Source organism: Capnocytophaga canis, assembly GCF_000827555.1.
GTDB lineage: Bacteria > Bacteroidota > Bacteroidia > Flavobacteriales > Flavobacteriaceae > Capnocytophaga > Capnocytophaga canis.
In genome coordinates, this window is the sequence record NZ_CDOI01000154.1 from 1 (window position 1) to 55,800 (window position 55,800).

Genomic DNA, 55,800 nt, shown 5'->3' on the forward strand with positions numbered 1-55,800 from the left:
TGGAGTTTCAACCTTGATAGGCTGATACACTATTTTATCCATTGAAGTGGCTCCCACTTGTTTAGTTTTACAAGCCACAAGGCTTAGGCAGAGCATACCGCCTAAAAGCATTCGATTGATTTTTTTGAACATCTTATTATATCTAAAAGGTTAATAACAAATTTTAGCAAAGGTACTGATTTTAAAGAAAAATACAAAATTTTTAAAACACTTCATAACAACCTTTATTCAGGTAATTAACAAGTGTTCTTATTCTTCCGATAAATATATTGAATGTCAAGATAAAAGGAAAACATATTATTTTGTTCAGATACAATTTATGCTTGTAACGGCACAAAATTTCTTAGTTACATGAATTTGTTGTTAAAAAAAACATGCTTCGTTAGGGAATTATATTCTTATGTTTTATGTGGAAAAAAAAGCATAAATTTATCTTTCGTAATGCAGATAAATATATAAAGTATTTTTTGTCGTTATTAAAAAAAGGAAGTATCTTTGCGTTTATAAAATCGACGACCTATGTTAGACACAAACAAACTATCCATTGGAATTCTTTTGCCGATTGAGTCCTATGAGGGGGCTATCCCAAAAATGGAAAATCAAATCCGACTTATTCAACAAGCCGAGGCTTATGGTTTCGAGTCTATCTGGGTACGAGATATTCCGCTTAATAATCCTGAATTTAAAGAAGTTGGACAAATCTACGACCCTTGGATTTATCTATCACATGTGGCTACATTAACTCGATCAATCAAATTCGGAATCGCTAGTGTGATTTTACCTTTGCGACATCCGTTGCATGTTGCTAAAGCTAGTGCAAGTTTAGATGTGTTATTTCCGAATCGCTTTCATATGGGGGTTGCTTCGGGTGATCGCCCCGTGGAATATCCTGCATTCAACAAGCCCTTTGAATTAAGGAGCGCTCAGGTTTCTGAACACATGCGGTTACTCAAGGAGCTATGGTCAAAGGACTTCCCTGTTTACAATAACGACTATGGAACACTGATGGAAAATGTAGGAGATGTTGTACCTAAGCCCATCAAAAAAAGTATTCCTATGTATGTCACTGGACATGTGGGAGGTGTGAATTTGGAATGGATTGCGAAGAACTCAGATGGATGGATTTACTATCCCCGAGAGTTTACTTTTACAGGAAAAATCGTAAAGGATTGGCAGGATACGTTGGATAAAGAAGGTCAACCCCGAAAACCTTATATCCAACCCGTATACATCGACCTGATGGAAGACCCCGATTTTGAACCTCAAAAAATGGACTTAGGATTCCGCTTGGGTCGAAATTATTTAGTGGATATGTTCCTTACGTTGCAGAAAATAGGTGTAAATCACGCTATGTTGGTGCTAAAATATAGTTCTCGCCCAGTAGATGTTATTTTGGACGAAATTGGACGAGAAATTTTGACGCAATTACGTTAATTTAAAGTGTATTTTGTAGTTTTTTATTTGAATACAAATATCTCCACACTAAGTATAAATAAATACTAAGAAGAAATTTATTAAAGTAAATCCTAAATCTATGACAATCACTCAATTTCAATATGTGTTAGCTGTTGCTAAACATCAGAATTTTTCGACTGCTGCTGAAAATAGTTTCGTTACACAACCTACATTGAGTATGCAAATTCAAAAGTTGGAAGAGGAATTGGGGGTTATCATTTTCGATAGAACAAAAAAACCTCTGCAACCCACAGATATAGGTAAACAAATTATCAAACAGGCTCAAATCATTGTGAATGAATCAGAACGAATGAGCGACATTGTTGCACAGCAAAAGGGAGTTATCGGCGGTGAATTCAATGTGGGAATCATACCAACCGTATCGCCTACTTTGTTACCTATGTTCTTAACAAATTTCATCAATAAGTATCCTAAAGTGTCTCTGAAAATTGAAGAACACAGTACCAAAACCTTGATAAACTACGTAGAAGATGGAACCTTAGACGCAGCCATATTGGCAACTCCCCTGCATCGACCTAACATTGTTGAAAAACCCTTGTTTTATGAACCTTTTATGGCATATATTCCTAACAATCATAAACTTCAGAACACAAAAACTATTACCTCTGACGATTTAGATATCAACGACATATTAATGTTAGAGGATGGTCATTGCTTCAAAGATACTGTATTGAATATCTGCAATCAGGACATCGTCGATTCTAAAAAACGATTTGAACTCAAAAGTGGTAGCTTCGAAACTCTAATACGATTGGCAAATGAAGGCTTAGGAATGACTCTTTTACCATACTTACATACACTTGAGCTGAAAGAAGAAGAGAAAAAAAATATCCACCACTTTGCGACTCCATATCCTGCAAGAGAAATCAGTTTAGTACATCACAAGAATGAGTTGAAAGCCCAAAATATCAAAGCCTTGCATGAAGTGATATCGGGTGTGGTTCGAGGTGCTATCGCTTTTCACGATGTCAAAATAATTAGTCCTACACGAAAATCACTCGCTTAAAAAGAGATAAAACAAAAGATTTTACTATCAATAAAAACAACTCTAAAATACAAGATGTTAATTTTTTTATAATTAACACTTTTCATTCCCTTTGAAACATAAATATTGTTATTAACTATTTTTAACTAATTTATCTCTGTACTAAGGTTAATCGGAACAAATTAATGGATAATTTCATTTTAAACATTAACAATTCAACTTTGTTAAAATTAAAACAATTCTTGAATAGAAGAGGCTTCATAGACTTTATATATTGTCTAAAATAAAAAAAAGAAATAAATTTGCACCTAGTAAAGAGATGATATATTATGCCGTTATTTGAAACTATTAATGTAAATGAGAAAACTCAGCTCTATATCTGGAAAGTTTCCGAAACATTAGAAGACCTAACTCAGGGAGTTGTTCTCAATGGAGAACATCAATCTAAGTTTGACTCATTGAAAGTTGAATCCGCAAAAAAGAATTTTATTGCCGTTCGCCGAATTCTAAAAGATTTAGGGTATTCTTCTGATGATTTGTTTTATAACCATGAAGGGAAACCATACCTAAGAGATGGGAAAACAATTTCCATAAGTCATTCGTTTGACATGGTGTGCTTGATTGTTGGAGAAAAGCCTGTGGGTGTGGACATCGAAAAAAAGCGACGAAAAATCATTGATATTTCCGAAAAATTCACACAATGGGATTATCGAAGTACTTCTTTCTCGCAGAAAAATGTTTTACAAAAACTCACGATGATTTGGTCTGCAAAAGAGGCAGGATATAAAGCCCACGGGAAGTCTGGAATTACAGCAGAACATATTTTGGTGAAAGATTTTTTCCCGAATGATTCTGAAACCAAAATCAAAATTGAAAAAACGTTCTATGATGTTTCTTTCATAAATGTTGAAGATTATGTTCTGGCATACTGCCTGTAAACAATCAATTAGAAATAAAAATCACGAATTGTAAATTGTTAACAATTCGTGATTTTTCTATTTATCAGGCAGAAATAATGTCTTTTTTTATAGCACTTTTAAATTCCCCAATCGGCTTTATATTTTTGATAATTTTCGGGATTTATTGAGCGTATACCATTGTCCAACAAACGCACTTTGTAACCCAATGAAAGTGCATCATTCACGCTATATGCCACACAAAAATCACCTGCCAACCCACAGAACGTTAGCTCCGTAATGCTTTTATCTTTCAAAAAACCGTGAAGCCCTGTATTATTACGTTTATTGTTATCAAAGAAAGCACTGTAACTATCCACCTCAGGATTCATTCCCTTACGGAAAATAGCGGCTATGCGATGTGTGTCCAAATCCTGATGTAAACTGGCTCCAAAAGTATCCTGTACGCAATGGTCTGTCCAAAGTACTTGATCAATTCCATGTAAGTTAATCACTTCAAAAGGTTTTCTACCTTCATGATTGGAAGCAAAACTTTGATGGTTTTGCGGATGCCAATCTTGAGTGGCTACCACTAAATCATAACCTTTATACATTTCTTGATTTATGAACGGAACGATTTGATCTCCCTCTGCAACAGGCAACGTTCCTGAGGGCATAAAATCATTTTGTACATCAATGATAATAAGAGCTTTCATCTATATAAAAAATATCAATTAGGGAAATGAGAATTTTAATCAATGTTTATTTCGTCAACAAACAAAAATGCTAATTTACCTTTTGCTTGTTGGTGCCATTCAGGAATACTTCGTTCCGAAGTGATTTTTACTTTCACATAGCGTGTTTTTAAAGGTTCAAAACCTAAACTGTGCGTACGTATTTCTTGAATGTGTTTCGATTCTTGTGAATATTGTTCTGATGCAATTTCTTTAAAATTAACACCATCATCAGAGACTGCTACCGAACAGCTACGTGCATCATATATCCAATCGCCTGTAATGACATTCGTATTGAACGACACTTTGGAAATTTCCTTTGCTTCACCCAAATCAATTACTGCCTCTAAATCATCACCTGAAAAACCTATCCAGCGTCCTGTTCGGAAGTTATTTGTTCCTATGTTACCATCGACCAATACGGAAGCTCCTTTGTATTTGTAGGATGGATAGATGTTTGTCAACATTTTGATGGGACGTGCCGTTGCTTTATTGAATTTGAAATCCTCGGAGAAAACACGGGTTTTTCCATTTTTACGAATTCCTACCGCGCGTACTTTAGCATCTTGATTGATTTTAATAGGTTCAGTGTACTTTGTTGATTTCTCAGAAGGTTCGGAACCGTCCAAAGTATAGTAAACCGTCGCATTATCTAAAGTTGTAAAAGCTACTTGTATCGCTCCTTCACTTTCTAAAGTTGTTATATCTACCTTCAAATCAAAAATATGTGTCGCATAGTTATAGCCTTGTGCATCATAAATTTTGATAATAGAAGGTATGCGTTGTAGAAAATCGTCATAATTTTTCTTTTCAGGTTGTGTCCATTGTACTTCTGCAAGTGCTGCAAAACGTGGCAAGGTCATGTACTGAACGTGTTTAAACGTTTTTATATACTCTGTCCAGGTATTAGCCTGTACTCCAAGTATTCTCTTTTGTTGCTCAGGAGTAAGTCCCTCTGGAATAGGCTCAAAACTATATACTCTTTCCACTGGCACATAACCTCCTATAGCAAGTGGTTCTTGATCAATATCTTGTGATTGATAGTAATCAAAATACATAAACGACATTGGACTCATAATTGCATCATGTCCTGTTTTCGCTGCAAATGTACCACCTTCGATACCTCTCCATGACATTACCGTAGCGTTCGGAGCAATTCCTCCTTCCAAAATCTCATCCCAACCGATAATTTTTCTACCCTTACTGGCTAAAACTCTTTCAGCAAAGGAAATTACATGACTTTGCAGATATTCCTCAGCTGTATGCTTATCATCGCCTTTTATTCCTAATTCTTTGATTTTTAACTGACAATCTTTATTCGTTTTCCACTGTACTTTTGGACATTCATCACCACCAATGTGGATATACTCCGAAGGAAAAATCTCTGTAACTTCCTCTAAAATAGTTTGGATAAATTCATATGTTTCTGGCTTCCCTACATTCAAAACATCGTCTGAAACTCCCCATTGCCCCCATACACTGTAAGGGCCTTCGTGGCAACCCAATTCTGGATATGAAGCTATCGCAGCCAACATGTGTCCTGGTAAATCAATTTCAGGAATAATAGTAATATGACGATCTTGGGCATATGCTACCAATTCTTTCAATTCATCTTGAGTATAAAATCCTCCGTGTGGAATACCATCATATTTACCTGAATTTCTACCAATTACAGTTTGTGAACGCGTAGAACCTACAACCGTAAGATTTGGATATTTTTTTGATTCCACACGCCAACCTTGATCATCTGTTAAATGCCAATGGAACGTATTGATATTGTGCAATGCAAGCATGTCAATAAAAATTCGGATGGAATCGGTTGTGAAAAAATGACGAGCAGAATCCAGGTGGGCTCCACGATATGCAAATCGAGGTGCATCGTTGATTACCACCGCATCAAAAACTACTTTTTGTGTTTTCTCCACTGGAATTGACTTGCGAAGTGTTTGCATTCCGTAGAAAATACCCGCTGAAGAAGCTCCTTGAATGGTAATTGATTTCTGATTTACGGTGAGTTGATATGCCTCTTTATTATCAGAAGCTAAGCCTTTTGACAGTTTTATTACGTTGTCAATTTCTGCAGTTTCTTCTACTACAGAGAGAGACATTCCTGTCTGTTCCTTAACATACTCTGCTAAAAAATCGGCATTTCTCTTCAAGGCTTCATCTCCCTTAGGATAGGTGATTTTTGTTGAAGAATTGAGTAAAAAAGGTTGCTCATTAGTAGTCTTTTGAATCGAATTTGGCAGAGGAACCACATGATAGTCCGCTGAAACGCTTGATTCTTTCCCCGTATCACAGGATGCAAACATCACCGTGAACGCTAAACTTGCAAGTATACTTTTTAATTTCATTTTGGTTATAACTTTTTATATTGTTATTCCGTTAAAATATTTATTGGTTTCACAAAAATTTGAGTCAAGACAGCAACATAAATCCAAAACTTTGTCAAAATCAAAAAGACTTTGACAAAGTTTGATATGTTGATCTATTTCACGCCGTGCATCCAACGGGTAATGAATGGACCCATTAGGAAGAGCACTATACCACAACCAATGGCAATAAAGCCTAACATGGTGAATACAGAAAGTCCTTTATTAAGTGACTCGCTTTTAATAACGTTAGTTACTGAAATACTCGCCGACTTTTCAAATAGTTTTTCATAATCAGCCAAAGTTGCTACCTCTGTATTTACTTCGCTTCCTTTGAAGGATAAAAACTCTTGTGAGGCAGATTTAATCATTTTCTGTCTTTTCATTCCACTGTAGTTTTCAGCATCTTGCAATACTTCTTTTACAACTACGATCGATTTTGCATATTGTTTCTGCGGATTAACCTCATTCATCCGTGCAATGAAATCATTTGAAACTAATAGTTTTTCAATAGGAATAGCGTGTGTTTTCTTTTCCTCATTGTCAGCTAATCTATCTTTGAATTCATTCTCAGATAAAACAGCCTTAATATCCTTATCAATATCAGAATTTTGGAAAGCACTACTTTCAACTATTGTTTTTTCGTTTACTGTAGTAAGTTTAGAGATGTGTTTTCCTCCTTGATGTGCAATGGATGAAGACAAAAACCAAATTCCCATCATAAAAGCCACCATATGTTTAGGTGAAAGTTTCGTTACTAATGACAAACCTACTGGTGAAAGTGTTAGTTCCCCAAGTGTATGTAATAAGTATAAGAAAACCATAAATATAGCTGGTACCATTCCTAATTTAGCATAGCTACCACCGAATTTAAGCACCAAGAAACCAAGCCCAAGCAATAGCAATCCTGTTCCAAATTTGTATGGAGCTGCTGGCTCTTTATTCAAATTAGATAGTTTTATCCATATCCAAGAGAAAATGGGAGCAAAAAGCATTATAAACAACGGATTGAATGATTGGAAGAAAGTTGTTTTAATTTCTGTACCAAAAATTTCTTTATGTACGTTACGTGCTGTAAATAAGTTAAGTGCTGAACCTGCCAACTCGAAGAATGTCCAAAATATAGTCGTAAATAAAAGTAATAAAACCACAACCCAAATACGTTGTTTGGCAACCACTTCCATTTTACTTGCTTGATATAACAAATACCCGATGATAATAGCAGCTAAACTCGCTAATAAAACATCTACAACATCGTTATATTGAATTAAAATCCACGAAATTATAATTAGAACTACAATAGTAGCATAAGGAAGCACACTATTGGGGACGAAACTTACAACATTTTTAGTTGGTTTTTCATCAGGAGCTAATCCTACTTGCTGGAAAACACTCGTTCTACTGGCGAAGAAGAATATAATGTATCCCAATAACATTCCAATACCAGCTGTTAAGAATCCATATTGCCAACCTTCATTCTCCCCAATAGCACCACAAGTTAAAGGAGCTAAGAATGCACCCATATTGATTCCCATATAAAATAAAGTGAAGGCTCCGTCACGTCTTTTGTCTCCGTCAGCATAAAAACGACCAATCATTGAAGAGATATTCGGTTTGAAGAAACCATTTCCTACCACAAGTAAAGCTAACCCGATGAAGAAAGTAGTTTGATTATTCATAAACAAAGTAAATTGTCCCGCTGCCATTAACAAAGCTCCGATAACAATTGCTTTGCGAAAACCAATAAGTTTATCAGCGAAATATCCACCAAGTATTGGCGTGAGGTAAACTAATGCCCCATAAGCTCCGTAAATTCCGAAAGCTTTTGCATCATCAAACTGGAACCCGCCATCTATTAAGTTCGCAGTCATATAAAGGATAAGGAGTGCCCGCATACCATAGTAGCTGAAGCGTTCCCATAGTTCCACCATAAAAAGGGTAAAAAGGGCTTTAGGGTGAATTTTTCGATTCGAGAAAATAACAAACCCTACCCACAGCGCAACTCCAAGCCACGCTATTAACATCAATTGATAATCTGGATTTAACATAGTATATTTATTATTTATTATATTAATTTATTCTACCATCAAGTTCTTCTTTTGTTGCAATATTTTTTTTATTTCGGAGGTTTTGAGCACTACTATTTTGTCATCTCGCATTACTACAAGTTCTCCTTTATTTTTTATTTTCTCTTTTAACAAGCGTACATAAGAGCGTTTCAATCCCTCTTGAATTTTAATTTTCATATCCTGAAAATATGTTTCCTGTTTATTCATCGCTATACAGTTTTAAGTTGTTAAATTTAGGATAGTCTATTATTTTTAACTGTTTTTCATTACTCTCTGCAATAAGGTGAGGCTCATCATCTGAATTATCAAAAATTAATGCACTGTTTACTATAGGTAAGTAAATCTTAAAGAGATTTTGTATTCCTTTTGTGTATCTTCTTTCAATTACATGACTATCAATATAATGTCCTCCTTCCTTTACACGAGATAGTACCCTTTTCTTTGCCATAGTTACATCTTTTAACCAAAAGAAGAGCAAAGTCACGTGATAATTTTTCTTTTGAGCTGATAAAACGGTATTTCTATATGAACGAGTCGCTAATGTAGTCTCGAAAGCAAAGTTGATACCTTCATTTAGTAATTCCTTGATACGATTTAGCATTAATCTACCCGCTTGAACAGCTACTTTTTCGGGCTGAAAGGGAGAAAGACCTTTAGCTATTTCATCAGCATTTACAAACTCTTTACAATTTAGTATCTCGGGCAAAATAGTAAATGAAGCTGTTGTTTTCCCAGCTCCATTACATCCTGCTATGATATAAATTTGTTTAAGCATCAGTTATTTATTAACTTTTGTATAGTTCAAAACAAAAAAATCCTTATTTTTGAATTATCAGATACATTTGTAAAACCCAGTTCTATTTGCTTTTACAGCGTGACTGAACTTGATTCTACAAAGATTCCTTCTAATTAACTCCTTTTTCTTTCAAAGCTCGATTGAGAGATTTCAATATAGAAAGACCTATCAGCGTGGCTATTAATAATAAACCGAAGTTTACCCAAAAGAATGTAGATTTATGTTCGTATCCGTACCACATTCCGGCAAGTACACCCGAAAGCTTATTTCCAATGGCTGTTGACAAGAAAAATCCTCCCATCATAAGAGCAGTAATACGAGGCGGGGAAAGCTTTGATACTAATGAAAGCCCCATAGGTGAGAGGCAAAGTTCTCCCAAAGTAATAACACCATAGGCAACAACTAACCATAATGCTGAAGCTTTCACCATTCCGTTGTTAGAGGCATATACGGCAGCTACCATCACAAGGCAACTCAATGCAGAAATGAACATTCCTAATACAATTTTTGCAGGAGTAGTTGGTTCGCTTCCTCTTTTACGTAAAAACATAAATAAACCTACTACCAAAGGTGTGAAAACAATTACCCAAAATGGATTAATTGACTGAAACAATTCCGGATTATATAAAAACACTTTCTGATTAGGGTTCTCAGTTAGTTTAGCTTTTTGTTCCTCTGGAATATTTCGGAAATAGATGTCTTTTCCTATTTCTTTCTTAGGCTTATCGTTTTCATCTTTTACAATTCTATATTCCGAATCGTACATAGTTACTTCCTTGTCTTGAAAATCTTTCACTTCAACAAGATAAATACTTTCCATAGGTTTCTCTATAGAGGTTGGCACACTTCGGTCAGTATAATACTTCGCCCACGTGGTAAGTACAGTTCCATTTTGTTTGAAAACTGCCCAAAACATTAAACTTACTGCAAAGATTGCTAATAATGCACCAATAGGTTTTTTATCGCTCTGACTGGCACGTGCATATAATGAGAAATAAAAGAAAATTACTGGAATGCAAGCAAAAATGAAAGCATCTGTACTATCACTTCCCAAAATGTTTCCTGGAATTACCCAACCAATCACACCCGTTATAATAGCTGGTAAAAACACCTTTACAAGAACTGAAGTAATGGTTGTATCGCCTTCTTGTACTGGTTTTAAAACGTTTGCGTGAATGATGTGTTTTCTTCCTAAGGTAAAGATAATCAATCCTAAGAACATTCCAATACCTGCAGTTATGAATGCTTCACTCCACCCAAATTTGTTACGCATAAAGGCAGCAATGATATTACAAATAAATGCACCGATATTAATTCCCATATAGAATATATTGTATCCCGCATCTTTGTTTTCTCGGTATGGCTCTTCGGAATAAAGATTTCCTAAGAGTGTAGAGATACTTGGTTTGAAGAATCCATTACCTACGATGATTAATCCCATTGAGGTGTAAAACATTGCAAGGTCTTGGAAGAGTCCTAAACCTATGTATCCCAATCCCATTAAACTTCCTCCAATGTAAATAGCTTTTACATATCCTAAAATCCTATCAGCTAAAAATCCTCCTAAAAAGGGAGTAAGATATGTAAGTGCAATGAATGTTCCAAAAATATCATAGGCATTTTTATCATCTATGGCAAGACCTCCTGTATTTTTAGGGTCAATCATATATAAAACAAAAATTCCGAGCATTAAATAATACCCAAAACGTTCCCACATTTCTGTGAAAAATAAATAAAATAGTCCCTTAGGGTGTTTTCTGTTATTCGTCATAATTCGATTTATATGTTATAATTTCTCTAAGATATAATCTGTCATTTTTTTGTAAAGTTGCAAACGGGTGTATCCGCCATAAATGCCGTGGTCTTTATCAGGATAGATCAACCAATCAAAATCTTTATTAAGATGAACTAATTGGTTAATCAGTACCATTGCATTCTGCACGTGTACGTTATCATCGGCTGTTCCATGGATGAGCAAATAGTTTCCTTTTAGTTTTTGAGCGTGTGTAATAGGGGAATTTTGGTCGTACCCTGAGGGATTTTCTTGTGGCGTTTGCATGAAACGTTCGGTATAAATGGTGTCGTAAAAACGCCATGAAGTTACAGGAGCTACTGCAATGGCTGTTTTAAAAACATCGGCTCCTTGAAAAAGGCAATTACTTGACATAAATCCCCCAAAACTCCACCCCCAAATCCCGATACGAGTTTTATCGATATAAGGTTGTTCAGCAAAAAAACGAGCTACAAATATTTGATCTTCGACTTCGTATTTTCCAAGTTCTTTATACGTACATTTCTTAAAATCAGCACCTTTGTAACCAGTCCCACGACCATCTACGCAGACAATAATATAACCCTTTTGTGCTAATAAATAATGCCAATAATCATTAGACGAATGCCAAACGTTATTTACCTGTTGGGAACCTGGCCCTGAATACTGATACATCAAAAGCGGATATTTTTTATTAGGGTCGAAATCAGCAGGTTTTATTATCCATGCATTGAGTTTATCGCCTTTTTCGTTTGTTATTTCAGTAAACTCTTTATCAGAGAAACCAAATTGCTTGATATTGTTTTTCAGAGATTTATTGTTTAGAATTTCTTTTACTTGCTTCCCTTTTTGGCTATCGTTTAGCGTGTAAATGGGTGGCTCAGTGGCACTGGAAAATTGATTGATATACAACGAAAAATCAGGGCTAAACGTAGCCTTGTTCATACCTCTTTGGGCAGAAAGCGCTTTTTTGTTTTTTCCACCTAAATCAATGCTATACACGCCTCTGTTTATCGAACCGTTTTCCGTAGATTGGTAAAAAATACGTCTACTTCGTGGGTCATAACCATAGTATTCTGTAACTTCCCAATTGCCTTTGGTAATTTGTTTTTTAAGATTACCGTTTTTATCATAATGATAAATATGGTTGAAACCGTCTTTTTCCGAAGTCCAAACAAAACTATTATCATACAAAAATGTCAAATTATCAGTAATGTCGATATAAGCCTTATCTTTTTCCTCCAGAATAGTTTTTATCAATTGATTCGAAGCGTTTATAAATTGTAATTTCAGATGATTTTGATGTCTATTCATCGTCTGAACACTCAAAATATCATTCTCTTGCGTCCATTGAATGCGTGGGATGTAATAAGCGTCCAGCGGAATTTCGACTGTATTTTTTGTTTTTACGTGGTAGATGTGTAGAGAAACTTTTGAATTATTTTCTCCTGCTTTGGGATACTTAAATACCTGTTGCTGAGGATATAATTCATTTCCATAAACATCCATTGAAAATTCAGGTACTTCCCTTTCATCAAAACGAATATACGCCAAATAATCCCCATTTTTACTCACATCGAAAGCTCGTACAAAAGAAAACTCTTCCTCATAAACCCAATCGGTAATTCCATTGATGATTTTATTTTTTGCTCCATCCAAAGTTATAGCTGTTTCACTTTTGGACTGTAAATCAAAATGATATATGTTATTTTCAGCTACAAAGAACACCGATTTTCCATCTGGAGAAAAAACAGGTTCTTGGATTTTTTTATCACTTACTCTCTGAAGAGTTTGATTTTTAATATCATACACATAAAAGTCAGCTATGAACGAGTGTCGGTAAATGCTTTGAGTATTGGTTGCTATGAGTATTTTTGATTCATTCTTATCAAACGAATAATCGCTGATAGACTTTATCTCCAGCTGAAAATTTTTCGTATCGAAAATCGTTTTTACTTTTTTAAGAGTCGCAAAATCATACAAATCAATCTGTTGGGAGTTTGATTGACGGTCGTAATTAAGTACCGTGTATTGATTCGTATTCTTCATCGCCGAAAGGTGAGCCATTCGCTGTGGATAAAGTACACCTTTTGCCCAAATGTCCTCCAAAGTAATGGAAGTTTGAGCGAACAGCCCAGCAAAAGATATTCCTAAAATAAATGAGGTAAGAAGAGTTTTGAGTTTCATTTACTTACGTTTTACTAAATTTGAATGGTCAATAATACTACTTTTTTTTCGTCTATTATAATTTTTTTAGTGATATTTGTAACATATAATCATTTATATTGATACAAAACATTGATTTTAAAGAATATATCTTTGTTAATAAAAAGTAAATCTTTTCACGTTTTTCGTCTATCATTAGTTTTGTTTGGAAAATATTCTCTGTTTTTCTCATAGGATTAACCTATGAAGTAGATACTCTACATCGGAAAATAATTATAAAATGGGCATACAGCTATCATATCATAGAGAACTATGCTTTTTATCAAACACCAAAGATCCAAGATTTTTACAACCTAACTTTGACCACCACAGGAAAATGATCAGATGGATACAACCCCTCCAAACGAGTTTCTAATATCTTAAACTCAATGAGTTTCACCTTTTGTAAAAACACATAATCAATATTTTGCACTACAGGTGTTGATAAATTAAAATCATTGTAAGTCCCCAGCATAGGTGTCATATTTTTTTCAGAAGTTTGGGTATTGTATAGTTTTTGTGAGATTTTAGCAATGGCTGGATTGTTAGGGGTCATATTGAAATCTCCCATCAATATCACTTTATTTTTTCCTGCTATCTCGCTGATTTTATGCAGTATGAGTTTGGTACTTTCTTGCTGAGCAACTTTTCCTTCATGATCAAAATGAGTGTTGAATACAAAGAATATTTTATTTTTATACTGCAATTTTACCCATGTACAAATTCTATTACAACAAGTAGCATCCCAACCTTTTGAGGGTATCATAGGCGTTTGAGAGAGCCAAAAATGACCTGTATCCAAAAGCTTGTACAGATCTTTCCTAAAAAATATAGCTGCATACTCTCCCGCTCTGTCGCCATCATCACGCCCTATACCTACTCGATGATAATCCGTGAAATGCGATTCGATAAATTCCAATTGATGATGCAATACTTCTTGCAATCCAAAAACATCAGGTTGTTGTTCTTGAATCATTTTTAATACCTTTTCCTTCCTATTTCCGTCTGTCCATGAATTAATACCATCGTGGGAATTATCATAACGAATGTTGTAGGTCATGACTTTGATTTCTTGTGCTGACGCCAACAGGGTAAAACCATAAAGCAATACTAAAAATATCTTTTTCATTGCAAAAAAACTTAAAATTTTCCCAACAAAAGTACGAGTTTTTATTCTTATATGCAAAGAAGAAATGAAGTTTTCTTGATCGGCAAATTCAACCCCAAAGTGCAATTTTTTATGCCACGAATTTATAAAATATATGAGGAACACAATAATTTTTATTGAATTTCTTTAATCTTTTCTTTGATAATTTTCTCAAAATAAGTATCTTAGGAATATATTGTCGTATAAGTTAGTTGGTGCTTTCACTCAATCCTCGCTCCCAATAACAATACAGATTGGCAAAATAAAAATCACAACTTAATTCCTTACTAATATACTGATTTTCAGAAAATTACCTGCTGTTTTTTTAAGTGTTCACGAATACTTCGTATTTCAAATTCATTATCACTCGTAATGGGTTTTACAAAATCTTTATAAGAAAGCAAAATGCCTATCATTACTTTTGCTAAACTTTTTGTATTCTTAGTACTTAACGTCTTCATTATTAGAAATTTTGTTTTTCTTTCTACAGTAGTTAAAATTGCTCATTTATGTTCTGCTCCCAAAATTAAATCTACCTCAAAATGTCAAAAGACCTAAAAAATAAGTAATTATTTTGTCAATTAAGAACTAATATTTATATTTGTGACTTATAACTAAAAAACAGAAATAATGGCAAAAGTAAAATACACCCGATTGCAAACAAGTCTACATCCCGAAGTGATTGAGATGCTCAACAAACAAGTGAGCATGGAGGCTGAAGCGAGTTCAATTTATTTGGCGATGGCATCTTGGTGTGAGGTAAACGGATTTCCTCGAAGTGCTGAGTTTTTCTATGGACATGCCGTGGAAGAAAGAGATCATATGATGAAAATTTTCCGTTTCTTGAACGAAAATGGAGCAAGAGCATATGCTCCCGAAGTTGGAAAAGTAAAGCAAGACTTCGCTTCATTGCAGGAAGTTTACGAGAAAACGTTGGAACATGAAATTGAAGTTACGAAAGCGATTTTTGCAATCTTCAAAAAAGCACGTCAAGAAAGTGACTATGCCAGTGAAAATTTCTTGCAATGGTTCGTAGAAGAACAATTGGAAGAAGAACGCTTGGTTCACAGTATTTTGGATTTGTTTGAGTTTACAAACGAAAAAGACAGTCCATTGGCTCTTAAACTAATTGACGAACGCATTCCTTTAGGAGAGTAATGATTTTAGTAACGGGAGGAACGGGGCTCATCGGTAGCCGATTGTTATTTCATTTAACTAAAAATGAAAAATATAAAGTACGTTCTATCTATCGTTCTGAGGACTCTCTTAAAAAAATTAAAGCGATTTTTAAAAACCTGTCCGATGAAGGAGAAAAGCAATTTTCTCGTATTGAATGGGTTAAAGCAGATATAAACAACATCCCTGAATTAGAAAAGGCTTTTCGGGGTGTTGTTTTTGTATTCCACGTTGCTGGATTTATTTCATTCAAGCCTACAGATTTCGAAAAACTTATCAAAATCAATGTAGAAGGTACCGCTAATATAGTAAATCTATGTATTGATTTTAAAATTAAGAAACTATGCCATGTGAGTTCCATTGCAACGATTACTTCGGTGGAGGGAAAAATACTTGATGAGAACAGCGAGTGGAATCCAGAGGCGAGTAATAATGATTATGCTATCAGCAAACATGGTGGCGAAATGGAAGTTTGGAGAGGTTCACAAGAAGGTCTTAAAGTGTTGATTGTCAACCCTTCCGTAGTATTGGGAGCTTATTTTTGGGATTCAGGTTCTGGAACGTTATTTAAGCGTGTAGCTAATCGTTTCCCTTTTTTCCCCACTGGGGGTACGGGTTTCGTAGATGTAGATGATGTTGTTCGAGCGATGATAGCACTTCAGTTTTCAGAAATTGAAAATCAACGTTTTATATTAAACGGAAGTAACCAAACCTACCAGCATGTAATGAAAACGATTGCAACACACTTAGGAGTTCTCCCACCATATAAGAAAGTAAGTCACAACGTACTTCGATTACTTGCTAGAATTGACGGATTACTCAGTTTCCTACAACTTAAGAAAAGAACACTCACTCTTCGAAATGCCGATTCTGTGAGTTTAGTTTCTTCTTATGATGGAAGTAAAGTTTCGCAATTCATAGACTTTCATTACACTGATTTTGAAGAATCTATAAAAAACATTTGTAAACAATATCCATTAATTCATAGATAATTTCTTAAAACCCTCTGTTTCAAAGGTTTTTATCTCATTATTTTCGTTGTTATAAACCAATAAAACATGCAAATTTGTGTGTTTTTCTAAGAATTTTTTGCTTTCTTCCAAACCTAATACCATAAGCATTGTAGCATAACCATCGGCGTACATTGATGAGTCAGTTATCACTGTAGCACTCAACAAATTACTTTGTTTGGCAAGTCCTGTTTTCGGATTGATTGAATGCACAAATTTTTCCCCAGTAAGCGCATCTGTCCGAATTTTTCGATAGTTCCCTGAGGTTGCCAAACCTTGATTCGAAAATTGCACTGTAGCAATCAATTGATTTTCATCCACTAAGGTAGGATTCTCAATTCCTATCGTCCATTTTTTATTTTCTACGGTGTTTTGTCCACTTAAAAACAGTTCGCCGCCCACCTCAACTATGAAATTTTCAATTCCCTTTGATTTTAAAAAATCAGCAATGACATCTACCGTATAACCTTGTGCTATGGCATTAAAATCAAAAAAGATGGCAGAATGTTGCTTTTCGATGTATTTCCCATCTGTCAAACGTATTTTTTCAAATCCTACGAATTGTTTTAGACTATCTATTTGATTTTCAGTAAGATTTCTCGAATGTTTTTCTTTACCAAACCCCCAAGCATTTACCAACACACCCACCGTTGGATCGAAAGCTCCTTCACTTTGTTGCCAAATGATTTGTGAAGCTAAGAATACTTTTTCAAAATGTGGGTCAATAGTAATTCTCTCTCCTCTATTTATTTTTGATATGAGAGATTCAGGTCGGTATGTAGACATCGACAGATCAATGACCTCTAAGATAGAATCAATAGCAGGTTTTAGTGCTTCATCGCTGTGCGAAACATATTTAATAGCGTACGTACTGCCTTGTGCCTCACCTCGCACCAAATGTATTTTATCCTTTGGAGTACAGGAAAATAAAAGAAATACACAAATAGAAATAATACTGATAAAAGGTTTCATTTTGAAATAATTTTGTAAAGTGGATTCATGTAAAGCTTTTGAATGAATTTTGCACGAGTTGGTACCGAGTCGTTACACAATTTCCAGCAACCCCTTGAAATTGACTTGATAAGGCTGATTTTTATAAATAGGAAGTGTTGTATTTTCAACATTGATTAGTCCCACTCCTGCAAAATAGGTTTTTGCGTTATGTTTTTCGGCATGTTGTCGGACAATTTCCATAAAAACAGCATCATAGGCATCAGGGTTTTCACCGTAAAGGACTGCACGTACAATGATAAAATAACGTTGCTTGTTTTTATCAATACAAACAAACTGAGGGTCTTTTTTCAACTTGCTATTAACCAGCAAAAATTCCCATTTTAATTCATCGCGTAGAGCTGCCCCCACAATATTCATCGCTAAATTATGTAATTCTTGCTCTGTTAGCGGAGTGGACTGCATACTTAAACGTTTTTGGCTATTTGGTTCAATCCGAAATGAATCAATTTTTCAACTGCTTTTTGAGTATCTTCAACAAATGTTTGTGTAGCTCGGTTAGCAATGATAACATTCAGTGAAACGGCTTGATGCCCTAACAACTTTGACAGTCCGTAGATGGCTGATGTTTCCATTTCTAAATTAGTCATTCGATGCCCGTTGTGGTTAAAACTGTGCAATTTATCATTCAATTGAGCATCTTGTACTTGCAATCGCAACACGCGTCCTTGTGGACCATAAAACCCAGGAGCCGTTCCTGTGATACCTTCAAAAATTTCGGAAGTTAATAATTTGTTTTTCAGCTCCTGACCACAACCTACGATATATGGACGACCTTTATTTTCACTCCATTGTGTATGCTTGATAAAAGCGTTTTCCATCTCACTTTCAGCCACTTTGTCTAAATCTCGATAGCTGTGCATCATATTATCCATTCCCAACCCGTAGGAGGAAAGCACAATACTTTCCACTGGGATGTCAGCCTGTAAAGAGCCCGAAGTACCAAAACGAATGAAGTTTAATTGTGTATGCTTCTCCTTGATTTGGCGTGTCTGCAAATCAATATTGAAAAGAGCGTCCAATTCATTGATTACAATGTCGATGTTGTCAGGTCCTATTCCTGTGGAAATCACAGACAAACGTTTTCCTTTATAAGTTCCTGTATGTGTACAAAATTCTCTTTTCTGTACCTTATGTTCAATGGTATCGAAATGAGCCGAAATACGTGCCACTCGGTTTTGATCACCAACCAAAATAATGGTGGTAGCAACCTGTTCAGGGGTCAAATCAATGTGATAAATACTCCCCTTCGGAGTTAAAATAAGTTCAGATTCTTTTATCATTTTTATTCCGTTTTTTTATAGGGTTTTACTTTATTGAAAGGTTTCCCAAAAAAATTAAAACTCTCCTTTTTGTTCATCAGACGAAGATACGATATTTTTTTTAGAGTATAAAATTAACTCTCAAAAAAATTATGCGTATTGCCCGAGTTTAGGAGATGTAATAGCAAAAAAAATCTCACACCGATTTGATTTATATTCTTTAAAATCAGTGTGAGATAATTAAAAAATGTCCGAAAAACTAATGTTGAGCAAAAACTTGATCTAAAATTTGTGTTATTCAGCAGATTAACAGCTATGTAACATCACTAAATATGGTTTTTCAGACAATTTTGTATGTTGTTAGAATGGTAAATCGTCGTCTATAGCCTCTTGTTGATTCACATTAGTTTGTGCAGGTGGCATTTGCTGAGGAGCTTGTGCGTATGGTTGCCCTCCATAAGGCTGTTGGTAAGGCTCTTGCTGGTAAGGTTGTCCTTGTGGCGGATACTGCTGTGCCATTTCCATATTTTCAATACGCCAACCTTGCAATGAATTGAAATATTTTGCTTCTCCTTGTGGATTTATCCACTCCCGTCCACGTACATTGAAACTGATTCGCACCAACTGTCCCGGTTGAAATGCATCTAATAAGCTACATTTGTCTTGGGTAAATTCAAAAACTACATGCTGAGGGTATTGTTCTTCGGTGGTGATAACGATCTCCCTCTTTTGGAATCCATTTGTTCCAAATTGTTGTATTGGTGATATTAATTTTATACGTCCTTGCAAATCCATAGTATGATATTTTTACGTTCTTAATTTTACAAAAGTAGGGAATTTATATTACAAAAATACAAAGATGCTGAGTGTTTTTTTCTAAATCTGTATGTTTTATAGGTTTAAAGGTTCAGCATATAGGTCATAATCAGCTGAATCTATGATTTTTACATCGATAAATTCACCTAATTTCACATAGAATTTTTTAGCGTCAATCAGCACTTCGTTATCCACATCGGGGGAATCGTGTTCGGTACGACCTACAAAGTAATTCCCTTCCTTCCGGTCGATAAGACAACGGAATGTTTTTCCGATTTTTTCTTGATTAAGTTCCCACGAAATTTGTGATTGTAGCTCCATTATATCGTTGGCACGTTGTAATTTAACTTCCTCAGGAACATCATCTTCTAAACTATAAGCATGAGTATTTTCTTCGTGGCTATAGGTGAAACATCCTAAACGATCGAAACGCATTTCTTTTACAAATTCTTTAAGGGTTTCGAAATCCTCTTGCGTTTCTCCAGGGTATCCTACAATCAACGTTGTGCGGATAGCCATTTCTGGAAGTTTTTGTTTAAACTCTTTTAGTAACTTGGTCGTTTTTTCTTTGGTGGTGCCTCTTCGCATACTTTTGAGGATGCTATCTGAAATGTGTTGTAGCGGAATATCCAAATAATTACAAATCTTCGGTTCTTCTTTCATCACATCAATGACATCCATCGGGAAACCTGTCGGAAAGGCATAATGCAAACGAATCCACTCAATACCCTCTACTTTAACTAAGGCACGAAGTAAATCGGCTAATTTTCGTTGCTTGTAAAGGTCTAATCCGTAATAAGTTAGGTCTTGTGCAATCAGAATCAGCTCCTTCACACCTTTGGTTGCGAGTTTTTCGGCTTCCTGAACCAAATCTTCAATGGGAGTGCTACGATGGCTTCCACGCATTAGCGGAATAGCACAAAAACTACATGGGCGGTCGCAGCCTTCGGCTATTTTAAGGTAGGCATAATTCTTTGGTGTTGTAGTAAGTCGCTCACCGATAAGCTCGTGTTTGTAGTCTGCCCCCAGTACTTTCAACAAAGCAGGTAAGTCGCTAGTACCAAAATACTGATCAACATCAGGGATTTCTTTTTCCAAATCAGGTTTGTAACGTTCGCTTAAACATCCCATCACATAAACCTTGTCCACTAAACCTTCCTCTTTACGTTGCACATAATCTAAAATAGTGTTTACGCTCTCTTCTTTGGCATTATTGATGAATCCGCATGTATTGATAACCACAATATTGCCTTCTTTTTCGTGTACAACTTCCTTTCCACCCGCTTTGAGTTGTCCCATCAAAACCTCACTGTCATAAACGTTTTTGGAACATCCTAATGTAACTACGTTTATGACATTTTTTTTTATTGATTTGGTTCTCATTTTTTTGATTTCCCTGTTTTATTTCGGGTGCAAAGGTATTTATTTTTTGTATTTCAATGAAAGGTTTTAATTTAGAAGGAATATAAATTATAAAAAGAAAAGATAATATTATAACTCCTTTAGAGAAAATATTATCAATTGATAAACCAGATATGGAATGAGGAATTCATTTTTTTCTGTGAATCTTATTTTTTAAGACTTCCCACAACCAAATATTTTTTCTACTTTTGTAATTCACTAAATCACAATAAAGGTAAAAGATGAAGATCGGAATAATAGGAGCTATGGAGCTTGAAGTGAGCACATTACGAGCTAAATTAAACAATGTAAAAACAACTAAAATTGGGCGTTTCGAATTTTATGAAGGTGAACTTTACGGACTTTCGGTAGTTGTGCTGCTTTCGGGTATTGGTAAGGTAAGTGCTGCAGTGGGAACAACTTTACTCATAGAACACTTTGAACCTCAATTGATTATAAACACAGGGACAGCAGGAGGATTGGGCGACACTGTTGTTTATGACATTATCTTAGCTGCCGAAGTTCGCCATCACGATGTAGATGTAACGGCTTTTGGTTATGAAATAGGACAACAAGCACAAATGCCTCCAGCTTTTTTACCTGACAAAAAATGGTTTGATTTGGCGAAAAAAGTAGCCGAAAAACACAGTAATCAATTGCATGTGGGAATGGTCGTTAGTGGTGATTCATTCATTTCTGAACCTCAGCGACTAAAAATAATTGAGACGAATTTCCCGAAGGCAAAAGCTGTTGAAATGGAAGCTGCGGCTATTGCTCAAACCTGTTATATGATGAACATACCTTTCATTATGCTTAGAGCTATTTCGGACAAAGCGGGAGAAGGAAATGCGGTTTCCTACCAAACTTTTGTTCACGAGGCGGGAAAACTCTCGGCTGAAATCAATATTGACCTATTAAAATACTTTTCAGAGCTGCAAAATTAAATGGAAACCGTAAAAACATATACCGTTGAGGAAGCTAAGCGAAGAATGGAGGTTTTTTGTGCCTATCAGGAGCGTTATCAAGCAGAGGTAGTCGAGAAACTACGTCAGATGCGGATGATTCCTTTGGCAATTGACGAAATTATGGTGTACTTGATTCAAAATAATTTTCTCAATGAAGAACGTTTTGCTAAAAGTTTTGTTCGTGGAAAATTACGTTATAAAAAATGGGGAAAGATTCGTATCAAGCGGGAATTGAAATTCAGAGGATTATCAACTTACATCATCAATTCAGCAATGGAAGAAATTGACGATGAGGAATATGAAGAAATTTTTGATTCTTTAGCCGAGAAAAAACAAGCCGAAATTAAAGAAAAAAGCGTGTACAAAGCCAAAAGAAAATTAGCTGATTATTTGCTTTATCGAGGATGGGAATCGGAATTGGTTTACAGCAAGGTTCATGAACTTTATGAAGATTAAAAAGTACTTAAAAATAGGATAAACAATGGAAAGATTAGTATTTTATCGCAAAGAATCCGTGACATTTTTTGAATCGTACGGGCTTGAAAATCATTGGGCTGTGTTTGTCCAATCCATCGTAATTTTGGTATTAATTTTCACCTTAGCTTATTTGGTTGATAGGGTTTTAACTTTTGTAATGCGTAGGGTGATTCCGAAAATTGTAGGATACACGGCCAATCAATGGGATGATATTTTTATGGAAAATCGCGTATTCTCCAATTTTGCTCATTTCTTCCCAGGTATTTTAATGCAAAATTTACAGGACTTAATATCTTCATCATCAGTTCGTTGGTTTGTATCAACTTTTATTGGTGTCTATTTCATTGTGGTTACTGTTTTGTTTTTAAATGCATTGCTCAATGCCATTCAACAGCTTTTCATTCATTTAAAAGGAGTGAGTGCAATTGTCAAAATATATATCCAATTAGGAAAAGTAGTGTTATATTCTTTAGCGGGGGTTGCCATCATATCCATTTTTGCGAATAAAAATTTTATGGATATTTTAGCAGGATTGGGAGCCATGATTACCATTCTTTTAATCGTTTATAAAGATATGATTATGGGCTTTGTTGCTGGTATTCAGCTTTCGGCAAACAAGATGGTGTACGTAGGTGATTGGGTAGAACTTCCTAAAGATGGTGCAGATGGTATCGTGATAGATATAGGCTTGACTACTGTTAAAGTACAAAATTGGGATAGAACTATCACTACCATACCAACATATAAACTAACATCTGAATCCTTCACTAACTGGCGAGGAATGCAGGAATCGGATGGACGACGCATCAAACGTCATGTCAATATAGACATGGAATCTATCCATTTTCTGTCGGAAGAAGAGATAAATACTTTCCGAAAGATACGTCTTATATCTGAGTATATTGAGGATAAAATTAAAATCATCAATCAAGTAAACGCTAATGAACCAGAGCAATTTAACCAACGGCGATTGACAAATATTGGTACGTTCCGAAAGTACGTAGAGAATTATTTGCGTGAATCAGGGTATGTGAACTTAGACATGATGTTCTTAGTCAGACAGTTACAAGCTACAGAAAAGGGAGTCCCTATCGAGATTTATATGTTCTCAAAAATTAAAGAATTTATCATTTACGAAGGAATACAATCGGACATTTTTGATCATATTATAGCCATCGTGCCAACGTTTAATCTGCGATTATTTCAAGAACCAACAGGGCATAACTTCTCTGCAATAAGAGAGATTAAAAATCAAACAGCCGAATAAAACACTGCCAAATCCAAAAAAAACTTTATTTTTCTTGCATTGTGTTTAGAAAATTTTGTACCTTTATGGGGTATTTTTAACATAGGTTCTATGCTAAGTAGAATCTGAACTTAATATAAAAAAATATTCAAAATGAGTTACAACACAAATAATATTCGGAATGCGGTTCTTTTAGGACACGCCGGAAGCGGAAAAACATCATTGGTAGAAACAATGTTATTTGAATCGGGAGCTACCACCCGAATTGGAAATGTTGAGGAAGGAAATACGGTTTCGGATTTCCATGATATGGAAAAAGATAAAAAACACAGTATTTTCAGTTCACTGATGCATGTGCAATGGGGCGACGTAAAAATAAACTTGATTGACACCCCAGGGTTTGATGATTTTATTGGTGAAGCCATTTCAGGATTAAAAGTTGCTGACACTGCCGTAGTAGTCATCAATGCTAAAGAAGGAATTGAAGTACAAAACGAACTTCATAAAGACTATATTGATGAATTCGGAACGCCCACTCTATTTGTTATCAATCAATTAGATCATGAAAAGGCAAATTTCGACAAATCGCTCCAAGATATCAAAACTACTTTTGGTGATAAAGTCATTGAGATTCAGTTTCCTTACAATATAGATAAAGGCTTTCATAAAATAGTCGATGCCCTACGAATGGTAATGTACACTTTCGATGCCAACGGAGGAAAACCTAAAAAAGAGTCCATCCCTGCTGACGTACTCGACCGAGCAAAAGAACTTCATAATAAATTGGTTGAAGTTGCTGCCGAAGAAGAAGAAGGTCTGATGGAAAAATATTTTGATCAAGGAACTCTCAGCGAAGAAGATCTTACCAAAGGATTACAATTAGCCATGGGTAAACAAAACTTCTTCCCCGTCTTCTGTGTTTCATCTAAAGAAAATAAGGGAACAGGACGCGTGATGGGGTTCATTCGAGATATTTGTCCGTCACCTCTGCAACGTCCAGCCAGAATACTACAAAATGGCGATACTCTTGCCCCAAAAGCTGATTTACCGACTTCTATTTTCATCTACAAAACACTGAACGAAGCCCAAATCGGAGAATTGAGCTACTTTAAAGTGTACAGTGGAACAATTAAAACAGGTGACACACTCACAAACCAAATGAATGGCGAAGATGAGCGTATCAATAAAATTTTCGTCGTAAATGGAAAAAACCGCGAAGCTGTCGAGGAATTGGTTGCGGGAGATTTGGGAGTTACCATAAAACTAAAAAATTCACATACTAATAATACACTCAATTCCCAAGGACATGAAGGAGTACAAATCCGAAAAATTAAATTCCCTCAGATGAAAATACGTATGGCTGTGGTACCGCCATCAAAATCAGATTTTGAAAAACTGACCAATGCGTTACACGTTATTCAGGAGGAAGACCCTACCTTTACATTGCAATATTCACCTGAATTGAAACAAACCATCATTCACGGACAAGGGCAAATGCATTTTGATGTGGTGAAACAACGTATAAAATCATTGTACAACATTGACATGGAGCTAATTAGACCAAAAATTCCATATCGTGAAACTATTTCAAAAACAGCAGAAGCTCAATATCGACACAAAAAACAATCAGGAGGAGCTGGACAATTCGCTGAAGTCCATTTACGTATAGAACCTTACGAAACAGACCGACCACTTCCTACCGATTTGAATATCAGAAAAGAAGAACTTATCGAATTGCCATGGGGCGGACACCTGCATTTTCTATGGTGCATCGTTGGAGGAAGTATAGACACTCGCTTCATTGGTGCTATCAAAAAAGGAATCATGGCAAAAATGGAAGAAGGGCCTCTCACAGGCTCATATTGCCAAAACATTCGGGTAAGCATTTTCGATGGAAAAATGCACCCAGTGGATTCCAATGACATCGCATTCCAATTGGCAGCATCAGCAGGATTTGCTGAAGCGTTCAAAAATGCTTCACCAAAAATTATGGAGCCTATTTACGAACTCGAAGTACTTTGTGACACCGTAGCTATGGGCGATGTGATGACCGATTTACAAAGTCGCAGAGCTGTAATCACAGGGATTGATAGCGTACGGCAGTATCAGCAAATCAAAGCCTTAGTACCCATTGCCGAAATGTATGGCTACTCCACTTCGCTGCGTTCCATCACTCAAGGAAAATCGAAATTCAACCGACATCTATGGGGGTATCAAGTGATGACCCACGAAGTGCAGGAGAAATTGCTGTTATCAGGAATTACAGAGCTTAAGAATTAGTAGAAGTAAACATTCTTCGCTCGAAATATAGGTAAATCATATTTGCCTTTTTGATAAACTTTGTCAAAGTTCTTTTTGTATTGGATATCAATTTCATTAGACTTTGACAAAGTTTTTACATTTTATTTCAAATTTCTGAATTGTCATTTTTCAAATTTTGTAGTTTGGTAAATAATAAAAGTGTATAAGAAAATCATTATAATCCCTAAAAATAATCCTGACAGAAGGGCTCTAAAAATATCATACCCTTGACCTAAAAGTATCATAGGGGGAGTTACTCCTAAAACAATTCCTAATAAAAAAGTATAAGTCCATGTAGATTGAATCTGCTTGTTGAATTTAGGATAAATCCTTCTCCCACAATTAGAACAATTGGTTTCAAGCAAAGGTTTAATTTTGAATGTTTTGAGAAAGGGCTGTGTATGATTACAGTATGGACATTTGAAATTATTCATAATTACATCATATGGAAATTTTAAACAACAAACCTATCCTAATCGTACGGGCGTACATCCTAATTCGGCATTTGCGATGGGATTTGCCATTGATTGGGCAAGAACGGTTGGCGATAAAAATTTTGAAAATCAACTTATTGAAAAGTCGAAAGCTTTTTACTTAAAGGATAAAAATATCCCTGCCTATTTAGAACCCAATGGCAGTGATTTCTTTTCACCAAGTTTGGAAACTGCCAATTTGATGCGACGTATACTACCTAAAAAAGAGTTTACAAAATGGTTAAATCAGTTTTATGACAAGCGTAGCTTAAACAACATCAAAGAATTACCAATTATCAGTGATTTGAACGATTATCAAATTGTGCATTTGGTGGGATTGTCCTTTTCGAGAGCATGGTGTATGAAAGCTATTGCTAAAGAGCTACCTCGGAATCATCGCTTGAAAAAGGAATTTGATTTATCTTCTAAAAAACTATTAAACAATGCTTTACCATTAGTTTTCCAAGGTAATTACGGAGGAAGTCATTGGTTAGCGAGTTTTGCAGTGTACGCATTGAGCGAGTTCTAAGTATAAAAAAACAGTCCCAAAAAAATTAGTAAAAACTCTTGGGACTGTTAATTCCCTTGAAAAATTACTTTTTACCTAAAAAAAGGCGTTCCAATTCATCCAACTGCTGGTCGTTCATTCCTTGTGGTTCAAAACCTGCAGCCCACGCCATCAACAGCATTTTAGCTCCTTTATTTGCAACATCCAAGTAGTCAAAGGCTCGTACCACATCTTCACCAGTAGCTAACACACCGTGTTTTTCCCAGAGAATAACATCATGGGTTTTAAGTCCTTCGATAGTAATATCGGCTAAACTCTCTGTACCAGAAAGTGCATACGGACAGCAATGTACTCCATTTGGAACGAACACCCTAATTTCAGGGCATAATTTCCACAATGAATGATTTAACTTGGCTTCATTGTAAAACAAGTCATGGTGGCTCAGTACAATAAGTTCGATAGCATGGGTATGTAACACTGTTTTATGTGTAGGTTTGTACTTTTGATTGAAACAGTGAATTTTAACATGTGAAATCAGTTCACTCGTAGGTGCAAAAGCTTCACCCTTTCCTCCCCAAATTATTGCATACGAATCAGCAGTTTCGTTAATATGCAAAATACAAGCCGTTTTGTTAATATCGTGGATTAATGATCGTAAATAACGCCCTGTTCCCGTCACAAAAATGACTTTTCCCGCCGATTCTTTGGGAAGTTGCACACATGGCACATACTTTTTCGGCGTGGAATTAATCAACTCTTTGGTGAAGTGATCTGTCAAATCTATCGAAATGTTTCCTGCATTGCGCTCTGCCCACTCACGTTGCCATAGATAACTCGCTACTTCGCTTACTTTTTTAATTTCTTTTCTAACTGACTTTGGTAACTCCTTAGTTTTCATTTATTTTATGTGTTTTTTTTAAAATTATTATACGTAAGTTCAACTCTACAAAGTTACAAAATATCTTTTGAATTAAAAATGATCAAGATCATAATTTTAAGCGTTGATATTTTAGAGTAAGAAGCAGTGTTCACTAATTTGTAATATCTCAACCGTTTCACGAATTAAGAGGAAACCATAAAATCATCGCTCTAAGACATTCTTTTTTACGTTTAATTTCTAACTATATACATGATAAAAGGTTAGTTATGTGGTTACAAGGGAGCAGCCCTATCAAAGCATTAGCAAACCAAACATTTTATCCATATACAGATATGCTTTTGCACGATATGGGCGAAGATTTGGCAGATGGTCGTCCAGACTTTTTAGCCGATGGCAATGAATGGAAGACACGCCCGCTTTGGGGTATTGGATTACAATTTTTAGTAAATGGGCATACCGAATTTCTTCACGATGGACGTGCTAAAAACGTAACCGAAGCCATTTTATGGCACGGAGGAGAAGCTAAAGATACCAAAGAAAAATTCAAACAACTCTCAAAAAAAGACCGAGAAGATTTATTGGAGTTTATAAATTCAATATAAAAACTGTTTAAAGACACTTCCTACTTTATTCTCAAATACAGTATTACCTGTTAAGTTGTGTTTACTGTTTTTGGGAATGTTTATTATAAATTTTTCTCTATATATTCCTTAAATAGTGTTCACTAACTGATTTTTCGAGATGAGTATGAAATCACAAACAAGTGCAGAGTATTAAAACACTGCACTTGTTATTTTTTGTCTGAAGCTGATTGAGACCTTTGTAAGAACCATTTTCTGGGCCAATTTAATCAAAATTATTTCTGTTTTTTTTGCTTTTTCAATTTTGAGGTTTTGTTCTAAATAGAATAAAGTTTTTTAAGATATATTTTGTGTGTAAAAAAGTCTTTTCGAGAGCATCTTTGTATGTACTAAAAAGACAAGAGCAGTAATAGGTAGGGTTGAGAATCGCGTTTCAGAACAAAATACAGAATAATTAATAATCAATCATTTATTATCTTTATTTCTTATTTTTTATCTTGTAAAGGGAGCTCATTTAGGTAATTTGTCCCCAATACTTAGTATTCCTTTTTGAATGAGTTGTAATTGTTCCTTCTGAACCAGTTTAATTGAATTGCACATAATCAAATGTTTTTATATTTTGTAAATTATATTTTGTTGTTTGATTTTTTAAATAAGTCAAGAAAGCATCTGTTCTTGATGTTTTAACATTACTTTTTTGAGTAAAACTAAGGTAGTTTAGAACAGATTTTCTTAATTCTTTTTGAATACTCTCTTTTTCATAATTCTTTTCATAAAGATGTAAAAGAAAATATATAGCCTTTTGCAGTATCTCTTCGGCTCTGCTCAAGTCCTTAACTTCTTGATAACAATTTGCCAAATTGTAACACGAAATAGTATACACTTGTACGAAAGGCACTTTCATACGAATACAGTCTTGCAAATTATTGCTGAGTACTTCGGCTCTGTACAAGGCATTGAGATAGCTATCCAAAGCCAGTTCGTACTTTTCTTGATTGAAAAAATTATTAGCCTCTTCGGTTAGTAACTTCCAATAATTTTCTATGTGATTTATACAAATATCGCTCATATTATTTCAGATTTTGGTTAGCAAAATTCCAGTTCACTAATTCCCAGAAACCTTCCACGAATTTAGGTCTTGCATTTCGGTAATCAATATAGTAAGCGTGTTCCCATACATCAATGGTGAGAATAGGCGTTTTGTTTTCCGTAAGCGGAGTATAGGCATCTTTCATTGGCAGAATTTCTAGTTTTCCTTCTTGATTTTGAGCCAGCCAAGCCCAACCTGCACCGAATAATTTTACAGCAATGGTAGAGAATTGCTCTTTAAAATTTTCAAAACTTCCGAAATCGCGGTGGATGAGTTCGGCTATTTTTCCCGTAGGATTTTTTCCGCCATCGGGCGACAGGCAATTCCAAAAAAAGGAGTGATTCCAATGTTGAGCTGCATTGTTAAAGATGGCTACATTGTTTTCGGCGTGGCTTTTTCGGATGATGTCCACGATGTCTTTTTCCTCCCATTCGGTATCTTTTACCAATCCTGCAAGGTTGTTTACATAGGCAGCGTGATGCTTCCCGTAGTGATAGTCAAAAGTTTCTTCGGTAATAATCGGGTTTAGAGCGTTTTTATCATACGGAAGCTCTGGAAGTGTGTGATTAATTTTCATTTTACTTACAATTAAATTAGTTAGTTTATTGGTTTTTAGTTTTTTAATATTATCAGTCTCTTATTTTGTTTAGATTAGCAAAAATAATAATTTAGACTTGTCTAAAAAATAAAAATAGTAATTTTTTTATTTATTTTCATAATATAGTTTTTAATAAATTGTAAACCAAATATATAGAATAATTTTTAGTGAATAAAACAGCTTTACTTATTAATTTGTATTAAGTTTTTTTGTTTTATTTTTAATGGCATTTCCATGCATTCGTTATTTTCTAAATCACATTCTCAATATTCCTTTTATGTTACAGCATACCCTTCATATGTTCAAAAAATATTCCTTTGAAAAACAAATATTTACTACGGAAATAACTACTTTGTGGAAAAAAAACAGAGCAATTAATCGTTTTTTTTAAGAAAAAATTAGTACTTTTACCGAAACTAATTGTTCATAAACAATATTATGTATAGTACTTATGGAAAAATATCTATTTGACCGTTTAACCTCTCCGATTTATAAATTCACAAAACAGGCGAAATCGGGAGGTATTGTTTTGGGAATCAACGTAATTCTCGCTTTATTTTTAGCAAACTCTCCATGGTCTGATTCCTATTTTCATTTTTTTGAGCATCATTTCGGATTTGTTTTTGATGGTGAACCCTACTTAAATTTTACGGTTCATCATTGGATAAACGACGGATTGATGTCTTTGTTTTTCTTTGTTGTTGGTTTGGAACTGAAACGAGAAATTGTAGCAGGTGAGTTGTCAAATCCTCGTGAAGCGATGCTACCGATTGCCGCAGCTCTGGGAGGAATGATTGTACCCGCTATCATTTATTTAGCTTTAAATCCTTCAGGAGAAGCCCATAGTGGATGGGGAATCCCGATGGCAACGGATATAGCTTTCTCATTAGCAGTACTTTATCTTTTGGGAGATAAAATTCCATTATCATTGAAGGTGTTTTTGACAGCCTTGGCTATAGTTGATGATTTGGGAGCCGTATTGGTAATTGCATTTTTCTATACATCTGAAATATCATTCGCTAACTTAGGTTTAGGTTTTGCATTGTTATTCTTACTTTATTTAGGAAAACGCATAGGCATACGTCATGTGTTGTTCTACGCTTTGATCGGAATTGTCGTTTGGATTGCTTTCTTGCTTTCAGGTGTACACGCTACCATATCGGCTGTTTTAGTTGCTTTTATGATTCCGACCGATGTTCAGATGAAGGAAAGCGAATTTGTTCATAACATTCAAAGTTATTTAAAAAGATTCAAGCGTTTAGACCCTAATAACACGCGTCCAACATTGACAGAAAAGCAACTACATCTTTTAGAAAAAGTGAGTATTGACACCCGCAGATCAATACCTCCACTACAACGACTTGAACACGCTATGCACCCATTCGTAACCTTTGTCGTGATTCCGATTTTCGCTTTGGCAAATGCAGGAGTTTCTTTGGATATTGAGTTAAGCACACTTTTTGAAACTAATGTGGCTCTTGGTGTTGCTTTGGGCTTATTTTTCGGAAAAGTGATTGGTGTTGTAAGTTTTACCTTATTGATGGTAAAATTAGGGCTGGGAACTTTCCCTCGAGGAATGAATTTACGTAATTTGTTTGGTTTGGGACTTTTAGCTGCTATTGGGTTTACTATGTCGTTATTTGTTACCACTTTGGCATTTAAGAATCCTATGCTCATTGATCAAGCTAAAATCGGAATTTTTGCAGCATCACTGTTTGGTGGTATATGTGGATACTTAGTGTTAAATAAGAAAGAAAAAGATAAGATAGAAGTTGAAGAAGTGTAGAATAAGTCCATAATTTTTCGTTTTTATCATAAAGAAAAGGCCATCTTATAATTTAGATAGCCTTTCTTGTTTTTTACTAATTTAAAAAGGATAAACTCTCGTCTACATCTATATAGACGACAAAAAAAGTCAAATGTTACAAAAAAAATGATTTTTTTTGAATATTTTTTTATATTCTCATTCATTAATAAGGAGAGTAAAGAATTACGGAGTTCAAATTATGTAAACTTTTTACCAAAAAGTTTAAAACTCCACAAATGGAAATCGTTTTTTCAGTAGAGTTATTTTTTTATGCAGTTGTTCTTGAAAAGAGATATAAGACTTACTGTTGGTGTTAAATGGACGGTGTTGTAATCCTTTTTGGATAACGTCAACTTCTTTCAATATAGATAGACAATCTGGAGAGAAGTAGCTTTCAGTAAAACGTTTCCAAATGTAGTCAATAGCTACATCAGATGGGTGTAACATATCATCGGCATAAAAACGATAATCTCGAAGTTCATCCATCATAATTTCGTAGGCCGGGAAATAGGAAGTATGACTACTTTTTTTGATAACAGAATGTAGAGAGCTTATTAATAGAGATTTACTAATATTATTCTCAGTGAATCCGTCTTTTAAGTGTCGCACAGGCGAAATCGTACAGATACAATGGATTTTTGGATTTATAATATTAACTAATTGAAATATACATTGTAAGCTATTCTCTATTTCTAATAAAGAAAGCAGTCGTTTTGAAAAATGTTGTTGTGGAACCTTGTGGCAATTAGCAACTACTTTTCCCGTTTCATGCGTGTAAACCCAAGCAGTTCCGAGCGTAATAAAAATAAAATCAGATGATTGCAAAGCCTTTTGTGAGATTATTAATTGCTGGTTGGCTCGTTCCACAGCAAAATCTAATGTTGGTTGGCTCAATTCGGAATGTAGGTCAAAGCAGAGCCATTTATCATCATGAAAAAAGAAATCTTTTTCTGTAAATAATTCATTTTTAACAGATTTACGAATAACCTTTTCAATGGCCAACGGATGAAATAAAATCCCAAACGGATTAGAAACTGTTCGCATTTTGTGATAGCCCAATTTCTTAGCCATATTTAATGAAAAGCAAGAACCAAAACTGACAATTTTAGATTCAAATTGGATTTGAGCTTTATTAGGGTGGATGGGAACGATGGTTCTGAACATTCTTTTTTTGGGCAAAGATACGTTTTTTTCAAAAATAGATGATAACGAGATAAATAAACAAAAAAAAGTACGTACTTTTGCCAACCGTTTTCAGAAAAAAATAAATATATAAGAGATGGATTTAATAGATCAATTGATGTCAGCCGTATTGATGCTGGTAACCTTTGCGATTGGTAGTTCCTTAAAATTCAAGGATTTTGAAAACATATTTACTCATGCAAAGGCTTTTACAGTAGGGTTGACTGCACAGATGGTTTTTCTACCTCTGTTAGCATTTGCAATAGCCTACTTTTCGGATTTACCTCCAGCACTAAAAGTAGGATTAATCATTGTAGCCATATGCCCTGGAGGAACTACCTCTAATTTTGTTTCCTATTTAGTTAATGCTGATACAGCTTTGGCGGTAGCTTTAACTTCAATCAACAGTTTGTTGATGTTTTTCACCATACCAACTCTTACCAACCTTGGTATTTCGATTTTTATGCACAGTTCATCTGAGTTTTCTCTATCAATGACCGAAACCTTTTGGGAAGTAAGCAAAATCATCATCATACCCGCATTTTTAGGACTGTTGTTCAATCGCTATTATCCGAATTTAGCTCTAAAAATAAAAATCCCCTTAAAGATTATCAATACGATTTTGTTAGGATTGGTATTTATTATTAAATTTTTCGCTGATCAGGAATCAGGAGGAACAGGTATTGTGTTTGAGGAAATTTTAAGTATATTGCCCTATGCCTTAGCAATACATTTGCTTTCCATGGTGCTCAGCTACATCATATCAAAAAAGACTTTTGGTATATCGAACGTACAAGCAACTACCATAGGTATTGAGGTAGGATTACAAAACACTGTACTTGCCATATATATCGCTGGATTGGTACAAAGTGTAGAAATGGCAAAACCAGCGTTAGTTTATGCCATGTTCTCGTTTTTCACAACATTAGCCTTCGCTTTCATAGTGATGGGACGAAGATATAATCAATGATAAGCAACCAGATGTGTAAGGTTGTATATTTTACGTTACTTTTTAAAGATTTATTTAACCACAGTCAATCAAAAGGAGAAAGAATAATCGTTTAAAGGTTATTTTCGTACCTCAAAGATTAACTGTAATAAACAAGAAGCAGAAAAACTGACTAAAAATTGAAAAAAGTTACAAAAACAACTTTTTTTATTTTTTTAACAAAACAACTTTTTTTAATATGCTGTTTATTAAGTTCTTATGCTTTTTTGTTTATAAACAAGTTCTGTTTTTTTATTACAGAAATAAGATGAAAGAGGGTAGGGGGTTAGATGTTGTACATAAATTAAAGTATTGATTTCTTGGTGTTTTAAAAATAAAACAATACTTTTGCACCCTCAATTAACGGGAGAATTAATTAAATTATTTTATAAATTAAATTATGCCAACAATTTCACAGTTAGTACGAAAAGGAAGAACCAGAATTACCAAGAAGAGTAAATCGGTTGCTTTGGATTCGTGTCCTCAACGTAGAGGAGTGTGTACGCGTGTTTACACCACAACACCTAAAAAACCAAACTCAGCGATGCGTAAAGTTGCTCGTGTACGTTTGACAAATGGTAATGAGGTGAACGCTTACATTCCAGGAGAAGGACATAACCTCCAAGAGCACTCGATAGTATTGGTACGAGGCGGAAGGGTTAAAGATTTGCCTGGTGTTCGATACCACATCGTTCGTGGTGCGTTAGACACAGCGGGAGTAGCAGGAAGAACGCAACGTCGTTCTAAATATGGGGCTAAACGTCCAAAACCAGGACAAGCAGCAGCAGCTCCAGCAAAAGGTAAGAAAAAGTAATTAAAAATCTTTTAACTAAGAAAAAATGAGAAAAAGACAGGCTAAGAAAAGACCTCTTTTACCAGATCCGAAATTTAATGACCAATTAGTTACGCGTTTTGTAAACAATCTAATGTGGGATGGTAAAAAGTCAGTGGCTTTTAAAGTGTTCTATGATGCTCTTGATATCGTAGATCAGAAGAAAAACAACGAAGAAAAAACAGCTTTGGAAGTGTGGAAAGACGCTCTAACGAACGTAATGCCTCACGTTGAGGTACGTTCTCGCCGTGTAGGAGGGGCAACATTCCAAATTCCTATGCAAATCAGACCTGATAGAAAAGTGTCAATGGCTATGAAATGGTTGATTGGTTATGCTCGTAAAAGAAATGAGAAATCAATGGCACAAAAATTAGCTGGAGAAATTTTGTCAGCAGCAAAAGAAGAAGGTGCGGCTGTTAAGAAAAGAATGGATACGCACAAAATGGCAGAAGCAAACAAAGCATTCTCACACTTTAGATTTTAGTATATAATATGGCAAGAGATTTACAATATACAAGAAACATTGGAATTGCGGCTCACATTGACGCAGGAAAAACTACGACAACGGAGCGTATCCTATTCTATACAGGAAAGACACATAAATTAGGAGAAGTTCACGATGGAGCTTCAACAATGGACTGGATGGAGCAAGAGGCTGAGCGTGGAATCACTATCCAATCAGCTGCAACCACTTGTACGTGGAACTTCCCAACAGAAAACGGAAAACCAACAGCAGATGCCAAAGAATATCACTTCAATATCATTGATACCCCAGGTCACGTGGATTTTACCGTTGAGGTAAACCGCTCATTGCGTGTGTTGGATGGTTTGGTGTTTTTGTTTAGTGCTGTTGATGGTGTTGAACCTCAATCAGAAACTAACTGGCGTTTGGCAGATAACTATAAAGTGCCACGTATTGGTTTCGTAAACAAAATGGACAGACAAGGAGCTAACTTCTTGAACGTTTGTAACCAAGTGAAAGAAATGTTAAAATCAAACGCTGTGCCTATTGTATTGCCTATAGGAGATGAGGTTGATTTTAAAGGAGTAGTTGACTTGGTAAAAAATCGTGCTATTGTTTGGCATGAGGACACACAGGGAGCTACATTTGATGTAGTAGAAATCCCTGAGGAGATGAAAGACGAAGTGCATCAATATCGCTCTCAATTGATTGAAGAGGTTGCTGCTTATGATGAAGGTCTTCTAGAAAAATATATGGAAGATGAAAATTCTATCACAGAAGAAGAAGTACATAAAGCGTTAAGAGCTGCTGTGATGGATATGGCAATCATCCCGATGGTGTGTGGTTCTTCTTTCAAAAATAAAGGTGTTCAGTTTATGTTGGATACGGTATGTCGTTACTTACCTTCTCCTTTAGACAAAGAAGCTATTGAGGGAACGCACCCTGATACAGGAGTTGTAGCTTTAAGAAAACCATCAGTAGAAGCACCTTTTGCGGCATTAGCATTTAAGATTGCTACAGACCCTTATGTTGGTCGTTTGGCGTTCTTCCGTGCTTATTCTGGACATTTGGATGCAGGTACCTACGTATTGAACGCTCGTTCAGGAAATAAAGAACGTATTTCTCGTATCTACCAAATGCACGCTAACAAACAAAATCCAATTGAATTTATTGAAGCTGGAGATATCGGGGCAGCGGTAGGTTTTAAAGATATCAAAACAGGAGATACTCTTTGTGATGAAAAACACCCAATCGTATTAGAGTCTATGGTATTCCCAGATCCAGTGATTGGTATTGCTATTGAGCCTAAAACAAAAGCAGATGTTGATAAAATGGGTATGGCATTAGCTAAATTAGCTGAGGAGGATCCAACATTCCAAGTAAAAACTGATCAGGCTTCTGGGCAAACTATCATCTCAGGTATGGGAGAGCTTCACTTAGATATTATCGTTGACCGTTTGAAACGTGAGTTTAAAGTTGAAGTTAACCAAGGACAACCACAAGTAGAGTACAAAGAAGCTCTTACAGCGGTAGCTAACCATCGTGAGGTTTACAAAAAACAATCAGGTGGACGTGGTAAGTTTGCAGATATTGTCTTCCGCATGGAACCAGCAGATGAAGGTAAAGTAGGCTTAGAGTTTATCAACGAAATTAAAGGAGGAAATATTCCAAAAGAGTATATCCCATCTGTTGAGAAAGGATTCAAAGAGGCTATGAAAAATGGACCTTTGGCTGGATTTGAGATGGATGCAATGAAAATTACTTTGGTGGATGGTTCGTTCCACGCAGTCGATTCAGATTCATTGTCATTCGAGTTGGCAGCTAAATTAGGTTACAAAGAAGCTGCTCGAGCTGCAAAAGCGGTGTTGATGGAGCCTATTATGAAACTAGAAGTTATCACTCCAGAAGAAAATATGGGTGATATCGTAGGAGACTTGAACCGTCGTCGTGGACAAGTAAACAACATGGATGATAGAAATGGAGCAAAAGTTATCAAAGCAAGCGTTCCATTATCAGAAATGTTTGGTTACGTAACTTCATTGCGTACATTATCATCAGGTCGTGCAACATCAACAATGGAGTTTTCTCACTACGCTGAAACTCCGTCGAATATTGCAGAAGAAGTTATTAAAAAAGCAAAAGGTAACTAATTTTTAAGGAAATGAGCAGTCAAAAAATCAGAATAAAATTGAAATCTTACGATCATAGCTTAGTTGACAAATCAGCTGAGAAGATTGTAAAAACAGTAAAAGCAACAGGAGCGGTAGTAACAGGGCCAATTCCATTACCAACGCACAAAAAAATATTTACTGTATTGCGTTCTCCCCACGTGAATAAGAAATCACGTGAGCAGTTTCAGTTGAGCTCTCACAAACGTCTTTTAGACATCTATAGCTCTTCATCAAAAACTATTGACGCTTTGATGAAATTGGAATTGCCAAGTGGAGTAGAAGTTGAAATCAAAGTTTGATAACTTCTAACAAGAGCGTAATTCGAAGTGAAATAACTTCATAACTTGTCCTGAAACAGTTTGTTAGGGAAAAACGGAAAAAATGATTCAGGGTTGAAAAGCCAAGGCATTTTTTGACCCTGAATTTTATGAATAATAGTAATTAATATTTTAAATTAAATTTATGTCTGGGTTAATTGGAAAAAAAGTAGGTATGACCAGTCTATTTGATGAGAACGGGAAAAATGTTCCTTGTACAATCATTGAGGCAGGGCCATGCGTAGTTACCCAAGTCAGAACCGTAGAGGTTGACGGGTATGAGGCTCTTCAACTTGGTTTCGATGACAAAGCAGAACATCGTGCTAACAAAGCAGAGTTAGGACATTTCAAAAAAGCAGGAGCTTCTGTTAAGAAGAAAGTTATCGAATTTCAAGGATTTGAAGGAGTGTACAAATTAGGTGACACTATCACTGTGGATCTTTTTGAAGAAGGAGAATTTGTTGACGTGACAGGTATTTCCAAAGGAAAAGGGTTCCAAGGGGTTGTTAGAAGACACGGTTTTGGAGGTGTTGGTCAATCAACACACGGTCAGCACAACCGTTTAAGAGCACCGGGTTCTATCGGAGCATCATCCTACCCGTCGCGCGTTTTCAAAGGAATGCGTATGGCAGGAAGAATGGGGGCAGAAAAAGTAACAGTACAAAACTTGAAAGTGTTGAAAGTGGTTGCTGAGAAAAATCTTTTAGTTGTTAAGGGATGTATTCCAGGTCACAAAAATGCTTACGTAACTATTCACAAATAATGGAAGTAGCAGTATTAAATAGTCAAGGAAAAGAAACAGGCAGAAAAGCGGTGCTTTCTGATTCTGTATTCGGAATAGAGCCTAATAATCATGTGATTTACTTGGATGTTAAACGCTATTTGGCAAATCAACGTCAAGGTACTCATAAGGCAAAAGAAAGAAATGAAGTAGCAGGGAGTACTCGTAAAATTAAAAAACAAAAAGGTACAGGTACGGCTCGTGCAGGAAGTGTAAAATCTCCAGTGTTTGTAGGTGGAGGACGTATTTTTGGTCCAAGACCTAAAGATTACACACAAAAATTAACCAAAAATGTAAAGCGTTTGGCTCGTCGTTCAGCTCTAAGTGCAAAGGCACAAGCTCAAGCTGTTTTGGTTCTTGAAGATTTGAATTTTGATACTCCAAAAACGAAAGAATTTACTAATATTCTGAAATCTTTGGGGTTAGAGAATAAAAAATCACTTTTTGTGTTGCCAGATACAAATAATAACGTATATTTGTCATCTCGAAATTTAAAAACATCGAGCGTTGTAACAGCTTCTGAATTAAACACTTACGATGTGGTTAATGCCACAAACGTAGTGTTATTAGAAAGTTCTGTTGAAGTTTTAGAATCAATTTTAACAAAATAAGAAGAAATGAGCGTATTAATTAAGCCAGTAATTTCGGAAAAAGCAACAGCAAACAGCGAGTTAAAAAACTGTTACACTTTTGAAGTTTCCAAAGATGCGAATAAAATTCAAATTAAAGAAGCTATTGAGTCTGCTTATGGAGTTGAGGTTGCATCGGTTCGAACATTGAATTACGGTCCTAAGCGTAAAGTTCGCTACACAAAAACAGGTTTGCAAGTAGGAAAAACAAACACTGTTAAAAAAGCGGTAGTGCAAGTGGCAGAAGGAGGGACTATAGATTTTTATAGTAATATATAATAGTGTTTAATAAATAGACAAAAAATGTCAGTTAGAAAATTAAAACCGATTACCCCTGGGCAGCGTTTTAGAGTAGTAAACGAATTTGACACCATTACTACTGATAAGCCGGAGAAAAGCCTTTTGGTTCCGTTGAAAAAGTCCGGAGGTAGAAACAATCAAGGGAAAATGACCATGCGTTACATTGGTGGTGGTCACAAGAAAAAGTATCGTTTAGTCGATTTCAAACGTAACAAGTTTGATGTAGAAGCTAAAGTAGTTTCAATCGAATACGATCCAAACAGAACAGCGTTCATTGCGTTGGTTCAATACACGGATGGTGAAAAACGTTACATCATTGCACCAGCAGGTTTAAAAGTAGACCAAACCATTGTTGCAGGTATGAGTAATGTTGCTCCAGAAATTGGAAATGCAATGCCGTTATCTCAAATTCCGTTAGGAACTGTAATCTCTTGTATAGAGTTACGTCCAGGACAAGGAGCAAACATCGCACGTTCTGCGGGAACTTTTGCTCAGTTGATGGCAAAAGATGGAAGATATGCAACTGTTAAATTGCCTTCAGGTGAAACTCGTATGATTTTGTTGACTTGTTTAGCAACAATCGGAGCTGTTTCTAACTCAGATCACCAGTTGATTGTTTCTGGTAAGGCAGGTCGCTCACGTTGGTTAGGAAGAAGACCAAGAACGAGACCAGTTGTAATGAACCCAGTTGATCACCCAATGGGTGGTGGTGAAGGTAGAGCTACCGGAGGACACCCAAGATCAAGAAAAGGTATCCCAGCTAAAGGTTACAGAACTCGTTCTAAAACCAAAGCAAGTAATAAGTATATTGTAGAACGTAGAAAAAAATAAAACACTAAGAAATGGCACGTTCATTAAAGAAAGGACCTTATGTTCACTATAGTTTGGAGAAAAAAATCCAACAGAACATTGAGTCAGGAAAAAAGACTGTTATTAAAACTTGGTCAAGAGCGTCTATGATAACTCCTGATTTTGTTGGTCAAACAATAGCAGTTCACAATGGTCGTCAGTTTGTTCCAGTTTATGTAACTGAGAATATGGTAGGACATAAGTTAGGCGAATTTTCACCAACTCGTTCGTTTAGAGGACATGCTGGTGCAAAAAATAAAGGTAAAAAATAATAGAAGGCTATGGGAGTTCGTAAAAGAGAAAAAGCAATACAAATTAAAGAAGCTAAAAAGAGCTTGGCTTTTGCAAAGTTGAATAACTGCCCTACTTCGCCACGAAAAATGCGTTTAGTAGCGGATATTATTCGTGGTCAACAAGTAGATAAAGCCCTTGCTATTTTGAGATTTAACCAAAAAGAGGCTGCCTCTCGTTTAGAGAAATTGCTTTTGTCAGCGATAGCTAACTGGCAAGCTAAAAACGAGGATGCTGATTTGGAAGATGCAGGATTATTCGTTCAAGAAGTTCGTGTGGATGGTGGTACAATGCTCAAAAGATTGAGAACAGCTCCACAGGGAAGAGCAAACAGAATTAGAAAGCGCTCAAATCACGTGACTATCGTGTTAGGAGCTAAAAATTATAACACAGAAAGCTAAGATAAACTATGGGACAAAAGACAAATCCAATCGGAAATCGCCTTGGAATTATCAGAGGATGGGAGTCTAACTGGTACGGAGGTAATGACTACGGAGACAAACTTGCTGAAGATGACAAAATCAGAAAGTATGTACAGACTCGTTTATCGAAGGCTAGTGTTTCGCGTGTAATTATTGAGAGAACCTTGAAACTTGTAACCGTTACTATCACTACGGCTCGTCCAGGAATTATCATTGGAAAGGGCGGTCAAGAGGTAGACAAGTTGAAAGAAGAATTGAAAAAAATTACGGGTGGTAAAGACATTCAGATTAACATTTTTGAAATCAAAAGACCAGAATTAGACGCTAATTTGGTTGCTGCAGGTATCGCTCGTCAAATTGAAGGGCGTGTTTCATACCGTAGAGCTATTAAAATGGCGATTGCGGCTGCAATGCGTATGAATGCCGAAGGAATTAAAGTGATGATTTCAGGTCGTTTGAATGGTGCAGAGATGGCACGTTCTGAAAGTTATAAAGAAGGAAGAATTCCGTTATCGACCTTCAGAGCTGACATAGATTACGCTCTTGATGAGGCTCACACAACCTATGGACGTATGGGAATTAAAGTGTGGATCATGAAAGGCGAAGTTTATGGAAAAAGAGAGCTTTCTCCTTTGGTGGGAATGACTAAGAAAACTACAGGAGGAACTGGAAAATCTACGACAGAAAAGCCTTCAGGGGCTCCAAAAAAAGCTCGTCGTAAAAAGTAATTTTTTAAAGAAGTAAAGAAATGTTACAGCCAAAAAGAACGAAATATCGTAGAGTACAAAAAGGCAGAATGAAAGGAGTTTCACATCGTGGAACTTTACTTTCAAACGGTACGTTTGGGATTAAATCATTAGACTCAGCTTTCATCACTTCACGCCAAATTGAGTCGGCTCGTATTGCAGCAACTCGTTTTATGAAACGTGAAGGTCAGTTATGGATTAAAATTTTCCCAGATAAACCAATCACTAAGAAGCCTTTAGAGGTACGTATGGGTAAAGGTAAAGGTGCCGTAGAATATTGGGCAGCTGTTGTGAAACCGGGAAGAATTATGTTTGAAGTAGGTGGTGTGCCTTTGTCAGTAGCCAAGGAAGCCTTGCGTCTGGCTGCACAAAAATTGCCTGTAAGAACAAAATTTGTTGTAGCAAGAGATTATCAAGATTAATTAAAGAGCAATGAAACAGTCTGAAATTAAAAAATTGACAATAGCTGAGCTACAAGAGAAGCTTGGTGAATATAAAAAATCGTATGCAGATTTGAAAATGGCTCACGCCATTCAACCAATTGAGAAACCAATTCAATTACGTCAAGTAAGAAGAACCGTTGCTCGTTTAGCGTGTGAGCTTACAAAAAGAGAATTACAATAATTCTATGCTGCCTTATGGAGAAAAGAAATTTAAGAAAAGAAAGAATAGGGGTTGTTAGTAGCAACAAAATGGAGAAAACCATCGTAGTTTCCGAAGTGAAGCGAGTGAAGCACCCTATGTATGGTAAGTTCGTGTTGCGTACAAAAAAATATGTAGCACACGATGAGAAAAATGAGTGCAACATTGGTGATACAGTGAAGATCATGGAAACACGTCCACTAAGTAAAACTAAATGTTGGAGATTAGTAGAAATCATTGAAAGAGCGAAGTAATTATGGTACAGCAAGAATCGAGATTAAAAGTAGCCGACAATACAGGAGCGAAAGAAGTGTTGACTATCCGTGTTTTAGGAGGAACGAAACGTCGCTATGCTTCAGTAGGTGATAAGATTGTGGTTACCGTTAAAGAGGCAACTCCAAACGGAAACGTAAAAAAAGGGCAAGTTTCAACTGCAGTTGTGGTAAGAACTAAAAAGGAAGTACGTCGTGCTGATGGCTCTTACATACGTTTTGACGAAAACGCTTGTGTTCTTTTGAACGCAGCGGGTGAGATGAGAGGGACGCGTGTTTTCGGTCCTGTTGCGAGAGAGCTTCGTGATAAACAATTCATGAAAATTGTGTCATTAGCACCTGAAGTGCTTTAATTTTTAATAAAATAAGTGATGAAACTAAAAATTAAAACAGGAGACACAGTACGAGTAATGGCTGGTGACCATAAAGGGTCAGAAGGCAAAGTGCTACGTGTTGATCGCGAGAAAAATAAAGCGATTGTTGAGGGAGTAAATTTAGTGTCTAAACACACAAAACCGAATGCTCAAAATCCTCAAGGAGGAATCGTTAAAAAAGAGGCTTTTATTCACATTTCAAACTTGGCTCTAATTGATGCTAAAACGAAACAACCAACACGCGTTGGATTTGAGGTTAGAGACGGTAAAAAAGTGCGAATTTCTAAAAAATCTAATGAAGTAATATAGTTATGGCGTACGTACCTAGACTAAAACAAGAATATAAAGAGCGCATTATCGCGGCTCTTAAAGAAGAATTTGGCTATAAGAATGTAATGCAGGTTCCTAAACTTGAAAAAATAGTTGTGAGCCGTGGAGTTGGTTCAGCTGTTGCCGATAAAAAACAAATCGATTATGCAGTAGACGAATTGACAAAAATTACAGGTCAAAAGGCAGTTGCAACCTATTCTAAAAAGGACGTAGCTTCTTTCAAACTTCGTAAAGGAATGGCAATCGGTGCTAGAGTAACTTTAAGAGGTGAGAGAATGTATGAGTTTTTGGATAGATTAATCACAGCGGCTTTGCCACGAGTGAGAGATTTCCAAGGAATCAGTGCGACTGGATTTGATGGTAGAGGAAATTACAACTTGGGTGTTACTGAGCAAATTATTTTCCCTGAAATTGATATCGATAAGATTAATAAAATTGCAGGTATGGATATCACCTTCGTAACTTCTGCTAATACGGATAAGGAAGCAAAATCATTATTAAGCGAATTAGGATTACCTTTTAAAAAGAACTAGTATATGGCTAAAGAATCAATGAAAGCCCGTGAGGTTAAGAGACAAAAATTGGTAGCTAAATATGCAGCAAAACGTCAGGCTTTGAAAGAAGCAGGTGATTACGATGCGTTACAAAAGCTACCTAAAAACGCTTCTCCTGTACGTTTGCACAATCGTTGTAAATTAACAGGAAGACCGAAAGGTTATATGCGTACGTTTGGTATTTCGCGTGTATTGTTCCGTGAGATGGCTAATAAAGGATTAATTCCGGGCGTTAAAAAAGCAAGTTGGTAATAATTAAAAGGACAAAGAATATGTATACAGATCCTATTGCAGATTATTTAACAAGAATTAGAAATGCGAATAATGCAAGGCATAGAGTCGTTGAAATCCCTGCTTCTAATTTGAAAAAAGAGATTACCAAAATCTTATTTGATCAGGGGTATATTTTAAGTTATAAGTTTGAAGATGATACTGTTCAAGGTACTATCAAAATAGCTTTAAAATATGACAAAGTAACGAAAGAGCCTGTCATTAAGCACATTGAAAGAGCAAGTAGACCAGGATTGAGAAAATATGCTGGAGCTGATAATCTTCCTCGCGTGTTAAACGGTTTGGGAATTGCTGTTATCTCAACCTCACAAGGAGTGATGACAGGTAAAAAAGCCAAAGAACTGAACATCGGCGGAGAAGTAATTTGTTATGTTTACTAATAAATAAAAGACAAAAAAATGTCAAGAATAGGTAAAGCACCCATCAAAATTCCTGCGGGAGTTACAGTAACTATCAACGGAGCTGTTGTTACCGTAAAAGGAAAGTTAGGCGAATTGACCCAAGAGGTTAAAGACATTGCTGTTAAGCAAGAAGATGGACAATTAGTGTTAGAAAAAACAGCTGAAACTAAAGACCAAAATGCAAAACATGGTTTGTACAGAGCTTTGTTAAACAATATGGTTGTTGGTGTTTCAGAAGGGTTCACTAAAGAATTAGAATTAGTAGGGGTTGGATACCGTGCTTCAAACCAAGGTCAAAAATTGGATTTAGCATTAGGTTTTTCTCATAACATTATTTTAGAGTTACCGCAAGAGGTAAAACTTGAGACTGTGAATGAGAAAGGTAAAAATCCAATCATTAAATTAACTTCTCATGACAAACAATTGGTGGGACAAGTAGCGGCTAAAATCCGCAGTTTCCGTAAACCTGAACCTTACAAAGGAAAAGGTGTTAAGTTTGTTGGTGAAGTGTTGAGAAGAAAAGCAGGTAAATCAGCTTAATAGTTAGAACAATGGCATTATCAAAATTAGAAAGAAGACAACGTATTAAAAGCAGAATCAGAAAAGTTGTTAGTGGTACTGCAGAGCAACCTCGTTTGGCTGTTTTCAGAAGTAACAATGAAATTTATGCTCAAATAGTGGACGATACCAAAGGGACTACTTTAGTGGCTGCATCTTCAAGAGATAAAGAAATTAGTGCTGCAAAAGCAACTAAAACTGAAAAAGCAGCATTGGTTGGAAAGGCTATTGCGGAAAAAGCTTTGAAACAAGGTATTGAGAAAATCGCTTTCGACAGAGGAGGTTATCTTTACCACGGGCGAGTGAAATCATTAGCTGAAGGAGCAAGAGAAGGCGGACTTAAATTCTAAAAACTATGTATCAGAAATATAAAAATGTAGAATATGTAAAACCAAGTGGTCTTGAATTAAAAGACCATTTGGTAGGAGTTCAACGTGTTACTAAAGTGACAAAAGGAGGACGTGCATTCGGTTTCTCTGCTATCGTTGTAGTAGGTGATGAAAATGGAGTTGTTGGTCACGGATTAGGAAAATCAAAAGAAGTTGCTGAAGCAATTGCTAAAGCAGTTGAAGATGCAAAAAAGAATTTGGTTCGTATTCCTTTGAACGGAACAACATTGCCTCATGAGCAAAAAGGTAAGTACGGAGGAGCTCGTGTTTATTTGCAACCTGCAACTGAAGGTACTGGAGTAATTGCTGGGGGAGCTGTACGTGCCGTTTTGGAGGCGGTTGGAGTTCACAACGTACTTTCAAAATCACAAGGTTCATCGAACCCTCACAACGTGGTGAAGGCTACTTTTGACGCACTATTGCAGTTGCGTTCAGCAAAAACAATTGCTGCTCAACGTGGAATTTCTTTAGAAAAATTGTTTAAAGGTTAATATTGGAACAATGGCAAAAGTTATAGTAACACAAGTAAAAAGTAGTATCAAGCGTCCAAAAGACCAAAAATTAACTTTGGAGGCTCTTGGTTTAGGTAAGATAGGAAAAGCGGTTGAGCATGAAGCTACACCAAGTATCCTTGGTATGATTAATAAAGTAAAACACTTAATTTCTGTTGAAGAAGTTAAATAATATTTTTATACAAAGTTATGAACTTGAGTAATTTACAACCTGCAGAAGGTTCAATTCACAGAGAAGGGAAGCGCGTTGGTCGTGGGCAAGGTTCCGGTAAAGGAGGTACTGCTACACGTGGACACAAAGGAGCGAAATCTCGTTCAGGCTATTCTAAAAAGATTGGTTTCGAAGGAGGGCAAATGCCTTTGCAAAGACGCGTACCAAAATTCGGTTTCAAAAATATTAACCGTAAAGAGTATGTAGGAATTAACTTAGGACAATTGCAAGACTTGGTTGATTCAGGAAAAATTACTGATACAGTTAATATGGAAACCTTAGTTCAACTCTACATAGTTAAGAAATCGGATTTAGTTAAAATCTTGGGTGGAGGAGAATTAAAAGCAAAATTAAAAATATCTGTTCATAAGTTTACAGCAAGTGCCAAATCAGCAGTTGAGGCTGTTGGAGGTGAGGCTGTGACCTTGTAATGTATCGAATTATTATGAAGTTTATCGAGAACCTAACCAATATTTGGAAAATAGAAGAGTTAAAAAATCGAATTATCTTAACTCTTGGAATTTTGTTAGTTTATCGTTTCGGAGCACATATCGTTCTTCCGGGGGTTGATTCCGCTCAATTACATGAGTTGGCAACGCGTACCTCGGGAGGCGGCTTGCTTGATATCTTAAATGCGTTTACTGGGGGGGCTTTTGCTAACGCCTCAGTTTTTGCGTTAGGTATTATGCCATATATCTCGGCTTCGATTGTTGTTCAATTGATGGGGATCGCAATTCCATACCTTCAAAAACTGCAAAAGGAGGGGGAAAGTGGTAGAAGAAAGATAAACCAAATCACTCGATGGCTTACCATTGCAATATGTGTTGTTCAAGCTCCTGTTTATCTTTATGGTATTGGACAATTGGGCGTTCCTGACAGTGCTTTTATTCTAGGAAAAGGTCTTGATTTTATGATTCCAGCGGTGCTAATATTAGTAACAGGAACTGTTTTTGCGATGTGGTTAGGGGAGAAAATCACCGACAAGGGAATTGGTAACGGTATTTCGTTGCTCATCATGGTCGGGATTATTGCACGTCTTCCACAGGCATTTGCTGCTGAGTTTGATGCTCGTGTGGCCCAATCAAATGGAGGCTTGATGATGATTTTGATTGAAATCATTATTTGGTTTGTCATTATCTTGCTTTGTATTTATTTGATTAAAGCAACTCGTCAAATTCCAGTTCAATACGCAAGAAGAACTGCTGATGGAGGAACTGTAGCTGAGAAAAACATATTTGGTGCACGTCAGTATATTCCTTTGAAGTTGAATGCTTCAGGGGTAATGCCAATCATCTTTGCTCAAGCGTTGATGTTTATTCCAGCTACTGTTGCAGGTTTGTCTAAATCAGAAACTGCATTAAGCGTTCAACAGGCATTCAGTAATATGTTTGGCTTCTGGTATAATTTGTTGTTTGCAACAATGATTATATTGTTCACCTATTTTTATACTGCCATTACGGTGCCAACCAATAAAATGGCTGATGATTTGAAACGTAGTGGAGGCTTTATTCCTGGTATTCGTCCCGGAAAAGAGACAGGAGATTATCTTGACAAAATCATGTCATTGATTACATTGCCTGGTTCCATTTTCTTAGCCTTAATAGCGATTTTCCCAGCTTTATTGAAGGTTATTGGAATGCAAGATTCTTGGGCGTTGTTTTACGGAGGTACATCGTTATTGATTTTGGTAGGGGTTGCCATTGATACGGTACAACAAGTAAATTCATATTTGTTGAATCGTCACTACGATGGTTTGATGAAAACAGGTAAAAATAGAAAGGCTTAATTTTGATATATGGCTAAACAGGCAGCAATTGAACAAGATGGAACTATTGTTGAGGCGTTGTCCAATGCAATGTTCCGAGTAGAATTAGACAACGGACACGTAGTGATTGCTCATATCTCGGGAAAGATGCGTATGCATTACATCAAATTACTTCCAGGGGATAAGGTGAAACTTGAAATGAGTCCGTATGACCTAACAAAAGCTCGAATCACATATCGCTATTAAGAGGGATTATCTGGTAATAAATTCCATATTTTATAGAAAAATAAAAAACTTTGACAAAGTTTCAAGGCTTTGTCAAAGTTTTCTAAAGAAGTAAGGTGTTGAAAATCAATTATTAATTGGTTTTTAAGCTTTGTCTGTTTTGATTTTATAAAAATAAAAGTGGTATTTATATAAAAAAACACATATAAATTCAAAATATTTTGTAGTTTTGCAAACTCTATGATATAAACAAAAGGAAATGAAAGTTAGAGCATCAATTAAAAAAAGAAGTCCCGAGTGCATCATTGTGCGTCGTAAAGGGAGATTGTACGTAATTAACAAAAAGAATCCTAAATTTAAACAAAGACAAGGATAATTATGGCAAGAATTGCAGGTATTGATTTACCAAAAAACAAACGTGGGGTTATTGGACTAACCTATATTTTTGGTATCGGAAAAAGTAGAGCTAAAGAAATTTTAGAAAAGGCTCAAGTAAATGAAGACAAAAAAGTAAACGAATGGAATGATGATGAAATCAGTAACATTCGTGAGGTCGTAGCTTCTTATAAAATTGAAGGAGAGTTGCGTTCAGAGATTCAGTTGAACATCAAACGTTTGATGGACATTGGATGCTATCGTGGAATCCGTCACAGAATAGGGTTGCCTTTGCGTGGTCAAAAAACGAAGAACAACTCTCGTACAAGAAAAGGTAAAAGAAAAACTGTTGCGAATAAGAAAAAAGCAACTAAATAATAAGTAGTTAGTATGGCAAAATCAAATGCAAAAAACGCAAAAGTTTCTAAGAAGAGAAAGGTTGTTGTAGAATCGGTTGGTGAAGCACACGTTTCCGCAACTTTCAACAATGTGATAATTTCTCTTACGAATAAAAAAGGAGACGTAATTGCTTGGTCATCAGCAGGTAAGATGGGCTTTAGAGGGTCTAAAAAGAATACGCCTTACGCAGCGCAAGTGGCAGCAGAGGATGCTTCGAAAGTGGCTTTTGATGCAGGTTTGAAGAAAGTAAAGGTATATGTAAAAGGACCAGGAAACGGTAGAGAATCCGCTATCAGAACTATCCACAATGCTGGAATTGAAGTAACTGAAATTATTGATGTAACTCCATTACCTCACAATGGTTGTCGTCCACCAAAGAGACGTAGAGTTTAATTAATTTATTATTAAATAACGAAGGGTTTTTTGATTATCGAAGGAATGCCTTAATTCATAATCCCCTTTTATTAGAAATAAGAAAAAATGGCAAGATATACAGGACCAAAAACAAAAATAGCTCGTAAATTTGGTGAAGCCATCTTTGGCGATGATAAATCTTTTGAGAAAAAGAACTATCCACCAGGGCAACACGGGATTGCTCGTCGTAGAGCAAAACGCTCTGAATATGCTATTCAGTTGCAAGAAAAACAAAAAGCTAAATATACGTACGGTATTTTAGAGAAACAATTCCGTAATTTGTATGAAAAAGCAAAAAGAAGTAAGCACGTCACAGGTGAGGTGCTGTTGCAGTTGTGTGAATCACGTTTGGATAACGTAGTTTATCGTATGGGAATTGCCCCTACACGCAGTGCTGCACGTCAGTTGGTTTCGCATCGTCATATCACGGTAAACGGAGATATTGTTAATATTCCGTCTTATTCTTTAAAACCAGGTGATGTGGTTGGTGTTCGTGAGAAATCAAAATCTTTGAGCGTTATTGAAAACTCATTATCAGCAAGTAGTGCTGTTTATGAGTGGATAACTTGGAACACTGAAAAATTAGAGGGTACATTTGTTGCCGTGCCTCAACGTATTCAGATTCCTGAAAATATTAAAGAACAGTTAATCGTAGAGTTGTACTCTAAATAATAAATAAGACAGCAGTCAAATTATGGCATTATTCAACTTTCAAAAACCCGATAAAGTTATAATGATTGAATCATCTGATTTCGAAGGACGATTTGAATTTCGTCCTTTGGAACCAGGATATGGTTTAACAATAGGTAACGCATTGCGGAGAGTTATGTATTCTTCATTAGAAGGTTTCGCAATTACTTCTGTAAAATTTGATAAAGTAGGACATGAATTTTCTACGATTTCAGGTGTAGTGGAAGATGTAACCGAAATCATCTTAAATTTGAAACAGGTACGTTTCAAGAGACAAATTGAAGATATAGAAAACGAAACGGTAACTATTGCCGTTTCAGGTAAGAAACAGTTGACTGCGGGTGATTTTCAAAAATATCTTTCTGGATTTCAAGTACTAAACACGGATTTAGTAATTTGTAATATGGAGTCTTCTGTAACTTTCAATATGGAAATTACTATTGAAAAGGGTAGAGGATACGTTCCAGCTGAGGAGCATCTAAATCAGAACACAGCTGTTGGAGTTATCATGACCGATGCTATTTTTACTCCAATCAAAAATGTGAAATATTCGGTTGAAAACTATCGTGTAGAGCAAAAAACTGACTACGAAAAGTTGGTTTTCGAAATCAAAACAGATGGGTCGATTCATCCTAAACAAGCCTTGACGGAAGCTGCTAAAACGTTGATTCACCACTTCATGTTATTCTCTGATGAGAGAATTACTTTGGAGTCAGATGAAATAGCTCAAACAGAATCATACGATGAGGAGTCATTGCATATGCGTCAGTTATTGAAAACCAAATTGGTTGACATGGACTTGTCGGTGCGTGCGTTGAATTGTTTGAAAGCGGCAGAAGTTGAAACTTTGGGTGATTTGGTTTCATTCAACAAAGTTGATTTGATGAAATTTAGAAACTTTGGTAAAAAATCGCTTACAGAACTTGATGAATTAGTTGCCAACAAGAATTTAACTTTCGGTATGGATTTGTCAAAATATAAATTAGATAAAGATTAACCCGCTTTTGCGTATTTAATTAAGGAAAAATGAGACACGGAAATAAAATTAATCATTTAGGAAGAAAAACTGCTCATAGAGAGGCTATGTTGGCAAATATGGCTTGTTCGTTGATTGAGCATAAGAGAATAAACACTACTTTGGCAAAGGCAAAAGCTTTGAAATTATTTGTTGAGCCATTAGTTACAAAATCAAAAGAAGATACAACGCATAATCGTCGTATTGCTTTTAGTAGATTGAGAAATAAATATGCTGTTACTGAGTTATTTAAAGAGGTTTCAGTAAAGGTGGGCGATAGACCAGGAGGATATACTCGTATTATCAAGTTGGGAAATCGTTTGGGAGATAATGCTGAAATGGCATTGATTGAGTTCGTTGATTATAACACTACGTACAACGTAGAAAAATCAGCAGCTAAAAAGAAATCTACGCGTCGTAGTAGAAAAAAAGCTGAGACAACTTCAGCTTCTGAGACGGAAACTACTGCAACTGAAGAGTAGTTAAAAGTGTAAAGAAAAAACAAGCCATCTAATTTTTTAGATGGCTTGTTTCGTATTTGAATGTTTTAAGCGTTTTGGATATGATAAGATACAGGGCTTAAATTCGTTCTTTCACTTTGTAGCGTTTTTCTTTACGTTTGTTACGTAGGATAATTTCGCCTAAAAATCCTGCAACAAAGAATTGGGTTCCAATAATCATTGTTGTTAATGCCATGTAAAATTCAGGTCTGTTAGCAATGAGTCGGTTGCTAGGGTTTATGAACAGTTTGTCTACTCCTAGGTAGAAAGCAAATAAAAAACCAATAAAGAACATTAAAACTCCTAAAGCGCCAAAAAAGTGCATTGGTCTCTTACCAAAGTGGGAAATAAAACTGATAGTAATTAAATCCAGAAATCCGTTGATGAATCGGTTCATTCCGAATTTTGTTTGCCCGTATTTTCTTGCTTGATGGATAACAACTTTTTCAGTTATTTTTTTGAATCCAGCATTTTTTGCTAGCACAGGAATATAGCGGTGCATTTCGCCGTTTACATCAATATTCTTAACTACTTCATTTCGGTAGGCTTTCAGTCCGCAATTGAAATCATGGAGCTTTAGCCCTGATGTTTTTCGTGCTGCCCAATTGAATAATTTAGAAGGTAGATTTTTAGTTAATTTTGAGTCATATCGTTTTTTCTTCCAACCTGAAACTAAATCAAATCCATCGACTTTAATCATTTGATATAATTCGGGAATTTCATCGGGGCTGTCTTGTAAGTCAGCATCCATTGTTATGACTACATCGCCTTTTGCTTTTTTGAATCCGATGTTCAAAGCCTGTGATTTTCCGTAATTTTTGAGGAAACGAATACCAACAACACAAGGGTCTTGAGATTTTATGTCTTTGATGATCTGCCACGAGTGGTCGGTACTCCCATCATCTATAAAAAGAATTTCGTAAGAAAATTCGTAAGAAATCATTGTCCGACGAATCCATTGATGTAATTCAGGCAATGATTCTTGTTCATTTAAGAGGGGAATAACAATTGATATGTTTGGAGTTTGATTCATACAGACACAGATTACTTAAACACGAATTCCTACGGAAAGCATTCCTTGATATTCTTTGTTTTTTCTGAAAAAGGAAACCGCTTTTGAGCAAGTTGGAACTACTTTTAATCGGCGTTCGGCTATGTTTTCGAGTACTTTTTTCATGAAGTCATCAAAAAAAGAGGCTTCAGCATTTTCAGGAATATATATTCTTGTTAAAAAAATCTTGATGTCTTGCACCGAGTATTCAATGAAGGCGGTTTCATTGTTAACTTTTGTTTGAAACTGGCGAGAAAATTCGCTGTCAATAATTTCAATCATATTTATTTTAATTCGTATGATTAGTGATTAATGAAGTGTCAATGTTGTTTTTGATTTTGGTAAAAAAATAGTATTTTTACGTCCTGAAAAAAAACAAAAAGCCAACTTCGGCACAAAGTTACAAAATAAAATTTAATTTAGAATGGAAAAAAACAAAAAGCATATTTATCTAATGCCAGGAATGGCAGCAAGTCCTAAAATTTTTGAATTTCTTGAATTTCCATCGAATTATGAAACTCATTTATTGGACTGGATTTTACCGATTGAGGAGGAATCTCTTTCGGAATATGCTTTTCGTTTGTCTCAGCAAATTACACATCCGAAACCTACTTTATTGGGGGTTTCGTTCGGAGGAATTATTGTACAGGAAATCGCTAAAATTATTGATTATGAAAAAATTATCGTAGTTTCAAGTGTAAAAACTAAATATGAACTGCCTAAAAAAATGCTATTGGCACGTTATACAAATTTGCATAAATTGTTGCCCGTTGGTTTAGTTAATTCATTGGAATATTGGAAGCAATTTTCTTTTATTGATTCCATCACAAAGCGTATAGAACTTTATGAAAAGTACATTGGGATGCGATCAATCTCTTATTTGGACTGGAGCATTGATAAAATTGTAAATTGGGAGCAAACAGAGCCTTTGCCGAACACAATTCATATCCACGGTGATAAAGATGCAGTTTTTCCAATGAAATATATTTCTGATGCTATTGTAGTAAAAAATGGCACACATATTATGGTTATTAATCGTTACAAATGGTTTAATGAGAATTTTTCGAATCTGTTGTAATAATTTCCGTATACCATTTCTACTTCAATTTTGCTGAGATAAAAGGAATAGTAAACGCTTTGTTTTAGGATGTTTATTATTATGGAAGAATGTTTTTTGTAGGGAAGTTTTGTATATTTTGTTTCATAGTATCAACGGTATTTTACAGTTGGTTTGTGTTTAGAAATATTCTATTATTCTGCTGTAGTTTTAAAAATCTGTGAAAATAACCCTTTTTTTCTTGCAAATCTTCAAAAAAAATAGTAAACTTGCACAATGTTTCGAGATTAGAAAAACTCGAATTTAATTCATTAATCAAAAAAACTTCTTATATTTTGAATGAACTTGTTTTAGAACTAACCGATATTCATCCACAGCAGTTCTTCGGCGAAGATGAGGTAAATATTAAAAAGATAAAATCTTGTTTTCCGAAATTGAAGATTGTAGCCAGAGGTAATAAAATTTTAGCTTTTGGAGAGGAAAACTTGTTAAAAGATTTTGCCAAAAAAATAGAATTATTGCAGGCGTATTTCAGTAAATACAACCGATTGGATGAACGTAGCATTGATAGTATTTGCAATGCTGATGATACTGAGCCTATAGAAACAATAAATCAGAAGGAAACCGATGTGATTGTCCATGGAGTGGGAGGGAAGGTTATTCGTCCGCAGACCAAAAATCAATTCAAGTTGGTAGAGTTGATGAAAAAGAATGATATGGTTTTCGCTGTAGGCCCCGCAGGAACAGGAAAGACCTATGTAGGTGTAGCACTTGCAGTTAAAGCACTGAAAGAAAAGCAAGTAAAACGAATTATTCTTACCCGACCTGCAGTGGAAGCAGGGGAAAATTTAGGGTTTCTTCCAGGGGATTTGAAAGAGAAGCTAGATCCGTATATGCAACCTCTTTATGATGCTTTGCGTGATATGATTCCTTATGAAAAACTTAGTGGTTTTATTGAATCAGGGGTAATAGAAATTGCTCCCTTGGCGTTTATGCGTGGGCGTACGCTTGATAACGCTTTTGTGATTTTGGATGAGGCTCAGAATACTACCCATGCTCAAATGAAAATGTTCCTCACACGTATGGGGCGTAATGCTAAGTTTATGATTACAGGTGACCCGGGTCAAATTGATCTACCTCGAAAGGTATCTTCAGGGCTGAAAGAGGCTTTGTTGATTCTGAAAAATGTCAAGGGGATTGGTATGTTACATTTGGATGATAAAGACGTGGTTCGACATCCGTTAGTACGAAATATTATTGAGGCGTACAAAAGTATTGAGAATATAGAATAAACGTAAGTGCGATTCAGTAAATGACATCAGAACATTTAGATATTAAAATTCAGAATGTTATTTCACAACGTGTAACATAAATTTTTCTGCACCTTAAGAGCTAAATAATTGAAAAATAATATAAAACATAAATATATTACATAAAAATATGAATACAACATTAGTAATTTTAGCGGCAGGTTTGGGGAGTCGTTTTGGTTCCGACAAACAATTAGAGGAAATTCATAATGGAAATGCTTTGTTTGATTATGGGATTTATGATGCGATTGAAGCGGGGTTTTCGGACGTAGTTTTGATTATTAGAACCCAGATTGAAGAGCTTACTAAAAAACATTTAGAAAATCGTTTCAAAGGGTTGCCTGTTTCCTTCGTATATCAAGATTTACAAAATCCAGAAGGAATTGTGCGTCAAAAACCTTGGGGTACAGGACATGCGATGCTCTGCGTAAAAGACGTGGT

Annotated in this window: 67 protein-coding genes and 1 pseudogene (1 of these 68 only partly in view); 48 read left to right on the top strand and 20 right to left on the bottom strand. The window is 35.7% G+C overall.

Going from position 1 to position 55,800, the window contains the following annotated elements:
* The first annotated feature begins 519 nt into the window (after positions 1–519).
* The 3 genes from CCAND38_RS06630 (at position 520) to CCAND38_RS06640 (ending at position 3,399) form a co-directional block, all read left to right on the top strand.
* A complete protein-coding gene (locus tag CCAND38_RS06630; protein WP_042009389.1) occupies positions 520–1,434 on the top strand; it encodes a TIGR03571 family LLM class oxidoreductase in 915 nt (304 codons plus the stop codon).
* Between the two features lie 100 nt (positions 1,435–1,534).
* The gene (locus CCAND38_RS06635; protein ID WP_042009388.1) at positions 1,535–2,482 is read left to right on the top strand and encodes a LysR substrate-binding domain-containing protein; all 948 of its coding nucleotides are present in this window, start codon (positions 1,535–1,537) and stop codon (positions 2,480–2,482) included.
* Positions 2,483–2,790: 308 nt separating this feature from the next.
* On the top strand, positions 2,791–3,399 hold the full coding sequence (locus tag CCAND38_RS06640; protein WP_042344499.1) for a 4'-phosphopantetheinyl transferase family protein: 609 nt from the start codon (positions 2,791–2,793) through the stop codon (positions 3,397–3,399).
* Between the two features lie 98 nt (positions 3,400–3,497).
* Here the strand turns inward: CCAND38_RS06640 and pncA are convergent, their stop codons facing one another.
* The 9 genes from pncA to CCAND38_RS11630 form a co-directional block, all read right to left on the bottom strand.
* Positions 3,498–4,073 (bottom strand): bifunctional nicotinamidase/pyrazinamidase, encoded by a 576-nt coding sequence (gene pncA, locus CCAND38_RS06645; RefSeq protein ID WP_042344500.1) that lies wholly within the window; start codon positions 4,071–4,073, stop codon positions 3,498–3,500.
* A 35-nt stretch (positions 4,074–4,108) separates the two neighbouring features.
* Positions 4,109–6,445: a glycoside hydrolase family 20 protein gene (locus CCAND38_RS06650; protein ID WP_042344502.1), complete on the bottom strand. Its 2,337-nt coding sequence runs from the start codon at positions 6,443–6,445 to the stop codon at positions 4,109–4,111.
* Positions 6,446–6,579: 134 nt separating this feature from the next.
* Positions 6,580–8,511 (bottom strand): peptide MFS transporter, encoded by a 1,932-nt coding sequence (locus CCAND38_RS06655; RefSeq protein WP_042344503.1) that lies wholly within the window; start codon positions 8,509–8,511, stop codon positions 6,580–6,582.
* 27 nt (positions 8,512–8,538) lie between these two features.
* Positions 8,539–8,739 carry a hypothetical protein gene (locus tag CCAND38_RS06660; RefSeq protein ID WP_042009383.1) on the bottom strand — a complete coding sequence of 67 codons (201 nt, stop codon included), beginning with the start codon at positions 8,737–8,739 and terminating at the stop codon, positions 8,539–8,541.
* Positions 8,732–9,307 carry an ATPase gene (locus CCAND38_RS06665; protein WP_042009382.1) on the bottom strand — a complete coding sequence of 192 codons (576 nt, stop codon included), beginning with the start codon at positions 9,305–9,307 and terminating at the stop codon, positions 8,732–8,734. Before CCAND38_RS06665 ends, CCAND38_RS06660 begins: the two co-directional genes overlap by 8 nt.
* 130 nt (positions 9,308–9,437) lie before the next feature.
* Positions 9,438–11,099: a peptide MFS transporter gene (locus CCAND38_RS06670; RefSeq protein ID WP_197066338.1), complete on the bottom strand. Its 1,662-nt coding sequence runs from the start codon at positions 11,097–11,099 to the stop codon at positions 9,438–9,440.
* Between the two features lie 15 nt (positions 11,100–11,114).
* On the bottom strand, positions 11,115–13,286 hold the full coding sequence (locus CCAND38_RS06675; protein ID WP_052458173.1) for a S9 family peptidase: 2,172 nt from the start codon (positions 13,284–13,286) through the stop codon (positions 11,115–11,117).
* 325 nt (positions 13,287–13,611) lie between these two features.
* A complete protein-coding gene (locus tag CCAND38_RS06680) occupies positions 13,612–14,433 on the bottom strand; it encodes an endonuclease/exonuclease/phosphatase family protein (protein ID WP_042344541.1) in 822 nt (273 codons plus the stop codon).
* Positions 14,434–14,753: 320 nt separating this feature from the next.
* Positions 14,754–14,912 carry a hypothetical protein gene (locus CCAND38_RS11630; protein WP_156129781.1) on the bottom strand — a complete coding sequence of 53 codons (159 nt, stop codon included), beginning with the start codon at positions 14,910–14,912 and terminating at the stop codon, positions 14,754–14,756.
* Between the two features lie 169 nt (positions 14,913–15,081).
* Here CCAND38_RS11630 and CCAND38_RS06690 point away from each other — a divergent pair, with 169 nt between their 5' ends.
* Together CCAND38_RS06690 and CCAND38_RS06695 are read left to right on the top strand one after the other, a co-directional pair.
* The gene (locus tag CCAND38_RS06690) at positions 15,082–15,609 is read left to right on the top strand and encodes a ferritin (RefSeq protein WP_042009378.1); all 528 of its coding nucleotides are present in this window, start codon (positions 15,082–15,084) and stop codon (positions 15,607–15,609) included.
* On the top strand, positions 15,609–16,619 hold the full coding sequence (locus tag CCAND38_RS06695; RefSeq protein ID WP_042344506.1) for an NAD-dependent epimerase/dehydratase family protein: 1,011 nt from the start codon (positions 15,609–15,611) through the stop codon (positions 16,617–16,619). The genes CCAND38_RS06690 and CCAND38_RS06695 overlap by 1 nt, the downstream gene beginning before the upstream one ends.
* On the opposite strand, the gene CCAND38_RS06700 is transcribed toward CCAND38_RS06695, so the two are convergent.
* The 5 genes from CCAND38_RS06700 to rimO form a co-directional block, all read right to left on the bottom strand.
* Positions 16,605–17,609: an FAD:protein FMN transferase gene (locus tag CCAND38_RS06700; RefSeq protein WP_042344508.1), complete on the bottom strand. Its 1,005-nt coding sequence runs from the start codon at positions 17,607–17,609 to the stop codon at positions 16,605–16,607. The two genes, CCAND38_RS06695 and CCAND38_RS06700, sit on opposite strands and share 15 nt — an antisense overlap.
* A gap of 72 nt (positions 17,610–17,681) precedes the next feature.
* The gene (locus CCAND38_RS06705) at positions 17,682–18,053 is read right to left on the bottom strand and encodes a DUF8840 domain-containing protein (RefSeq protein WP_042344510.1); all 372 of its coding nucleotides are present in this window, start codon (positions 18,051–18,053) and stop codon (positions 17,682–17,684) included.
* 2 nt (positions 18,054–18,055) lie between these two features.
* Positions 18,056–18,931 (bottom strand): nucleoside phosphorylase, encoded by an 876-nt coding sequence (locus tag CCAND38_RS06710; protein WP_042009374.1) that lies wholly within the window; start codon positions 18,929–18,931, stop codon positions 18,056–18,058.
* A gap of 339 nt (positions 18,932–19,270) precedes the next feature.
* The gene (locus tag CCAND38_RS06715) at positions 19,271–19,705 is read right to left on the bottom strand and encodes a DUF3127 domain-containing protein (RefSeq protein ID WP_042344513.1); all 435 of its coding nucleotides are present in this window, start codon (positions 19,703–19,705) and stop codon (positions 19,271–19,273) included.
* A gap of 96 nt (positions 19,706–19,801) precedes the next feature.
* A complete protein-coding gene (rimO, locus tag CCAND38_RS06720; protein ID WP_042344515.1) occupies positions 19,802–21,109 on the bottom strand; it encodes a 30S ribosomal protein S12 methylthiotransferase RimO in 1,308 nt (435 codons plus the stop codon).
* Positions 21,110–21,369: 260 nt separating this feature from the next.
* Here rimO and CCAND38_RS06725 point away from each other — a divergent pair, with 260 nt between their 5' ends.
* From CCAND38_RS06725 to CCAND38_RS06745, 5 genes are all read left to right on the top strand, one after another.
* Positions 21,370–22,071: a 5'-methylthioadenosine/adenosylhomocysteine nucleosidase gene (locus CCAND38_RS06725; RefSeq protein WP_042344518.1), complete on the top strand. Its 702-nt coding sequence runs from the start codon at positions 21,370–21,372 to the stop codon at positions 22,069–22,071.
* Positions 22,072–22,548, top strand: coding sequence for a regulatory protein RecX (locus CCAND38_RS06730; RefSeq protein ID WP_042344520.1), 477 nt, complete (start codon positions 22,072–22,074; stop codon positions 22,546–22,548). It begins immediately after the preceding gene.
* A gap of 25 nt (positions 22,549–22,573) precedes the next feature.
* The gene (locus CCAND38_RS06735; RefSeq protein ID WP_042344521.1) at positions 22,574–23,836 is read left to right on the top strand and encodes a mechanosensitive ion channel family protein; all 1,263 of its coding nucleotides are present in this window, start codon (positions 22,574–22,576) and stop codon (positions 23,834–23,836) included.
* A 132-nt stretch (positions 23,837–23,968) separates the two neighbouring features.
* Entirely contained in the window at positions 23,969–26,095 is a 2,127-nt protein-coding gene (locus CCAND38_RS06740) for an elongation factor G (protein ID WP_042344522.1), read from the top strand.
* A 441-nt stretch (positions 26,096–26,536) separates the two neighbouring features.
* Positions 26,537–27,118 carry a DUF2891 family protein gene (locus CCAND38_RS06745; RefSeq protein ID WP_082024968.1) on the top strand — a complete coding sequence of 194 codons (582 nt, stop codon included), beginning with the start codon at positions 26,537–26,539 and terminating at the stop codon, positions 27,116–27,118.
* Positions 27,119–27,182: 64 nt separating this feature from the next.
* On the opposite strand, the gene rhaD is transcribed toward CCAND38_RS06745, so the two are convergent.
* Positions 27,183–27,995 (bottom strand): rhamnulose-1-phosphate aldolase, encoded by an 813-nt coding sequence (gene rhaD / locus CCAND38_RS06750; protein WP_042344523.1) that lies wholly within the window; start codon positions 27,993–27,995, stop codon positions 27,183–27,185.
* A gap of 260 nt (positions 27,996–28,255) precedes the next feature.
* On the opposite strand from rhaD, the pseudogene CCAND38_RS06755 reads away from it, so the two are divergent.
* Positions 28,256–28,579 (top strand): annotated as a pseudogene (locus tag CCAND38_RS06755) (di-heme oxidoredictase family protein); the annotation flags it as partial.
* A 562-nt stretch (positions 28,580–29,141) separates the two neighbouring features.
* Here the strand turns inward: CCAND38_RS06755 and CCAND38_RS06760 are convergent.
* Complete coding sequence (locus tag CCAND38_RS06760) at positions 29,142–29,627, bottom strand: DUF2753 family protein (RefSeq protein ID WP_042344524.1); 486 nt, start codon at positions 29,625–29,627, stop codon at positions 29,142–29,144.
* Between the two features lies 1 nt (position 29,628).
* Entirely contained in the window at positions 29,629–30,225 is a 597-nt protein-coding gene (locus CCAND38_RS06765; RefSeq protein ID WP_042009361.1) for a superoxide dismutase, read from the bottom strand.
* 472 nt (positions 30,226–30,697) lie between these two features.
* Here CCAND38_RS06765 and nhaA point away from each other — a divergent pair, with 472 nt between their 5' ends.
* Complete coding sequence (nhaA, locus tag CCAND38_RS06770; RefSeq protein WP_042009358.1) at positions 30,698–32,032, top strand: Na+/H+ antiporter NhaA; 1,335 nt, start codon at positions 30,698–30,700, stop codon at positions 32,030–32,032.
* A gap of 243 nt (positions 32,033–32,275) precedes the next feature.
* Here the strand turns inward: nhaA and CCAND38_RS06775 are convergent, their stop codons facing one another.
* A complete protein-coding gene (locus CCAND38_RS06775) occupies positions 32,276–33,217 on the bottom strand; it encodes a GSCFA domain-containing protein (RefSeq protein WP_042344544.1) in 942 nt (313 codons plus the stop codon).
* A 115-nt stretch (positions 33,218–33,332) separates the two neighbouring features.
* Here CCAND38_RS06775 and CCAND38_RS06780 point away from each other — a divergent pair, with 115 nt between their 5' ends.
* From CCAND38_RS06780 to rplQ, 33 genes are all read left to right on the top strand, one after another.
* Positions 33,333–34,205, top strand: coding sequence for a bile acid:sodium symporter family protein (locus tag CCAND38_RS06780; protein WP_042344525.1), 873 nt, complete (start codon positions 33,333–33,335; stop codon positions 34,203–34,205).
* Between the two features lie 418 nt (positions 34,206–34,623).
* Entirely contained in the window at positions 34,624–35,037 is a 414-nt protein-coding gene (rpsL, locus tag CCAND38_RS06785; protein ID WP_002679283.1) for a 30S ribosomal protein S12, read from the top strand.
* A 25-nt stretch (positions 35,038–35,062) separates the two neighbouring features.
* A complete protein-coding gene (gene rpsG, locus CCAND38_RS06790) occupies positions 35,063–35,539 on the top strand; it encodes a 30S ribosomal protein S7 (protein WP_042009352.1) in 477 nt (158 codons plus the stop codon).
* An 8-nt stretch (positions 35,540–35,547) separates the two neighbouring features.
* Positions 35,548–37,668, top strand: coding sequence for an elongation factor G (fusA, locus tag CCAND38_RS06795; protein WP_042009350.1), 2,121 nt, complete (start codon positions 35,548–35,550; stop codon positions 37,666–37,668).
* Positions 37,669–37,679: 11 nt separating this feature from the next.
* Positions 37,680–37,988, top strand: coding sequence for a 30S ribosomal protein S10 (rpsJ, locus tag CCAND38_RS06800; RefSeq protein ID WP_042009348.1), 309 nt, complete (start codon positions 37,680–37,682; stop codon positions 37,986–37,988).
* A gap of 163 nt (positions 37,989–38,151) precedes the next feature.
* Positions 38,152–38,769: a 50S ribosomal protein L3 gene (gene rplC / locus CCAND38_RS06805; RefSeq protein ID WP_042009346.1), complete on the top strand. Its 618-nt coding sequence runs from the start codon at positions 38,152–38,154 to the stop codon at positions 38,767–38,769.
* On the top strand, positions 38,769–39,398 hold the full coding sequence (gene rplD / locus CCAND38_RS06810) for a 50S ribosomal protein L4 (protein ID WP_042009343.1): 630 nt from the start codon (positions 38,769–38,771) through the stop codon (positions 39,396–39,398). The genes rplC and rplD overlap by 1 nt, the downstream gene beginning before the upstream one ends.
* A gap of 6 nt (positions 39,399–39,404) precedes the next feature.
* Positions 39,405–39,695: a 50S ribosomal protein L23 gene (gene rplW / locus CCAND38_RS06815; protein ID WP_042009341.1), complete on the top strand. Its 291-nt coding sequence runs from the start codon at positions 39,405–39,407 to the stop codon at positions 39,693–39,695.
* A gap of 24 nt (positions 39,696–39,719) precedes the next feature.
* On the top strand, positions 39,720–40,547 hold the full coding sequence (gene rplB / locus CCAND38_RS06820; protein ID WP_042009339.1) for a 50S ribosomal protein L2: 828 nt from the start codon (positions 39,720–39,722) through the stop codon (positions 40,545–40,547).
* 11 nt (positions 40,548–40,558) lie between these two features.
* Positions 40,559–40,837 (top strand): 30S ribosomal protein S19, encoded by a 279-nt coding sequence (rpsS, locus tag CCAND38_RS06825; RefSeq protein WP_042009337.1) that lies wholly within the window; start codon positions 40,559–40,561, stop codon positions 40,835–40,837.
* A gap of 9 nt (positions 40,838–40,846) precedes the next feature.
* Positions 40,847–41,257, top strand: coding sequence for a 50S ribosomal protein L22 (gene rplV / locus CCAND38_RS06830; protein WP_042344527.1), 411 nt, complete (start codon positions 40,847–40,849; stop codon positions 41,255–41,257).
* Positions 41,258–41,265: 8 nt separating this feature from the next.
* Positions 41,266–42,006: a 30S ribosomal protein S3 gene (gene rpsC / locus CCAND38_RS06835; RefSeq protein ID WP_042009332.1), complete on the top strand. Its 741-nt coding sequence runs from the start codon at positions 41,266–41,268 to the stop codon at positions 42,004–42,006.
* A gap of 20 nt (positions 42,007–42,026) precedes the next feature.
* Positions 42,027–42,446: a 50S ribosomal protein L16 gene (rplP, locus tag CCAND38_RS06840; protein ID WP_042009330.1), complete on the top strand. Its 420-nt coding sequence runs from the start codon at positions 42,027–42,029 to the stop codon at positions 42,444–42,446.
* Positions 42,447–42,456: 10 nt separating this feature from the next.
* Positions 42,457–42,648: a 50S ribosomal protein L29 gene (rpmC, locus tag CCAND38_RS06845; RefSeq protein WP_042009328.1), complete on the top strand. Its 192-nt coding sequence runs from the start codon at positions 42,457–42,459 to the stop codon at positions 42,646–42,648.
* A gap of 14 nt (positions 42,649–42,662) precedes the next feature.
* Complete coding sequence (gene rpsQ / locus CCAND38_RS06850) at positions 42,663–42,920, top strand: 30S ribosomal protein S17 (RefSeq protein WP_042009326.1); 258 nt, start codon at positions 42,663–42,665, stop codon at positions 42,918–42,920.
* A gap of 2 nt (positions 42,921–42,922) precedes the next feature.
* Complete coding sequence (gene rplN, locus CCAND38_RS06855) at positions 42,923–43,291, top strand: 50S ribosomal protein L14 (protein WP_002675043.1); 369 nt, start codon at positions 42,923–42,925, stop codon at positions 43,289–43,291.
* Between the two features lie 18 nt (positions 43,292–43,309).
* Entirely contained in the window at positions 43,310–43,621 is a 312-nt protein-coding gene (gene rplX, locus CCAND38_RS06860) for a 50S ribosomal protein L24 (protein WP_042009325.1), read from the top strand.
* A 2-nt stretch (positions 43,622–43,623) separates the two neighbouring features.
* Positions 43,624–44,175 (top strand): 50S ribosomal protein L5, encoded by a 552-nt coding sequence (gene rplE, locus CCAND38_RS06865; protein WP_042009323.1) that lies wholly within the window; start codon positions 43,624–43,626, stop codon positions 44,173–44,175.
* A 3-nt stretch (positions 44,176–44,178) separates the two neighbouring features.
* Positions 44,179–44,448 (top strand): 30S ribosomal protein S14, encoded by a 270-nt coding sequence (rpsN, locus tag CCAND38_RS06870; RefSeq protein ID WP_042009322.1) that lies wholly within the window; start codon positions 44,179–44,181, stop codon positions 44,446–44,448.
* 20 nt (positions 44,449–44,468) lie between these two features.
* Complete coding sequence (gene rpsH / locus CCAND38_RS06875) at positions 44,469–44,867, top strand: 30S ribosomal protein S8 (RefSeq protein WP_042009321.1); 399 nt, start codon at positions 44,469–44,471, stop codon at positions 44,865–44,867.
* 18 nt (positions 44,868–44,885) lie between these two features.
* Positions 44,886–45,428, top strand: a complete 543-nt coding sequence (gene rplF / locus CCAND38_RS06880) for a 50S ribosomal protein L6 (RefSeq protein ID WP_042009320.1) — start codon at positions 44,886–44,888, stop codon at positions 45,426–45,428.
* 11 nt (positions 45,429–45,439) lie between these two features.
* A complete protein-coding gene (gene rplR, locus CCAND38_RS06885; protein WP_042009319.1) occupies positions 45,440–45,796 on the top strand; it encodes a 50S ribosomal protein L18 in 357 nt (118 codons plus the stop codon).
* Positions 45,797–45,801: 5 nt separating this feature from the next.
* A complete protein-coding gene (gene rpsE / locus CCAND38_RS06890) occupies positions 45,802–46,326 on the top strand; it encodes a 30S ribosomal protein S5 (RefSeq protein ID WP_042344528.1) in 525 nt (174 codons plus the stop codon).
* Between the two features lie 10 nt (positions 46,327–46,336).
* Positions 46,337–46,519, top strand: coding sequence for a 50S ribosomal protein L30 (gene rpmD, locus CCAND38_RS06895; RefSeq protein WP_042009314.1), 183 nt, complete (start codon positions 46,337–46,339; stop codon positions 46,517–46,519).
* 17 nt (positions 46,520–46,536) lie between these two features.
* Entirely contained in the window at positions 46,537–46,989 is a 453-nt protein-coding gene (gene rplO, locus CCAND38_RS06900) for a 50S ribosomal protein L15 (protein ID WP_042344529.1), read from the top strand.
* A gap of 11 nt (positions 46,990–47,000) precedes the next feature.
* The gene (gene secY / locus CCAND38_RS06905; protein ID WP_082024969.1) at positions 47,001–48,344 is read left to right on the top strand and encodes a preprotein translocase subunit SecY; all 1,344 of its coding nucleotides are present in this window, start codon (positions 47,001–47,003) and stop codon (positions 48,342–48,344) included.
* Positions 48,345–48,353: 9 nt separating this feature from the next.
* Entirely contained in the window at positions 48,354–48,569 is a 216-nt protein-coding gene (gene infA, locus CCAND38_RS06910) for a translation initiation factor IF-1 (protein ID WP_041987579.1), read from the top strand.
* Positions 48,570–48,807: 238 nt separating this feature from the next.
* A complete protein-coding gene (gene ykgO / locus CCAND38_RS06920) occupies positions 48,808–48,924 on the top strand; it encodes a type B 50S ribosomal protein L36 (RefSeq protein WP_041913510.1) in 117 nt (38 codons plus the stop codon).
* A gap of 2 nt (positions 48,925–48,926) precedes the next feature.
* Positions 48,927–49,301, top strand: coding sequence for a 30S ribosomal protein S13 (rpsM, locus tag CCAND38_RS06925; protein ID WP_042009307.1), 375 nt, complete (start codon positions 48,927–48,929; stop codon positions 49,299–49,301).
* Between the two features lie 12 nt (positions 49,302–49,313).
* Positions 49,314–49,715: a 30S ribosomal protein S11 gene (rpsK, locus tag CCAND38_RS06930; protein WP_042009305.1), complete on the top strand. Its 402-nt coding sequence runs from the start codon at positions 49,314–49,316 to the stop codon at positions 49,713–49,715.
* Positions 49,716–49,802: 87 nt separating this feature from the next.
* The gene (gene rpsD, locus CCAND38_RS06935; RefSeq protein ID WP_042344531.1) at positions 49,803–50,408 is read left to right on the top strand and encodes a 30S ribosomal protein S4; all 606 of its coding nucleotides are present in this window, start codon (positions 49,803–49,805) and stop codon (positions 50,406–50,408) included.
* Between the two features lie 22 nt (positions 50,409–50,430).
* Entirely contained in the window at positions 50,431–51,423 is a 993-nt protein-coding gene (locus tag CCAND38_RS06940) for a DNA-directed RNA polymerase subunit alpha (RefSeq protein WP_042009301.1), read from the top strand.
* Positions 51,424–51,452: 29 nt separating this feature from the next.
* Positions 51,453–51,923, top strand: coding sequence for a 50S ribosomal protein L17 (gene rplQ / locus CCAND38_RS06945; RefSeq protein ID WP_042009299.1), 471 nt, complete (start codon positions 51,453–51,455; stop codon positions 51,921–51,923).
* A gap of 97 nt (positions 51,924–52,020) precedes the next feature.
* On the opposite strand, the gene CCAND38_RS06950 is transcribed toward rplQ, so the two are convergent.
* Complete coding sequence (locus CCAND38_RS06950) at positions 52,021–52,974, bottom strand: glycosyltransferase family 2 protein (protein WP_042344532.1); 954 nt, start codon at positions 52,972–52,974, stop codon at positions 52,021–52,023.
* Between the two features lie 15 nt (positions 52,975–52,989).
* Positions 52,990–53,274, bottom strand: a complete 285-nt coding sequence (locus CCAND38_RS06955) for a GNAT family N-acetyltransferase (protein WP_052458175.1) — start codon at positions 53,272–53,274, stop codon at positions 52,990–52,992.
* Positions 53,275–53,416: 142 nt separating this feature from the next.
* On the opposite strand from CCAND38_RS06955, the gene CCAND38_RS06960 reads away from it, so the two are divergent.
* The 3 genes from CCAND38_RS06960 to CCAND38_RS06970 all read left to right on the top strand — a co-directional run.
* A complete protein-coding gene (locus tag CCAND38_RS06960; protein ID WP_042009296.1) occupies positions 53,417–54,070 on the top strand; it encodes an alpha/beta hydrolase in 654 nt (217 codons plus the stop codon).
* A 314-nt stretch (positions 54,071–54,384) separates the two neighbouring features.
* Positions 54,385–55,341 (top strand): PhoH family protein, encoded by a 957-nt coding sequence (locus tag CCAND38_RS06965; protein WP_042009394.1) that lies wholly within the window; start codon positions 54,385–54,387, stop codon positions 55,339–55,341.
* Between the two features lie 148 nt (positions 55,342–55,489).
* Positions 55,490–55,800, top strand: partial view of a nucleotidyltransferase family protein gene (locus CCAND38_RS06970; RefSeq protein WP_042009295.1) — the start only. 556 nt of this gene lie beyond the right edge of the window; the window shows 311 of its 867 coding nt (coding positions 1–311); its start codon is at positions 55,490–55,492; its stop codon lies beyond the right edge, outside the window.

What these genes read in the sequence shown, in the direction of transcription:
- CCAND38_RS06630 (WP_042009389.1), top strand. Translation starts at nt 520, where the DNA reads ATGTTAGACACAAACAAACTATCCATTGGAATTCTTTTGCCGATTGAG.
- CCAND38_RS06635 (WP_042009388.1), top strand. Translation starts at nt 1,535, where the DNA reads ATGACAATCACTCAATTTCAATATGTGTTAGCTGTTGCTAAACATCAG.
- CCAND38_RS06640 (WP_042344499.1), top strand. Translation starts at nt 2,791, where the DNA reads ATGCCGTTATTTGAAACTATTAATGTAAATGAGAAAACTCAGCTCTAT.
- pncA (WP_042344500.1), bottom strand. Translation starts at nt 4,073, where the DNA reads ATGAAAGCTCTTATTATCATTGATGTACAAAATGATTTTATGCCCTCA.
- CCAND38_RS06650 (WP_042344502.1), bottom strand. Translation starts at nt 6,445, where the DNA reads ATGAAATTAAAAAGTATACTTGCAAGTTTAGCGTTCACGGTGATGTTT.
- CCAND38_RS06655 (WP_042344503.1), bottom strand. Translation starts at nt 8,511, where the DNA reads ATGTTAAATCCAGATTATCAATTGATGTTAATAGCGTGGCTTGGAGTT.
- CCAND38_RS06660 (WP_042009383.1), bottom strand. Translation starts at nt 8,739, where the DNA reads ATGAATAAACAGGAAACATATTTTCAGGATATGAAAATTAAAATTCAA.
- CCAND38_RS06665 (WP_042009382.1), bottom strand. Translation starts at nt 9,307, where the DNA reads ATGCTTAAACAAATTTATATCATAGCAGGATGTAATGGAGCTGGGAAA.
- CCAND38_RS06670 (WP_197066338.1), bottom strand. Translation starts at nt 11,099, where the DNA reads ATGACGAATAACAGAAAACACCCTAAGGGACTATTTTATTTATTTTTC.
- CCAND38_RS06675 (WP_052458173.1), bottom strand. Translation starts at nt 13,286, where the DNA reads ATGAAACTCAAAACTCTTCTTACCTCATTTATTTTAGGAATATCTTTT.
- CCAND38_RS06680 (WP_042344541.1), bottom strand. Translation starts at nt 14,433, where the DNA reads ATGAAAAAGATATTTTTAGTATTGCTTTATGGTTTTACCCTGTTGGCG.
- CCAND38_RS11630 (WP_156129781.1), bottom strand. Translation starts at nt 14,912, where the DNA reads ATGAAGACGTTAAGTACTAAGAATACAAAAAGTTTAGCAAAAGTAATG.
- CCAND38_RS06690 (WP_042009378.1), top strand. Translation starts at nt 15,082, where the DNA reads ATGGCAAAAGTAAAATACACCCGATTGCAAACAAGTCTACATCCCGAA.
- CCAND38_RS06695 (WP_042344506.1), top strand. Translation starts at nt 15,609, where the DNA reads ATGATTTTAGTAACGGGAGGAACGGGGCTCATCGGTAGCCGATTGTTA.
- CCAND38_RS06700 (WP_042344508.1), bottom strand. Translation starts at nt 17,609, where the DNA reads ATGAAACCTTTTATCAGTATTATTTCTATTTGTGTATTTCTTTTATTT.
- CCAND38_RS06705 (WP_042344510.1), bottom strand. Translation starts at nt 18,053, where the DNA reads ATGCAGTCCACTCCGCTAACAGAGCAAGAATTACATAATTTAGCGATG.
- CCAND38_RS06710 (WP_042009374.1), bottom strand. Translation starts at nt 18,931, where the DNA reads ATGATAAAAGAATCTGAACTTATTTTAACTCCGAAGGGGAGTATTTAT.
- CCAND38_RS06715 (WP_042344513.1), bottom strand. Translation starts at nt 19,705, where the DNA reads ATGGATTTGCAAGGACGTATAAAATTAATATCACCAATACAACAATTT.
- rimO (WP_042344515.1), bottom strand. Translation starts at nt 21,109, where the DNA reads ATGAGAACCAAATCAATAAAAAAAAATGTCATAAACGTAGTTACATTA.
- CCAND38_RS06725 (WP_042344518.1), top strand. Translation starts at nt 21,370, where the DNA reads ATGAAGATCGGAATAATAGGAGCTATGGAGCTTGAAGTGAGCACATTA.
- CCAND38_RS06730 (WP_042344520.1), top strand. Translation starts at nt 22,072, where the DNA reads ATGGAAACCGTAAAAACATATACCGTTGAGGAAGCTAAGCGAAGAATG.
- CCAND38_RS06735 (WP_042344521.1), top strand. Translation starts at nt 22,574, where the DNA reads ATGGAAAGATTAGTATTTTATCGCAAAGAATCCGTGACATTTTTTGAA.
- CCAND38_RS06740 (WP_042344522.1), top strand. Translation starts at nt 23,969, where the DNA reads ATGAGTTACAACACAAATAATATTCGGAATGCGGTTCTTTTAGGACAC.
- rhaD (WP_042344523.1), bottom strand. Translation starts at nt 27,995, where the DNA reads ATGAAAACTAAGGAGTTACCAAAGTCAGTTAGAAAAGAAATTAAAAAA.
- CCAND38_RS06760 (WP_042344524.1), bottom strand. Translation starts at nt 29,627, where the DNA reads ATGAGCGATATTTGTATAAATCACATAGAAAATTATTGGAAGTTACTA.
- CCAND38_RS06765 (WP_042009361.1), bottom strand. Translation starts at nt 30,225, where the DNA reads ATGAAAATTAATCACACACTTCCAGAGCTTCCGTATGATAAAAACGCT.
- nhaA (WP_042009358.1), top strand. Translation starts at nt 30,698, where the DNA reads ATGGAAAAATATCTATTTGACCGTTTAACCTCTCCGATTTATAAATTC.
- CCAND38_RS06775 (WP_042344544.1), bottom strand. Translation starts at nt 33,217, where the DNA reads ATGTTCAGAACCATCGTTCCCATCCACCCTAATAAAGCTCAAATCCAA.
- CCAND38_RS06780 (WP_042344525.1), top strand. Translation starts at nt 33,333, where the DNA reads ATGGATTTAATAGATCAATTGATGTCAGCCGTATTGATGCTGGTAACC.
- rpsL (WP_002679283.1), top strand. Translation starts at nt 34,624, where the DNA reads ATGCCAACAATTTCACAGTTAGTACGAAAAGGAAGAACCAGAATTACC.
- rpsG (WP_042009352.1), top strand. Translation starts at nt 35,063, where the DNA reads ATGAGAAAAAGACAGGCTAAGAAAAGACCTCTTTTACCAGATCCGAAA.
- fusA (WP_042009350.1), top strand. Translation starts at nt 35,548, where the DNA reads ATGGCAAGAGATTTACAATATACAAGAAACATTGGAATTGCGGCTCAC.
- rpsJ (WP_042009348.1), top strand. Translation starts at nt 37,680, where the DNA reads ATGAGCAGTCAAAAAATCAGAATAAAATTGAAATCTTACGATCATAGC.
- rplC (WP_042009346.1), top strand. Translation starts at nt 38,152, where the DNA reads ATGTCTGGGTTAATTGGAAAAAAAGTAGGTATGACCAGTCTATTTGAT.
- rplD (WP_042009343.1), top strand. Translation starts at nt 38,769, where the DNA reads ATGGAAGTAGCAGTATTAAATAGTCAAGGAAAAGAAACAGGCAGAAAA.
- rplW (WP_042009341.1), top strand. Translation starts at nt 39,405, where the DNA reads ATGAGCGTATTAATTAAGCCAGTAATTTCGGAAAAAGCAACAGCAAAC.
- rplB (WP_042009339.1), top strand. Translation starts at nt 39,720, where the DNA reads ATGTCAGTTAGAAAATTAAAACCGATTACCCCTGGGCAGCGTTTTAGA.
- rpsS (WP_042009337.1), top strand. Translation starts at nt 40,559, where the DNA reads ATGGCACGTTCATTAAAGAAAGGACCTTATGTTCACTATAGTTTGGAG.
- rplV (WP_042344527.1), top strand. Translation starts at nt 40,847, where the DNA reads ATGGGAGTTCGTAAAAGAGAAAAAGCAATACAAATTAAAGAAGCTAAA.
- rpsC (WP_042009332.1), top strand. Translation starts at nt 41,266, where the DNA reads ATGGGACAAAAGACAAATCCAATCGGAAATCGCCTTGGAATTATCAGA.
- rplP (WP_042009330.1), top strand. Translation starts at nt 42,027, where the DNA reads ATGTTACAGCCAAAAAGAACGAAATATCGTAGAGTACAAAAAGGCAGA.
- rpmC (WP_042009328.1), top strand. Translation starts at nt 42,457, where the DNA reads ATGAAACAGTCTGAAATTAAAAAATTGACAATAGCTGAGCTACAAGAG.
- rpsQ (WP_042009326.1), top strand. Translation starts at nt 42,663, where the DNA reads ATGGAGAAAAGAAATTTAAGAAAAGAAAGAATAGGGGTTGTTAGTAGC.
- rplN (WP_002675043.1), top strand. Translation starts at nt 42,923, where the DNA reads ATGGTACAGCAAGAATCGAGATTAAAAGTAGCCGACAATACAGGAGCG.
- rplX (WP_042009325.1), top strand. Translation starts at nt 43,310, where the DNA reads ATGAAACTAAAAATTAAAACAGGAGACACAGTACGAGTAATGGCTGGT.
- rplE (WP_042009323.1), top strand. Translation starts at nt 43,624, where the DNA reads ATGGCGTACGTACCTAGACTAAAACAAGAATATAAAGAGCGCATTATC.
- rpsN (WP_042009322.1), top strand. Translation starts at nt 44,179, where the DNA reads ATGGCTAAAGAATCAATGAAAGCCCGTGAGGTTAAGAGACAAAAATTG.
- rpsH (WP_042009321.1), top strand. Translation starts at nt 44,469, where the DNA reads ATGTATACAGATCCTATTGCAGATTATTTAACAAGAATTAGAAATGCG.
- rplF (WP_042009320.1), top strand. Translation starts at nt 44,886, where the DNA reads ATGTCAAGAATAGGTAAAGCACCCATCAAAATTCCTGCGGGAGTTACA.
- rplR (WP_042009319.1), top strand. Translation starts at nt 45,440, where the DNA reads ATGGCATTATCAAAATTAGAAAGAAGACAACGTATTAAAAGCAGAATC.
- rpsE (WP_042344528.1), top strand. Translation starts at nt 45,802, where the DNA reads ATGTATCAGAAATATAAAAATGTAGAATATGTAAAACCAAGTGGTCTT.
- rpmD (WP_042009314.1), top strand. Translation starts at nt 46,337, where the DNA reads ATGGCAAAAGTTATAGTAACACAAGTAAAAAGTAGTATCAAGCGTCCA.
- rplO (WP_042344529.1), top strand. Translation starts at nt 46,537, where the DNA reads ATGAACTTGAGTAATTTACAACCTGCAGAAGGTTCAATTCACAGAGAA.
- infA (WP_041987579.1), top strand. Translation starts at nt 48,354, where the DNA reads ATGGCTAAACAGGCAGCAATTGAACAAGATGGAACTATTGTTGAGGCG.
- ykgO (WP_041913510.1), top strand. Translation starts at nt 48,808, where the DNA reads ATGAAAGTTAGAGCATCAATTAAAAAAAGAAGTCCCGAGTGCATCATT.
- rpsM (WP_042009307.1), top strand. Translation starts at nt 48,927, where the DNA reads ATGGCAAGAATTGCAGGTATTGATTTACCAAAAAACAAACGTGGGGTT.
- rpsK (WP_042009305.1), top strand. Translation starts at nt 49,314, where the DNA reads ATGGCAAAATCAAATGCAAAAAACGCAAAAGTTTCTAAGAAGAGAAAG.
- rpsD (WP_042344531.1), top strand. Translation starts at nt 49,803, where the DNA reads ATGGCAAGATATACAGGACCAAAAACAAAAATAGCTCGTAAATTTGGT.
- CCAND38_RS06940 (WP_042009301.1), top strand. Translation starts at nt 50,431, where the DNA reads ATGGCATTATTCAACTTTCAAAAACCCGATAAAGTTATAATGATTGAA.
- rplQ (WP_042009299.1), top strand. Translation starts at nt 51,453, where the DNA reads ATGAGACACGGAAATAAAATTAATCATTTAGGAAGAAAAACTGCTCAT.
- CCAND38_RS06950 (WP_042344532.1), bottom strand. Translation starts at nt 52,974, where the DNA reads ATGAATCAAACTCCAAACATATCAATTGTTATTCCCCTCTTAAATGAA.
- CCAND38_RS06955 (WP_052458175.1), bottom strand. Translation starts at nt 53,274, where the DNA reads ATGATTGAAATTATTGACAGCGAATTTTCTCGCCAGTTTCAAACAAAA.
- CCAND38_RS06960 (WP_042009296.1), top strand. Translation starts at nt 53,417, where the DNA reads ATGGAAAAAAACAAAAAGCATATTTATCTAATGCCAGGAATGGCAGCA.